This is a genomic window from Bacillus sp. UMB0728, from assembly GCF_002858875.1.
In the GTDB taxonomy this organism is placed as follows: domain Bacteria; phylum Bacillota; class Bacilli; order Bacillales; family Cytobacillaceae; genus Bacillus_AB; species Bacillus_AB infantis.
Genome location: NZ_PKLA01000003.1, coordinates 511160 through 566178, shown reverse-complemented (window position 1 = coordinate 566178; position 55019 = coordinate 511160). Strand labels below are relative to the sequence as shown.

Sequence of the window (55019 nt, the reverse complement as noted above, 5' to 3'; positions counted from 1 at the left end):
TTGGAGGCAGAGGAGGGCATATTGCCGAAAAGGGCAGTTTGCCAAAGATACTGATGCTGTCCTGGGAGTACCCGCCCAATATCGTCGGAGGCCTTTCCCGTCATGTCCATGGACTGGCCACCAGCCTTGCAGGAAAAGGCTTCGACGTTCATGTTCTTACTGCCGGTACAGACGGCGCGCCGATGGAGGAGAGTGCAGATGGAGTCACTGTCCATCGGGTGAAGCCGCTTGCTGCTGCAGAAGAAGATTTTCTGTACTGGGTAGGGAGCCTGAATCTGGCTATGGCTGAAAAAGGGCTGGAGCTGGCACGTATCCACCGCTTCTCCCTCATACATGCACATGACTGGCTTGCAGGACCAGCTTCAGAATCGCTGAAATCTGAGCTCGGCATACCGCTCTTGGCAACGATACATGCAACGGAATATGGAAGGAATAATGGCATATATACGGAAATACAGAAGTTCATTCATCAGAAGGAAAGCAGGCTGGCTGAGGCTGCAGATATGCTGATTGTCTGCAGCAGATATATGAGAGATGAGATCCGGAAGATCTTTCATATAGAAGGAAAGCCTGTTCACATCATAGCCAATGGAATTCATCCTGGTGATTTTCGCCAGCCGGAAAAAGATGTTTTAAGCCAGCTGCCAGTTGACCCGCACAGAAGGCTAGTATTTTCCCTTGGCAGAATGGTGAAGGAAAAAGGCTTTGATACCCTATTGGAAGCAGCAGCCCTCATGAAAGAAGAGTTTCCGGATGTGTATTATTTTATAGCTGGAAAAGGTCCGCTATTGGATTTCTATAGAAGGAAAACGGAAGAAATGGGGCTGTCCGGGACCGTATTCTTTATAGGATTCATTGGTGATGAGCAGCGCAACGCTTTATTTTCACTATGTAATGTTGCGGTTTTTCCAAGTGAATATGAGCCTTTTGGTATAGTGGCGCTGGAATCGATGATGCATGGCAAACCTACCATCGTGTCAGACACAGGCGGCCTGAAAGGGATTATCAGCCATAGAAGGACAGGTCTGCTGATGGAGCCGGGAAATGCTCAAAGCTTTAAGGAACAAGCCGCTTTCCTCCTTTGCAATGAACAAGAAGCCGAAGTGATCGGAAGCATGGGAAAGACTGCGGCTCTGCAGCTGTTCAGCTGGGACAGGATCGCTGAAGAAACCAAACGGGTGATTGAAGACTGTGTGCTGGGCTGCAGAATCTAGCGGGCCATCTGACTATATAGAAGGGATAAAGGTGCGAGGCAATGAGACAATCAGCCAATCTGCAAGATTTGGACCAAGACAGCAGGCGGGCAGGCGGGAAGCTGCTCGTCAGGCAGGGAGTATGGCTGGAAGGCCGGACCTGCTGGCAGGAAAAGGGATACGGCGGGGACATTTTTCTTAAAAAAGGAGTTACGGTCTCTTTTAGCCAAGAAAACGCCGAAACAGAATCTGATTTATTTTTTGCGAAAGTGGCGAATGATCAAGCATCTTCCATCTCTGTTAAATTATTGTTTGCTTTTTATCAGGAAGCAGCGGGCGAGGCTTTTTCATTTGTTTCACCTTCAAGAGAGGCGATTTATCACGCATGTAATAACAAGCTGTTCCTGATCACTCCTGATTCACCCTGCAGGAATCGGACACAGCTTTCGGCCCTGTCCATGAGTGCTGCTTTGGACGGACAAATCTGGAAGCATGAAAAAAGGGGAATATTGAATTATGTCCCGATGATCAGGGGGGAGACTTCCAGTGTGCTGCTTTTGGAGATTTCCATACCAGCAAAAAAAATGGTCCATGGAGGGGCTTCTGTTTCGCTAAGGCCGCTGGATAAGAATGTTTGATCAAAAATTAAAAGTCATGAAAAAACGGACTAGCATTTAAGCTGAATTAATGATATTATAGAAAAGTCGTATGAACGAACTAGGATGAAACATAGTTTGGAGGGAAATTACATGCGTGTGAACATTACGTTGGCTTGCACAGAGACTGGTGATCGTAACTATATTACTAAAAAAAATAAACGTAACAACCCAGATCGTCTTGAGCTTAAGAAATACAGCCCAAGATTGAAGCGTGTTACATTGCACCGCGAAACAAAATAAACAGTGGATTCTTCCACTGTTTTTTTGTTTTCATTTTTAGAGTCCGGACTTGTCCGGGCTTTTTTTTCTTCATCCGTATATTCCTCTTCATATCCCCTATTATGCTATGATGAAGAAAAAGGCTCTGAAGGGAAGGAAATGACTTGGCAGATAAAAATAAGCTTCGGAAAGAAGTGAAAGAGAAGCTTTCGGAAATAACGAAACAGGAATATGAACAATGGTCCTATCAGCTGGCACAAAGGCTATATAATGAAGAAAGCTGGAAAAAGGCAGATACAATCGGGATAACAGTCTCCAGGTTTCCTGAACCGGATACCCTGCAAATTATCCGCCGCGCCTGGGAGGAAGGAAAGAGGGTCGCAGTCCCTAAATGCTTTCCTGCGGATAGAAAGATGGAATTCAGGAGGCTGACTTCCTTCCTCGAGCTGGAATCCGTGTATTACGGTTTATTGGAACCTATGGAAGCATTGACAGAAAAGATTGAGCCGGAGGAATTCGGCCTGATGATTGTCCCCGGCCTTGCTTATTGTTCCGGCGGCTTGCGGCTTGGCTTCGGAGGAGGCTATTATGACCGCTGGCTAGCCGGATATGGCGGGGACACCATTTCCCTTGCCTTCCGCATGCAAATGGTTCCTGAAATGCCTGTTGAGCCCCACGACAAAAAAATTGATATGATTATTACAGCTCCTGATGATGTTTGATTTTTTATGGCCGGCAGCTTTTGTGCTGCTCGCAGCTTTCCTAAGCCTGAAGCTTCGGCTTCTGGCTCCGTCAGGGAGCATTGCAGCCGCAGCAGCGGGAATATGCATAGTTATGGGGACCGGCTGGCGGGGGCTGGCTCTTCTGGGGCTGTTTTTTTTAACATCCAGCTTTTGGTCGGTATATAAAAAGAAACAAAAAACAGCGATGGAAGAAAAGCAGGGAAAGGGAGCGCAGAGAAACTGGCTTCAGGTCGCAGCCAATGGGGGGCTTGCTGCACTCTTCAGCATCATATACGCTTTTGATCCGCAGATCCTGTGGCTTTCTGCCTTTTCTATTTCCCTGGCCAGCGCCAATTCGGATACCTGGTCTTCTGAGATAGGGGCTTTGAGCAAATCCTCCCCTATCTCCATCAGGACATGGAGAAAAGCATCAGCAGGGACATCCGGGGCAGTAAGCGTCCTTGGGTCGGCAGCAGGTGCAGCAGGCTCGCTGGTTATAGCTGGGGGAGCAGCTTTGCTTTTTTCCTTTTCTTCAGAGCATATGATGGCCATCTTTCTGTTCGGATGCATCGGTAATATACTGGATACCTTTATCGGCGCCTATTGGCAGGCTTCATACAGATGTGGATTCTGCGGGGCCGATATGGAAAAAAGCAAACATTGCGGAAACAGGTCTGAATTGGTTTCCGGGTTCAGATGGATGACCAACGATGCTGTTAATTTTGCAAGCGGGTCAGCTGCTTCTCTTTTGTGGATCGGCTACCTGCTTTGGCTGTCATAATACATACAGGCACCCGGCTGCAACATTTAATGCTGATGGATAATATGGAGTTTTTCGTTAAAAATAATCTCAGGAGGGATGATATATGTCACGGATTATTTCCATTTTAGCCATTGGCATCGGGGGATATTATCTTTATCAAAACCGTTTTCGAGTGGTGAATACAGTGCTGGGAAGCTCTGTCCTGCGCCGCCTGTTTGTTACTTCATTGATGAATGTGCCAGGCGTAAGGAATAAAATGATGAAATCGGTTTTTTCCGGAAACACAGGCTGGTAAGCTTGCCGGAATTGCCCGAAAAAAGGTCCAGTAAGGGCCTTTTTATTTTGGGAAAATGCCGTTCAATTTGTTTAAGTCTGTTTAGGATGGGCGCAAATAAGGAAAAAATGTATAACTGCTGAACGTTCGGGAGCAGGTGCTAGACAAAAGGAGAGGGCATTGCCTATAGTGTAAGAGGGTAAATGCGCCGGAGTTGCCAAAGAAAGTAGGGGAAGCATTGGTATATATGGAAGATTATTTATTTTGGAGGCTGGCCTATTTTTTGATTGCCGAAAAAGACTACAGGCTTGTGCAGATGTCGAAGAACCAGAACGAAATCTGGCTCGAAAAACTGGAAAGCAAGGATACACAGGTAGTCAGGCTGCTGCGGAGAAATCTGGATTGGGGAAATTCGCTCCAGCGCGATATTGACCTAACAGCAGCGAATGGAGAAAACATAAGGAAGCAGGTCAGAAAAAGAGAGCTGACTATCCTCAATATATATATAACGGCTTATCCGCCGGTTGATGATTATACATTCAGGCTTGATCCGCCTTCCGGTGCAGGGGGCAAAACGAAGGTGGCCAATATCCTGATTGACCGGGCAGGCTATGAAGATGGGCTGAAGAAAGCAGGGGATTTTCTCGGCACTTCCATTTCATTTGACTTAAAGCAGGAGTATGAAGAAGCAGAAGTAGAAAACGTAAAGCGTGCTGCCCTGGGAAATGCAGCTGATAAAGTGAAAGCAGATAAGGCTGTTTTTAATCAGGGCAGACCAATTTTCACCTACCTTTTTATCTTTATCCAGGTAGCCATGTTCTTTTGGCTGGAAGCTAATGGAGGAAGCGAGATAACCTCAGTGCTGATTGAATATGGGGCAAAATACAATCCGCTCATTCTAGAAGGTGAGTGGTGGCGTTTCTTTACACCGATTGTGCTTCATATCGGTCTGCTGCATCTGATCATGAATACATTGGCCCTTTATTATCTGGGAACAGCTGTAGAAAGGATATATGGAAGCACACGGTTCCTGTTCATTTATATTCTGGCAGGTTTCATGGGCGCCCTGGCCAGCTTCCTGTTCAACTCAAGTGTTTCTGCGGGTGCGAGCGGAGCCATTTTTGGCTGTTTCGGTGCACTTCTCTATTTCGGCCTGATTCAGCCCAAATTATTCTTCAGGACCATGGGGCTGAACATCCTGATTGTACTCGGCATCAATCTGCTTTTTGGTTTTTCTGTACCGGGCATCGATAATGCCGGTCATCTTGGCGGCCTTGCAGGAGGCTTCCTTGCAGCCGGTATGGTCCATTTGCCTAAAAAAAGAAGATTCGGTATACAGCTCCTTTTCCTTGTACTGGCATCTGCCGTCATTTATTCAGGGCTCTCCTATGGCTTCAGTCCTGACAGGGAGCTTGATGAGGAATCTGTTTTTGTAATGGCGCAGGAATACACCAAGAACAGGGAATATGATAAAGCGTACAGCCTTGTTAGTGAAAGGGTGGAAAACTCAGAAAGTTCTTCTGCTGAAATGCGGCTGCTTCTGTCTTATCTGGAGCTGGAGAGAGGAGAAGCAGAGAAGGCAAGGAACAGGCTTGAAGAGCTTGTCGCTGAACAGCCTGATCTGGATGGGGCGTATTACTATCTTGCCGTCATTTCCTATAATGAGCAGGATACTGCAAAGGCCAAAGAATATGCAGAACAGGCAATTGAACTGAACCCCTCTGAAGAGGGTTATAGACTTTTGCTGGAAGAAATCACAGGTAATGAGGTGCAGCTCGAGTAGAGCTGTACCTTTTTAGTATGCCAGTCCGTAATGGTTAACTGCTCAAGTATATCTTCCTCAAAGATGAACTGGATAATTTCCCGGCATGGTATGTTTTTTCCATCCATTGTCTATGATGAGACTATTGATTTGGAATAAGATGTTTATACTGTCAGGATGTGTTGATGATGGAAGGAACGAAAAAGCATGTCAGCCCCGTTCTCCGGGAAAATACCGCCTATCTGAAAGAAGCGCTCGGGGTTGATAAGAGCTTTGATGTGATTCAGCTGAATGTGGAATATGCTGAAAGGGAAATGGCACTGTATCTGGTTGATGGATTTGTGAAAGATGATATTCTCCATTATCTGATGAAATTGCTTTCAAGCCTGGATAAAGAACAGCTGGAAGGGGACACCCTGGCAAAGCTTGTCAAAACCTATATCCCGTATGTTGAGGTAGAGACTCTGGATGATCTTGACAAGGTCGTGGATGCTGTACTGTCTGGCCCCACAGCTTTATTTGCAGATGGCGTGGACAAAGCGATCCTGATTGATGCGCGGACCTATCCTGTCAGGGGGCCGGAGGAGCCTGATACGGAAAGAGTAGTCAGGGGATCGAGGGACGGGTTCGTTGAAACCCTTGTCTTCAATACAGCATTAACACGGAGGCGGATCCGGGACCGTACTTTGCGCATGGAATATATGCAGGTGGGGAGAAGGTCAAAGACTGATATTGTGGTCAGCTATATCGAGGACATTGCTGATCCGGATACAGTGAAGAAAATAAAGGAAGCTCTATCAAAGATTGATACAGACGGCCTCCCGATGGCTGAAAAAACGATTGAGGAGTTCATTTCAGGCAGGCACTGGAACCCGTTTCCGATGGTCAGGTATACCGAACGCCCCGACACGGCAGCGACCCACTTGTTTGAGGGCCATATATGCATTATGATCGATGGCTCGCCAAGTGTGATGATAACCCCGACCACCTTCTGGCACCATCTTCAGCACGCAGAAGAATACAGGAACAAGCCGATGATTGGAGCGTATCTGCGATTTGTCCGTTTTCTTGCAGTCTGGGCGTCGATTTTCCTGCTGCCGTTTTATTATCTGCTGGCCGTAAAGCCTGAATTGCTCCCGGAAAACCTTGCCTATATCGGACCGAATGAAGTGGGTGAGCTGCCTCTTATCCTTCAGTTTTTGATCATTGAGCTTGGACTTGATATGCTTCGGATGGCTGCCATACATACTCCTTCCGCCCTTGCGACAGCCTTGGGGCTTGTCGCCGCCCTGATGATCGGCCAGGTGGCCGTAGAGGTTGGGCTGTTCATCAATGAGGTAGTTTTGTACCTCGCCATTGCAGCGATCGGCACCTTTTCAACTCCAAGCTATGAAATGAGCCTCGCCAACAGGCTTGTCAGAATATTTCTGCTGCTGGCCACAGCAGCATTCCATGAATATGGATTCATGCTTGCGGTAACATTCCTTATCTTTATGCTTGCGAGAATCAATTCATTTGGTGTCCCTTACCTTTGGCCGTTTCTTCCGTTCAACTTAAGGGCATTCAGGGATGTGCTGCTAAGATCGCCGATTCCCCTGAAAAACAGGCGTCCGCGGTTTCTTCATCCCAAAGATCCTGATCGTTGAAAGATACATTGGATATTGGCAAAGCCCCTCTTGATGTGAGGGGTTTTTTTTGTATCCAAATTGCTGGGCTTATTTGTTGAAACTCTAATTATCATTGCTGATGAATCAACATGGTATTTTTGGTTTGGTGCAATATGAAAAAGCTTATCCCCCGGCCCATCTGTTCTGGAAGGCTGCTTGAGCTGCTGCCTGCTGAGCCGTTTGTCTTGTTCAGCCTTAAAAAGATCTCAAGCTGCTGTTTTCCATTGAGATAGCTATGTTTTTCGATTATACTTTTGATGTAACCGCTGCAAAAATATGAAAGCAAACCAATAGTAAGAGGGTTGAGAATGAAAAGCATTTATGATGTACAGCAATTTCTAAAAAAGTATGGGACCTTCATTTATATTGGAGACAGGTCGGCTGACCTTGAGCTGATGGAAGAGGAGCTGATGGAGCTCCGGCAGTCCCAGCTGATTGATCCAAAGGATTTTCAGACTGCTCTTTTGCTCGTCAGGCACGAAAGGCAGCTGCAGCTTAAAAACAAACGATAGAAGGAAAAGGTGACAATAATGGCTGAAAAATGGCTGATCGGAGTGGATTTGGGAGGAACGACAACCAAATTGGCTTTTTTGAATTTTTACGGAGAAATCATTCATAAATGGGAGATACCGACTGATAATTCTAATTATGGCAAGAATATCACCATTAATATTGCCAAAGCAATTGATCAGAAGCTTGAAGAACTGGATCACAGCAAGGAAAATGTTGCCGGCATTGGAATGGGGGCGCCCGGCCCGGTAGATCTTGCTTCAGGTGTCGTTTATAATACTGTAAATCTTGGCTGGAAAGATAATTATCCTTTAAAGGATCTGCTTGAAGTGGAAACCTCTTTGCCGGTCATCATAGATAATGATGCCAATTGTGCCGCGCTGGGTGAAATGTGGAAGGGTGCCGGGGACGGCGCTAAAGACCTTGTATGTGTCACACTCGGAACTGGAGTCGGCGGAGGGGTAATCGCCAACGGCGACATAGTCCAGGGAACAAGCGGAGCGGCCGGGGAAATTGGTCATATTGCCGCTATTCCTGAAGGCGGGGCTCCCTGCAATTGCGGCAAAACCGGCTGCCTGGAGACGATCGCTTCGGCTACTGGTATTGTGAGGATTGCGCTGGACAAGATGAAAAAGGGACAAGATGAAGGCATGCTGCATGAATTGCACAGGAATAATGGATTCTTATCTGCTAAAGATGTCTTCGATGCAGCCAGACAGGAAGACGATACAGCCGGCAAGGTTATTGAAGAAGTTTCCTTCCATCTGGGGCTTGTGCTGGCCAATATTGCCAATACACTCAACCCTGAGAAGATCGTGCTCGGCGGCGGCGTTTCCAAAGCCGGAAGCATACTGCTGGATCCTGTCAAAGCTCAGTTTGCCCGTTTTGCTTTTCCAAGGGTTGCGGTGTCCACGTCAATTGATATTGCCACTCTTGGCAATGACGCCGGAGTCATTGGCGCTGCCTGGCTTATCAAAAATAAATGATTATAAAAAGCCTTCTGCCTGCGCAGAAGGTTTTTTTTGTGAAGAAAACCGGAGGATTTAAGGTTGGGAAAAAGGAAACCATAATAGCATAGTAAAAAGTCCCCCTATGGCGGGAGACAGTCATCGGACTATAGAAGCATTTTTGGCAGAACAGGACAAACCGGAAACCTTTCATTGTTTGAAACGTCTAATAAGATGGGTAAGAAGGAATCAGCCAATAACCTATTATACATTCAGAATGTAAATGTAAAATTGATTTTTTATTGAGAAAGCATTAAGATTATCTTTGTTGATCTTCCATAATTTAGCATACGCTTGTCTTTCAATCGGCAATGCAGGGAGGTATGATCATGGGGAATAAAAGATGGCCTGCGCTTAACCTGATTGGGTTTGCGGTAGCAGTGCTCTGGCTTAAAACCTATATCGCCTATAAAACTAGCTTCGATATAAAAATTGAGAACTTCAAACAGGAATTAATCCTGCTGATCAATCCGCTTAGCTTTTTAATGTTTGTGCTGGGATTCGGACTTTTTCTGAAGAAGAAAAATCAAGTCAGGTATGTTGTTATTTCCAGTTTCATTATATCAGCCATCCTTTTTGCAAATGTGGTCTTTTACCGGTTTTTCAATGATTTCCTGACAGTTCCGGTCCTGTTCCAAACGAGCAATATGAGCGATCTTGGAAGCAGTGTAAGCGAGCTGCTTAATTTGACTGATCTGCTTTATTTTGCAGATTTTATTATTCTGGCCATCATCATGATGTTCAGACCCCAGGCACTGGTGTACCGCGAACATTCCCAAAAGAACCGGAGGGCATTCTTCCTGGCTGCCGTTGCCATTGCCTTCTTTAATTTAGGGCTTGCAGAAACCGAGCGTCCCCAGCTGCTGACACGTACCTTTGACAGGGAAATGCTGGTCAAGAATATCGGCACCTATAATTATCATATTTACGATGTGTTCCTGCAGTCAAAATCCTCAGCACAGCGGGCCTTGGCTGACGGGAGCGAATTGGCGGACATAGGAAATTATGCGCGCGCCAGCTACGTTGCCCCGGCGGATGATATGTTCGGCATTGCCAAAGGGAAGAATGTCATTCTCATTTCAATGGAATCCACCCAGAATTTTGTCATAAATGAAAAAGTCAACGGGCAGGAAATCACACCTTTTCTGAATGACTTCATAAAAGAAAGCTACTATTTCAATAATTTTTACCATCAGACAGCACAAGGGAAAACATCTGACTCTGAATTCCTTGTGGATAATTCCCTTTATCCGCTCAGCAGGGGAGCAGTATTTTTCACCCATTCCGGGAATAAATTTGCCGCTGCTCCTGAAATCCTGAATCAGAACGGATATTACACAGCGTCACTCCATGCCAACAATAAGAGCTTCTGGAACAGGGATATCATGTATGATTCATTTGGTTATCAGCGGTTTTATTCTCTTCCGGATTATGAGGTGACTGAAACCAATTCAGTCGGCTGGGGGATGAAAGATATCGATTTCTTCGAACAGTCAATACAGCACTTAAAAGAAATGCCTGAACCTTATTATGCAAAGTTCATCACGCTGACCAACCACTTCCCCTTCGAGCTTGGGGAAGAAGATCAGTTCATTGAACCATATACTTCCGGCAACAAAACGGTTGATAACTATTTCCCTACTGTCCGCTACACTGATGAAGCCATTAAAAATTTCATTCAGAAGCTTAAAGATGAGGGGATATATGAAGATTCCATCATCATCCTTTATGGTGACCATTACGGCATCTCAGAGAACCATAATAAAGCGATGGGAGAGTTCCTTGGCACAGAGGTTACTCCGTTTGTAAGCACCCAGCTGCAGCGGGTCCCTCTCATCATACACATTCCCGGCCAGGAGGGAAAAACGATTTCGAAAGTGTCCGGGCAGATCGATATAAAGCCGACTATACTCCATCTCCTTGGCATAGACACCAGGGATGACATCGATTTTGGGTCAGATCTGTTTGCAAATGACCGCCAGGAGTTTACGGTGCTTAGGGATGGCAGCTTCATTACAAAAGACTACATTTATACAAGGGACACCTGCTACAGCAAGGAAACCGCTGAACCGGCGGACGCTGCAGCCTGTGAGCCGTATATAGAGAAAGCAAAAAATGAACTTGAATATTCCGATAAAATTATTTATGGCGACCTCCTGAGGTTTTATGAGGATTCTCCGTATATTAAACAAAAGGGCGATAACTGAATCACACGGAAAAAGGGGCTGCAAAGAAAAAATGCAGCCCTTCTTTTATAGACCGTAATGATGGGCCTCTTTCTGTCATACATATGAGAAGATGGAAAGGGGGATCTTCATGAAAGTAGCAGTCCGATCAGGCGATACGCTTTGGTATTACAGCAGTCTTTTTATGGTTCCAGCAGGGCTTTTGGCTGACTCCAACCCTGGGGTGGATCCGGCAATGCTGCAAATCGGCCAGGAAATAGCGATTCCCGGCTTTACTGTACAATCCTATATAATCCGCGAAAATGATACCTTCTGGAAAATAAGCGCGTCCCGCAGCCTTTCAGTGGATGCGCTGCTTCTCCTGAACCAGGATGTCAATCCAAACAGGATACAGCCCGGAGAGGAAATACTGATTCCTGTGAGGGCCGTTTCCCCAGTCGTAAATGGGCGGATAAAATATACATTTGACCAGCTTGAAAATGATATCAGGGAGCTTGCCGACATCTTTCCCTTCATAAAGATAGGTTCAGCAGGGGAAAGCGTCCTCGGGAAAACCCTATATGAAATCAGGCTCGGCAATGGGAGCAAGAAGGTGCACCTGAATGCTTCATTCCATGCCAATGAATGGATCACATCATCTGTATTAATGCTCCAACTAAACACATTCCTGCTATCTCTAACCAACAGCACGCCCATAAGGGGCATCAGCACACTTCCTTTATATGATTCAGTCGATCTATCCATCGTACCGATGGTAAACCCGGATGGGGTAAACCTGGTCCTGGAAGGGCCTCCCGGAGGAATGGAAGCAGAACTGGCAGAAATCAACAGGGGCAGCACAGATTTTACAGGCTGGAAAGCCAATATCCGGGGAGTGGACCTGAACAATCAATTTCCCGCCAAGTGGGAAGTAGAAAAAGAGCGGACAGAAGAAAAGGCTCCTGCACCAAGGGATTTTCCAGGGACTGCCCCTTTAACAGAGCCAGAGGCTCAGGCGATGGCAGCACTTGCAAGGGAGCGGGAATTTGGAAGGATTCTTGCCTATCATACCCAGGGAGAGGAGTTCTATTGGGGATATGAGGGTCTGGAACCGCCTGAATCTGCCGCGCTTGCCAGCGAGTTTGCAAGGGTAAGCGGCTATGAGGCCATCCAGTATGTGGACAGTTTTGCAGGATACAAGGATTGGTTTATAAAAGAATTCCAGAGGCCCGGTTTCACGATCGAACTGGGAAAAGGGATCAACCCGCTTCCGTTGTCGCAGTTTGATGAAATATATGAAGAGACGCTCGGTATCTTCCTCGCTTCCATATATATGTAATTCACATATTCGCCGATTATCGGTTTAAAAATTTTTGTTATTAAAATATAATATATTTGTAATATAAAAGATAAATTTACTTGAAACCATTTATGGCTCAGAAGGGAAAAAGGATGTGTGGAATGAAACATGAAGACTCTCACCCATTTTTTAAGTTTTTAGGCCCATTCCTGTTTATATTTGCTTTATCCACACTCATCCTATTCGGGTGCAGCCCCGAGCCTGCCAGCCGGGATGGCGGGGAAAATGGGAAAGGTCATTCGGCCCAGACAGCTGGCAAGGGGCAGGGAGACCAGGAAGAAAAATTTAAGGTGAAGCCTGTAACCGTCGAAGAGGGGGAAATCCAGTCCATCAACGGATGGGTTGGAAAGAACATACTTGCCTTTACTGTTGCGGAACAGGAAGGAACAAAAGTGATTACCCATAATATTAAAACAGGGAAGCAGCAAACAATCTATGAGGATGAGGAACCGATTGCGGCTGTAACAGTCAGCCCATCAGGGAAATATCTGCTCATCCAGTCACCGCAGGCCGGCAATGAAAGCACCCTTACCATCATTGATCATGAAGGAGCCCAATTAGCTGAAGAAACGATGGAGCTGTATGAGCTTGCAGTTGAATGGAATCCTTTTGATGAGAACAGCCTCCTGCTCTCTGTGTTTAATGAGGATTGGGAATTCCAGGTTTACCATTTTCAAATCAGCGGGAATCTGCTTGAAAAAATCGGATTGCCAGAGCCTTTTGCCCAATGGATATCCAAGGACGATTTGTTTTATCTGGATTGGAGTGAGCAAAGCCCTTCTCTCTTTGCTCCTATGAAAACGATGGGGCTTTTGAATGGAGAGGCCAAAACTGTCCTTGATGATCTGATTAAAGCAGAAGCGTTGCCTGAAGGGATAGTGGCGCTTTCTGTCGATCAGGAACAGGAAGGGATGGCTGAGTATACCTTCTATGACGGGGGCTTCCGGCGTGTATCTTCTTTTTCGATGCCTCATTTAACAAGATATTCAGATTGGCTGGTTCCTTACTATGCATACGATCAATCCGCCGGTCATTTTTATACCTTTGAACCGCTCTACAGTACAGAAGCAGATGCATACGCAGAAGGTTTCAGGCTGATCAGCTACAGTCCTGATGAACAGATAAAGGATACCATTTTCGAGGAGATGGAAAACGAGCCTTTGAGCTGCGCTCCCGAAGGCAGCTGGTGCCTGTACGGGTTTTATTTTGAAAAGCTTCTGAATATGGCTGATAAAACAACGGTTGATCTTGTGAAAAAAGAATAGTTTTCCCTTTTGTTTATAAAAGGAAAGGTCTACAATACAAAATGAATCCTCTATGCGCTATAGAGGCTTTGAATAAGATTGAAAGAGTGATGTAAGTGGCTATTGCAGATGTAACAATCATTCCGATCGGAACTGGTTCGCCAAGTGTCAGTGCATATGTGGCAGATATTCAAAGAGTCCTGCAGAAGTTTGAAAGCGAAGGGCTGATCAGGTTTGAGCTGACCCCTATGAGCACGCTTATTGAAGGAGAGCTGCCGGATTTATTCAAGGTTATCGAAGCCATGCATGAAGTGCCGTTTGAAAAAGGCCTTGCACGTGCTGCAACCAACATCCGTATTGATGACAGGCGGGATGTTGCAAGAAAGATGGAAGACAAGGTGGCGAGGGTGCAAAGCCGCCTGGAGGGATTGGAATAACAGAGTAACAGGGCTGCATAAAGCAGTCCTGTTTTTTTGTAAGGAAATTATAAATTGTAAGTCTTGTGGGTTATTATCAATTCTTGATCAACGTCCAGCAGCTGAGCCGAGGTCACAATCCAAACCTCAAAAAAGGCAAAGAACGCCTTTCTGGGAGGTTCGTCTAGAGGCCCCCGGGATGAGGGTCGTGCAGATGTTGCCACAGGCCGTGGCGTTCTTAGTCTGCGTTCTTTAAGGTGATCAAAGTGAAAATAAAAAAAGCTTGCTGCAGGGCAGAAGCTTTTTTCAATGCATTAGTGTGCCGCCGGAAAACCGTGGTGGATAAGGGTCATAACTGCAAACCAGCCGAAAACGGCAAAAGAGCCTCCTCCGAACACAATTCCCAGGAGATTCTTATTTTTAAGCGCAGAGAAGGTGCCGTATGCTGCAAGCAATGAAACTAAAGCAAAGACAATGACCAAGCCCATGTTGAAAAGCCCCCTTTATCGTATGATCAGATTAGTAAAATCTGTATGTAAGTAATGGTTTACATTCGTTATTATTATATATTTTATATACCCAATTTGTCGAGGTCTAAAAATGACACTTCTATGTCGTATGCCCTTGCAATCCCTAAAGCCAGCTCCTCCAGGTGTACCCCGATAAAATAAACGCGCCCGCACGTGAGAGAAGACGATGCAGCCAGATGCTCTTCAAATTGCAGCAGGGCCATCTCCCGCTGGGCCGCCTCCCCGGCTGTTATGGCAAATGGACGAACAAGCTCCATCCAAAGATAATATTCCCCATTTTCTGAAATGGTTCCGCAATCATCAAAATGTTCCCCCATAATGGCATCTTCCAGGTATATGAGGAGGTGCCGGTCTTCGAACAGATGCCCTTCTTTCAGCAAAAAGACCGCTGTCTCCCTATCCTGTTCAGATTCGAACAAATATAGGGTGCCCGCTGTATCCTTCAGGCTTGTTTCATTTCTGAGCAGCAGATCAAACTCAGGCAATTCCCCGATAAGGCTTGAAGCCTCAGCAGCATAAAAAATCTTCAATTCAGCATCCCCCCGGTTTATTTTTATCCTCTGTATGCAATCAGCTTTAGGTGGTATTAGTAATAGTGTAAAATATACATAAATAAATGTTCAACTGGAGGCTTTATATAATGGAGTGGAAACAGATACCTTTAGGACCGATTCAGACAAACAGCTATGTTCTCTCAAGAGAGGATGGAACCTGCCTGATTATAGATCCGGGTGGTGAAGCGTCAAAGCTGGCAGGGTATATTAAGGGCAATAAGCTGAAGCCGCTTGCTGTCCTGCTGACACATGCCCATTTTGATCATATTGGTGCATTGGATGAAATCAGGGAAGAATTCGGCTGTCCTGCTTATCTTCATAAAAAGGAATCCTCATGGCTGCGTGATCCTTCCCTGAACGGCTCACAGTTTTTCAGGATGGGCAAGGTCACTGCCAAGCCTGCGGATAATCTTCTTGCAGGAGATCAGGAAATGAAAATCGGCGCGTTTTCGTTCCAAATTATTGAGACGCCCGGCCATTCGCCTGGAAGTGTTTCATTCTACTTTCCGGAAGCAAGCCTGGTAGCTTCAGGTGATGCTTTGTTCAGCGGAAGCATAGGAAGGACAGACCTTCCCAGCGGAAACCAGGAAAAGCTGCTGAAGAGCATCCACGACAAGCTTCTGGTACTGCCGGAGGATACCCTGGTCCTCTCCGGCCACGGGCCTGCCACTTACATTGGACAGGAAATGGATTCCAATCCATACCTTAATGGATTCTGAGCTATCAAGTAAAGGCGGGGATGAAGGGTGCTGGAACTTTTGACTGAAATCATCAGCCGCAGCCCATCGGGAAGGATAACGGCTGAGCAATTTATGGATATCGCACTATACGACGAAAATAAAGGCTATTATATGGTACCCAAGCCGAAAATCGGGTGTAACGGGGATTTTATCACCACATCAAATATTTCTGATATATATGGAAGGGCGGTAGCCAAATGGTACTTCCGCCAAACGCAGGAGCGGGGACTCCCTTCCCATGTCTGTGAAATCGGGGCAGGGGACGGCCGTTTTGCTTCAGCATTCATTGACGAGTGGAATAAACTGTCCGGGGATCCTGTCACATATTTTGTCAAAGAAGAAAGCCCATATCATAAAGGCCTGCAGTCTTCTCTTATAGGAGCCCGTGTGCAGCAGGTCGATTCTCTCGAGGAACTTAAGCCTTTTTGCGGTTTGATTTTTTCTAATGAATTATTCGATGCCCTGCCGGTCAGAGTGGTTGAAAAACAGCAGGGGCGTATGATGGAAGTTATGGTAGCAATGGAAAGCGGGGAGCTCAAGGAAGAAGCTGTTCCCCTTGAGGATCCTTCTGTGCTGTCCTACATAAGGGAAAACGGTTTAAAGCTAAAAGAAAATCAGCGACTGGAAATCCCTTTAAGGATGATTGGATTAATATCTTCCATTTCTGAAATGCTTCAGAAGGGGATTGTCCTGACTGTGGATTATGGATATACAGATGAAGAATTGATGGACCCTGCCAGGAAAAGAGGAAGCTTGAGGGGCTATTCCAATCACAGGCTGATCGAGGACTTCTTGCGCAGCCCCGGCAAAATGGACATAACAAGCCATGTCCATTTCGATTCTTTTATCCGTGAGGGAGAGAAGCGGGACTTGAAATTTGAAGGGAAGTACAGGCAGGATGAATTCCTACTTTCCTGCGGCATCCTGGAGGATCTGCTAAATCATGACGATCCTGATCCCTTTTCTGCAGCCAGCAGGCGGAACCGGGCGATCAGGCAGCTGATCCTGCCTTCCGGGATGAGTGCTGCCTTTCATAGCATCGTGCAGACGAAAGGGCTGGGTGAAGGATAGAAAGAGTGCAAGTGCCTTGCTTCGTTAAGGAACGCAGCTGTGGACAGTAATCGGAGTTATATAATTTTACTTGAAATAAAAAAAGCGATGGGAATTCCATCGCTTTTTCTTTTGCGCACCTTAGTGCCCACCGGCTCCTGGGGTCATCATAAAAGTTGACCAGTAGGTGAAGCCAACAAAGAAAACGGTTAAATAAGCGCCAAAAATATAAATATACATACGTTCGGAAAGCTTTAAATAGCTTAGAAGCAGGAAAAATCCTGTTTGGCCGAAGAAGATTAGAGACGTTGTATACATGTCCCCCAAGAAGAACATGACAGCAAAAATGCCCGTCCAGAATCCCAATACTCTGTACATGCGATCCATATGTATCCCTCCTTTAAAGCAAGCAGTTCAATCACTACCATATTATAAAGTAATTCTTATTAAAAAGTAAACAACTCTTTGCTGTTACTTTGTAACCGCTGCATAGTATGAGCACGATTTACAGTTATTCATCATATTTTCCGTTTCAGCCAGTTCGGCAGAAGGAAAAAGTGCGCTGAGCATCCCTTGCAGGTATTCGAAGTGCATGTCGCACACATCTGCCGGATGTTTGGCTGCCACCTCTTTAAAAGGGCAGTTGTAAATTTGGAAGTATATTTTAGTTTTTTCCGGATTCATGCTGAACTCCGGGAAAAAACCGGCCGCCATGGCCGCACCCTTAAGCAAGAAGAATCTTTCGTCAAAAGAAAGGTCTTCCTCTTTTTTTTCCTGCCTGTTCAATTCTTGTATAAGGAGCTCCCTGCCAAATTTTCTTCCGGTCTCCTTCAGGGCTTTTTTGCCGGCATCACCGAGGCCCATCATTGATTCAATGCAGATTCTTGCAAGCAGCTGAAAATCCCGGAAAGGGAAATTCATCTGGATCAATTCATCGGAGAGCTTATAGTGCCTGCTTGGCCTTCCCCCTTTTCCCGTCTTGCCGGATTTGGAAACCAATAAACCGGCATCTTCCAATTTAGACAGATGCAGGCGGGCAACATTCGCATGAATGCTGAAGTTTTCAGCAATCTCCTGGACAGTGACGTCGCTGTGCTTCTTTGTTATGAACTGATAAATATGATAGCGGGTTGGATCTGCCAGCACATTTGTCACCTTTAACGTTTGATCCATTTCATCACCTCCACCGATCCAATTCCATTATAATACAGCGGCAGCAGAAACAGGTAAGGCAAAAATGAATGTTAGAAAAAAGTTCACAAAAAAGTATTAAATAAGGAGTGTAAAATACTGTACAAAGGTTATACAAATGATGTACAATTCATTTAACAACAAACTAACTAACTAAAAAACCAGAAAAGTGAGGGATAAAAATGAATGAACTGACTTTCTTCACGTACCCGAGCTGTACATCATGCCGAAAGACCAAAAGCTGGCTCAAGGCAAACTCAATCGACTTTTCAGAAAGGCATCTGTTCCGCGAAACTCCATCCAGCAAAGAACTGCTTGAGATCCTGTCTTTGACAACAGAAGGTCTTGATGAGGTTCTGGCCACCCGCAGCAGCACCTTTAAAAATCTGAACATTGATGTGAATGAACTCTCCCTGTCAGAGGTTGTCAAAATGATCGTGGAAGAGCCGAAGCTGCTGAGAAGGCCCATTCTGACTGACGGGAAAAAGCTGGTTGTCGGCTATAATCCCGATGCTTTAAAGGGGATTGCCAGCAGGAAAGAACCGCTGAAGCTGAGCAGTTGAACAGAAAAAGGGGAATCAGCCATGCTGATTCCCCTTTTTCTGCCTTCTGAAACTGGGCTAGCTGGATTCGAACCAACGCATGACGGAGTCAAAGTCCGTTGCCTTACCGCTTGGCTATAGCCCAATGCTGCTGTGTAAAAATAGTATATGGAAAAACGGAAGTCCTATGCAAAAAAAATAAAAATATCAGGAGGACATTTGCAGGAACTGTCGAAATAAGTAGTATCCCAAAGAAAGGCGGTGTTATATGGTTGAGTAAAATTGAAAGATTGGCCGACAGTATCGTATGTGATGCGGTCAGGAGAAATGCCTCGGATATCCACATCCTCCCGCGCAGGCATGATACCCTGATCCAGCTCAGGATCGCTGACAGGCTCTTATCGCGGCAGGTTCTGCCGACTGATGACTGTGAGAGGCTGATTGCGCATTTCAAGTTCTCTGCTTCAATGGATATCGGCGACCGCAGGCGCCCGCAAAGCGGCGCGTATTCGCTGGAGATTGATCAGAAGCTGATCGGCCTCCGATTGTCCACCCTTCCTTCTTCCCATCATGAAAGTCTGGTCATCCGCATCCTTCCCCAGGAAGACAATATCCACATTTCAAAGATCTCCCTGTTTCCGGCTATGTCGAATAAGCTCCTGGCACTGCTGAAGCATGCCCATGGGCTGGTCCTGTTTACCGGGCCGACCGGCAGCGGAAAAACAACTACCCTTTATTCCCTCCTGCATGAAACTTCATCCTTATTCAAAAGAAATGTCATCACGCTTGAGGATCCGATCGAGAAGGACAGCGACCTCGTACTTCAGGTGCAGGTAAATGAAAAGGCGGGGGTGTCATATGCTTCAGGGCTGAAGGCCATCCTGAGGCATGATCCGGACATCATTATGGTCGGTGAGATACGCGATGCGGAGACAGCTGAAATTGCCGTACGGGCAGCGCTGACAGGCCATCTTGTGCTGAGTACGATGCACACCAGGGATGCCAAGGGTGCTATATACCGGCTTTGTGAGTTCGGGGTAGGATGGCAGGAAATTGAGCAGACCCTGATAGCTGTAACAGCGCAGCGTCTCGTGGAGCTGTCATGCCCGTATTGCAGCGGTACCTGTCCGCCTCACTGCCGGGGTGCCGCTGCGGGAAGAAGGGCGAGTGTGTTTGAATTATTGACAGGCAAAGCCCTTTCTGCGGTCATGAAGGAGGCAAGAGGGGAAGGGAGCGCCTATCAGTATCCTACTCTGAAGAATGCCATTCTCAAAGGAATTGCGCTGGGGTACATTAAGGAGGCTGAAATGGATCGGTGGGTGTATAATGAGGACTCGTAAATGGACCCTGGACGAACAGGCGGGATTCCTGAAGAGGACAGGCGAACTTCTGCAGAGGGGCTACCCGCTCAGCGAAGCAATCGAATCCCTGGCCTATCATCTGCCTGATTACAGAAAAGCAGCAATTTCAGATAGTCTCAATGATTTAAAAGAGGGCCATCCTTTTTACCGGGTCCTCACAAACCTCAAGTTCAACCCCACTTTGATCGGCTATGTCTATTTTGCCGAGCAGCATGGCGGCCTTGCAGAAGCCTTTATAGACGGAAGCGCTATCATGGAGAGAAGAAGCAAGGAAATCAGCAGCCTGAGAAAAATCCTCTATTATCCGCTGTTTCTGATGTCAGCCACATTTATTCTATTTTTCTTTGTCCAGCAGACGCTTCTCCCCAGATTTACTTCGCTTTTTTCTTCCATGGATTTAGACACAAATTTCTTTACTGAAGCGGTAATGCTTGCAGGGACCCTGTTCCCCATTTTTGCTGTCCTTTTCCTTGCCCTCGCTGCAGCTTCATTATTGTATTATTCTTTCAGGTTCAGGCATCTTCCCCAGATGGACCAGAAACGGCGCCTTGCCATGCTCCCTGCAGCCGGCCCACTGCTCCGGCTGTTTTATACCCAGTATTTCACGGCCCAGCTTGGCTATCTGCTAGGAGGGGGGCTCTCAGTCTCTGAGGCTCTCCTCTTATTCCAGCGAAATCCCCAGCAGCCTTTTTACAGTGAATTGGGGGAATCCATAAAAATCAGGCTCAGAACCGGGGAGAAACTGGATGATATTTTGTCCGGCTTTGCTTTTTTCCAGGAAGATCTGTGCCAAATCATCCGCCATGGCGAGAGAAACGGCAAGCTTGGACAGGAGCTGAGGTTTTACAGCATCCACTGCATGGAGGCATTCGAGCAGAAGGTCACTTCAGGCCTCAAAATCGTCCAGCCAGTATTATTCTCCCTCATCGGCGCCCTCGTGATTTCCATGTATCTGGCCGTGATGCTCCCCATGTTTCATTTACTAAATGGTTTATAAAGGAGATGAAATAGTGAAAAACGAAAAAGGTTTTACCCTTATTGAAATGATGATCGTCCTGCTTGTCATTTCTGTCCTGCTCATCATAACCGTGCCGAATATCACCAAGCATAATTCCAAGATCAACAGCAAAGGCTGCGAGGCTTACATCAAGATGGTCCAGGCCCAGGTCCAGTCATATGAGATAGAGCATAAACAGTATCCTTCGGGAGTAGAGGAGCTTGTAAGCGAGGGATATTTAAAAGAAGGCGAAACATCCTGTCCGAACGGCAGCAGCATCTCTATCAGTGCGGATGGGGAGGTCACGCAGCTGAATAATGGCTAAAGGTGAAGGTGGATTCACACTCGTTGAGACACTGCTTGTCTTCTCAATTTTTCTTCTGGTCTCTTCTCTGGCTGCTGTTTATATTGTCCCTCAGGCAAGCCGGCTTGAAAGCAGGCTGTTTTTGTCTCAGCTTCAATCAGACCTCTTTTTCGCACAGCAATATGCGATTTCCCGCCAGGAGACCATTTCCTTTTATATATTTCAGGACGAAAACCGTTATATCGCCACCCCGCCCAATTCTGCCGCTATTATCGACAGAAGCTATGAGGAGGATATCGCCATATACGAAGATACAATGAAGTTATCCTTCCGTTTTCTCCCAAGCGGGAATGTAAGCAGCTTCGGTTCACTGTATGCCGAAGCCGGCGGGGAAACATACAGGATCACGTTTTTAATAGGGAAAGGAAGGTTTTATATTGTTAAAGAATGAAGGCTTCTTTCTTGCGGAGCTTATCCTCAGCCTGTCTGCCTGGCTTGTTTCTGCCTGTGTGCTGTTTCCGCTGTTCCTCCATGCCTCAGACCAGGCGGAGGAACACAGAAAAAGCTCTGAAGCGGTGCAGGCCTTACATGAATATCTTCAGATGAAAGCTGCGGGATCGGCCCATTCTGTGCTTCACCATGAAGCCTATCCCATAGAGGAGATGGAATTGGATGGACTGAGTGTGGAGGTTTGTGTTCACTATGAGAAAAAGAACGGGAAACACGAAAGAATTTGTGACATTTATTTTAAGGAATAATGGCTTTACGCTGGCTGAGATGCTCTTCGGCTTTAGCATCTTCCTCATCATTGCTTCACTGCTCCCTCTTTCGCTCAGATACCTGGCTGATGGGGAAGCGTCGGAAATGAGGCTTCAAAGAATGGAATGGGAAATCTTTTCTGCACAGCTGAAAAAAGAGGTTCATATGAGCGTAAATATTGAAGTAAATGAAGGGCGGCTGACGCTTGCGGGGAGCGGTGAGTCTGTCAGCTTTGAAAGGTATGGCAGCAATCTAAGAAGGAGAGTCAACGGGCAAGGGCATGAAGTGGTTTTGCAGAATATCCAGGCGGCCTCGTTTTCCTTTCAGGGCAAGAGCCTTCTCGTAGAGGCGCAAAGCCGCAACGGGGAAAATTTTCACACAGTGATTGTGCCATTTATAGAGGTGAACCAGAATGCTCCGGAATGAAAAAGGGTTTGCTTTTCCTGTGTCTCTGAGCATTCTTCTGGCTTCCTGCTTATCGCTTCTTATCCTGCTGGGGCAGAATGTGTCAGAAGCAGAATTGCTGGACGAAAAAGAACAAATCCTCAAACAGGATTATTATTTGCTCAGCTCTGTCAAAAGGCTTGAGAGGCACCTGGCGGATGTGGAGGAGGATGAAACCCTCCAGCCTGGCAGCTTTATATTTAAAGAAGGGACTGTGACATATTCTATGACAGAACTGGCGGGCTCTCTCTTCGAAATCTCCTTTACCCTGGCGATAGAATCCCAGAAACCGATTGTTTCATATGCGTTTTATGACAGAGACCGCGGAAAAATGATAAAATGGACAGAAAAAAAGTGAACGGAGATCCGCCTGATGAATACAATCTACTTAATCGGCTTTATGGGAGCGGGGAAGACCACTGTCGGCAGAGAGCTTTCCTGTGCTCTTGGGAAGCCTGCGGTTGATATGGATGAGGAAATAGAAAAGGAAGCAGGCATCAGCATCAAGGAGATGTTTGCCCAGAAAGGCGAGGAATATTTCCGTAAGCTGGAAACGCAAATGCTGAAGCGTTTGTCGGCAAGGGACATCATCGTCACTACAGGGGGAGGTGTCGTCTTAAGGAAGGAAAACCGCGACCTTCTAAAAAACACCGGGACTGTCCTGTTCCTGCATGCCTCTCCTGAGGAAACAATTAAAAGGCTTGCTGCTGATACGGCACGTCCGCTGCTCGAGGGCGGGCTTGAACAGAAAGTAAAAGTTCTCTATCAATCGAGGCTTCCATTGTATAAGGAAGCTGCCGACCATATTATTGAGACTGATGGGAGGACAATCGGTTCCATCACGGCAGAAGCGCAGCTGTGTTTGAAAAGCTGACGGCCGGGACATACTTTGACTAAAGAGAGGTGTGTCCGATGAAAACCAATGATTATGTGAAATATGTCACCCAGACTTTTGTGAAGTATATGGACCAGCCGAAGGATGAGCGGAAAAAACAGAAGGAAAGCCGCAAGGATGAAAAAGAGCCGTTCCTATTCAAATGGTTCGGAATCATCCCATATGCACTGCTGGCTGGGCTGAAAAAAGGTAAAGCGGCAAAACGGCAATAGAAAAAGGCGTTATGAGGAGCCTGGCCTGAGAAATAGGAGTGTATGCTCCAGTCCGGCGGCGGGGAGTATGATATGCCGGAAATAAAAAAAGAGAAGTGCGGGCCGGGCCTGCACTTCTCTTTTTTTTCGGGAGATGAAGAAGTATATACTGGAAACTATCCAGGGGTGATGATAAGGAAGTACAGCCTTAAGATACTCCCTTATCTTGTACCAGCTTATGCTGCAGCAGGATAAGAGGAGCGGCGAATACCGGACAAGCATCGAAAATGTGTGAAAGCCATGCTGTTTCTGCCTAAACGGCCGTATCTGTCAGATAGAAAAGCCCTCCATTCACGATGCTGACATTGACTTTTGGCTCATATTGCTCCTGCAGGGCGGTTTTTTCATTTTCGTAGGTCTCGTTCCGTTCTTCCATATCTTCATAAAAATGTTCAAGCAGATCAAGATCCTTCTTCCATCGTTCCCTTGCCTCGTCAGCCCAGCCGTGCTCCTCTGAATCAATCTGCGACTTCAGGAATCCTTCGATCCTGCTGATGCCGCTCTTTGGCATGATCAGAGGCGACAATGTAAACGAATAGTCGGGGATCTTCGGTGTAAGCTGCAGCTGAAGCAGGCGGTCATGGAAGTTTTCAACCATTTGGCCATTGAGCAGCTGCAGACCGATCGATTTGAATACATCTCTTTTCCGGTCGCATTGATAAGAAATTTTTACATTCATGCAAAGCCACGGCCTTAAAGGCGTCTGCCTGCCCGGCGGGGAAGAATGCTGTTCGTACAGACGGATGTAGCCTGCAAGGCTCCGTGCTGATTGAAATATCTGATGCAGGCGCGGAGAACCGAAATGGATCGTTTCTCCCTTCAAGTCGGGAGGCGCAAGCTGCCGGTTAGTAATGAACGTCAGCTTCATCGGGTTCGGGATGCCTCCGGTTTTTTCAAGATAATGCCAGTAGAAAGGACGGTTCATCAGCTCTTTATCAAGCTCAATTGTCAGCTGGACTGTCATATAGCCGGGTCCCTCCTCAGTGATATCACAGCCGTTTGCGGTAAAATAGCGTGCCAGGAATTTACGTATTTCCTGCTGCTGCATGTGCGCCGCCCTCCTTCATTTCTTCAGCAAGCTGTATCATGCTATTCAAGTTCTCCATTTTGATTCTCATCTCTCCCTCTGAAGCCGATCTTCCAAAAATATCTGTCAGATGGTCCTCGATGCTTCCGAACTCAAGCTTGGCGAGGATATCATCAAGCTCCCCGATGACTTTTTCAAACAGATGAATCTTCTCATACAGCAATTTGAGAATATGTTCTTCAACAGTATCCTTGACTGCGAAATTATAAATCATCACATCTTTTTCCTGGCCCAAACGGTGGATCCTTCCGATTCTTTGTTCAAGGCGCATCGGATTCCATGGCAGGTCATAATTGATAATATGGTTGCAGAATTGGAGGTTGATCCCTTCACCTCCGGCCTCTGTCGCAATCAGGACCTGGACATTGTTCTTGAACAGCTCTCTCATCCAATCCTTCTTACCCCTTTTGAAACCGCCCCTGAAAGGGACAGAACTGATGCCGTGCTGCTTCAGGAACCATTGGAGGTAAAGCTGGGTCGCCCTGTATTCTGTGAAAATGATGACCTTATCGTCAATGCCTTTGATAAGCTCGAGCGCTTTTTCTGCTTTAGAATTTCTCTGAACCTTCTCCACTTTGCTGACCAGGAACTGAATCTGTTCCTGAAACATATCAGAAGGGGCCTCCTGCCTGGAAACCATATTGCGGAGCGTATAAAAGACTGCCTCCCGGCTGCTGCAGGCCTCGCGCTGCAGGGTCATGACGGAGAACTGGCTTGAATTGACCCAATCTCCTTCCCCTCTCAATTCTGTAACAGATTCGTACAGATCTCTTTCTTCCTTGGAAAATTCAATCGGGATGGTTTCTACATGCCGTTTTGTCCATTCAATCCCGGTATCAGCCCGCCTGTTCCGGATCATCACTTTATTGACCAGCTCTTTCAGGTGGGCATTGTCATCGAGCGAGCGTGAATCCTTCTTATACTTTTCATAAAAAGCTGTTTCATTACCCAGATGGCCAGGCTTCAAGAGAGAAACGAGGTTGAAAATCTCGCTTATCCTGTTCTGGATCGGTGTAGCAGTAAGGAGAAGGCAGAATTTCTTTTTCAGGCTCTGGACAAATTCATAGTTTTTCGTTTTGCTGTTTTTCAGCTTATGAGCTTCATCGATGATAATCAAATCATAATCAAGTGAAAAAATGATATCGCGGTGCGGATTCCTTTTGGCTGTGTCTATGGAAGATACCACCACATCGCACTGCTCCCACACATAAGCCTTGCGCTGGGCAACTGCCGGTATGTAGAATTTTGTGTTCAGCTCGATTTCCCACTGGGTAACAAGAGAGGCTGGAACCAGGATAAGGACTTTTTTCACGAGACCCCTAATCATATATTCTTTTAGTATCAGTCCCGCTTCAATTGTTTTTCCGAGCCCGACCTCATCGGCCAGTATCGCTTTTCCGTTCATATTCTCAACTACCTGCCTGGCAACTTCCAGCTGGTGGGGCAGCGGCGTCAGGTCCGGCAAGTGCCCCGGAGCCTGGAGGCCATTGAATTCGGGGATGATGGTATGCTGCTCGACCTCTGCAGCAAGTCTGTAAAGCTCCCAATTCCCCCAAGGTCCGTCATTGGATATTCTTGATAGAAACTCGGTTTGCCATGTAGAATCAAAATCGATCTGGACTGGCATGGTAAAACACTCCTTCGCTTGTAGTTAAGCCCCTCTTGGCAATGCCCCCGGGGAGTCCTGCGGGTAAAAAGAAGCGTCTCAAATTATATATTGCCCAATCTGAAATAGGATGGTAGGATGATAATAGCTTTGAATGTTTCGAAATTTGTCATTAAACAAATTTTGGCTCCGAACGGCCATCAGCAGCATGCTGCTGATTCTTCATTGAATAGTATGGCCATATTGGAAAAAATTATAAATGCGGATGAGAATAAGGGGAGAGACTGTGTATACAGCGCCGAAGGAGCAAGCATTCATGTGAATCTCTCAGGCAAAAGAACCCTTGTTGGACGCGGCTCTGGAGAGTGCTTCATTTAGGAAGCCACCAAAGGGGAAAACCGGTAAAAGGTAAACTTTCAGGTGCCAGGACAGAGACCCTCGTTAGGAACGGGGGATTTCTCTGTCCTTTTTTCGTGCCCAAAACCTTCAGGCGTTCAAGCCTTATGGTTAGCAATCTTGTATTTATTATTTGGATCAAGGGGGACAAGTGAATGTCGCAGCTAAAACGTACACCATTATATGAGGAATATCGGAAGCTTGGAGCAAAAACCATCGATTTTGGCGGCTGGGACCTGCCGGTGCAGTTCACTGGCATCAAAGATGAGCACGAAGCCGTAAGAACAAAAGCAGGCCTGTTTGATGTATCCCATATGGGAGAGATAGAAGTGAAAGGGCAAGCCAGCCAGGATTTTCTGCAAAAAATGATGACCAATGATATCTCCAAGCTCAAAAGCGGCGGTGCACAATATACCGCGATGTGCTATGAAAGCGGCGGCACTGTTGACGATTTGCTTGTGTATAAATTCGAGGATGATCACTATCTGCTGGTTGTCAATGCGGCAAACATAGAAAAGGATTATCAGTGGCTTGAGGATCATCTGATTGACGGCGCTGACATCAGGAATCTATCTGATCAGACTGCCCAGCTTGCTTTGCAGGGACCAGCAGCTGAAGGGATTCTCCAGAAGCTTGCAGGCGAAAAGGATCTAAGCGAAATTGGCTTTTTTAAATTCAGCAGTGACGTGGATCTGAATGGAAAGAAAGCGCTCGTTTCCCGCACCGGCTATACGGGCGAAGATGGATTCGAGATCTACTGCCATTCGGATGATGCCTCAAGCATCTGGAATGATATCCTTGAAGCCGGAAAAGAAGAAGGTGTGCTGCCTTGCGGGCTCGGCTGCCGCGACACCCTGAGGTTTGAAGCAAACCTTGCGCTGTACGGGCAGGAGCTGTCGCCAGACATTACCCCCCTTGAAGCCGGGATCGGTTTTGCTGTAAAGATTAATAAAGAAGCTGATTTCATCGGCAAGCCTGTCCTCAAGCAGCAAAAAGAAAATGGTGTGCCGAGAAAGCTGGTCGGGCTTGAAATGATTGACAGGGGAATCCCGCGCCACGGATATCCGGTGCTGGCGGATGGAGAGCAGGTCGGCGAAGTGACGACAGGCACACAATCACCGACCCTGAAGAAGAACATCGGCCTCGCCCTGATCAAGACCCAATATGCGGAGCTTGGCAATGAGGTAGAAGTTGAAATCCGCGGCAAACGGCTGAAAGCAGTTATAGCTGCCACACCTTTTTATAAAAGAGATAAGAAGTGACGGAGGGGAAAAACATGACGCATCGCTATCTGCCTATGACAGAAACAGACAAAAAGGAAATGCTTGAGAAGATCGGGGCAAGTTCGATTGATGAACTGTTCAGTGATATACCTGAAGCTGTTAGGTTTAAGGGAGAGTACAATATTAAACCGGCAAAGCCGGAAACGGCATTATTGAAGGAGCTTACCAAGCTGGCAGGAAAGAATGCCGACCTCAGGTCCAATTCATCCTTCCTCGGAGCCGGTGTCTATGATCATTATATGCCGGTGATTGTGGACCACGTCATTTCCCGCTCAGAATTCTATACGGCCTATACACCGTATCAGCCGGAGATTTCGCAGGGGGAGCTGCAGGCCATCTTTGAATTCCAGACGATGATCTGCGAACTGACTGGCATGGATGTAGCCAATTCTTCCATGTATGACGGCGGCACTGCCCTCGCTGAGGCAGCCATGCTTTCAGCTGGCCAGACGCGCCGCAAGAAAATCCTGATCTCCGAGGCTGTACATCCGGAATCGAAGGATGTTGTCAGAAGTTATGCAAAGGGGCAATATATTGAGGTTGTTGAAATTCCGCATAAGGACGGAATCACAGATATGGATGTGCTGAAAGAGCAGATGGACAGCGATACAGCTGCAGTCATTGTTCAATACCCTAACTTCTTCGGCCGCATAGAGCCGCTGAAAGAGCTTGAGGAAGTCATCCATGCCCAAAAATCCATGTTCGTTGTATCAAGCAATCCGCTTTCCTTGGGCGCATTAACGCCTCCAGGCAAGTTTGGCGCCGATATTGTGGCAGGGGATGCGCAGCCATTCGGGATCCCTACGGCATTCGGGGGACCTCATTGCGGTTATTTTGCCGTCACCTCCAAACTGATGAGAAAGGTGCCGGGCCGCCTTGTCGGGCAGACGATTGATGAAGAAGGCCGCCGCGGCTTCGTACTTACCCTTCAGGCAAGGGAACAGCATATCCGCCGTGATAAAGCGACTTCCAACATCTGCTCCAACCAGGCCTTGAATGCTCTTGCTGCATCTGTCGCCATGACAGCCCTCGGCAAAAAGGGAGTCAGGGATATTGCCGTCCAGAATATGCAGAAAGCCCGCTATGCCAGGGATCAGTTCAAGAAGGCCGGATTCGAGCTTGCCTTTGAAGGCCCGATCTTTAATGAATTTGTCGTAAAGCTGAATGCACCAGTCAAGGAGATCAATAAAAGCCTGCTCGATAAAGAAATCATCGGCGGCTATGATCTTGGCAGAAGCTATCGTTCACTGGAAAACCATATGCTGGTTGCCGTGACAGAGCTTCGCACGAAAGAAGAAATCGATACTTTTGTTAAAGAATTGGGGGATTACCATGCATAATCAAGACCAGCCGCTGATTTTTGAAATAAGCAAGCCAGGCCGCACAGGCTACAGCCTGCCGGAACTCGATGTACCTGAAGTGGATGTGGCTGAATTGCTGCCTGAAGGATACCTGCGTGAAGAAGAGCCTGAGCTTCCGGAAGTGTCGGAATTGGACATCATGAGGCACTATACTGCTCTCTCAAAAAGGAATCATGGCGTGGATTCAGGTTTTTATCCGCTGGGATCATGCACAATGAAATACAATCCGAAGATCAATGAAAATGTAGCACGCTTTAACGGTTTTGCCCATATTCATCCCCTGCAGGAGGAAAGCTCTGTCCAGGGTGCATTGGAGCTGATGTATGACCTTCAGGAGCATTTGATTGAGATTACCGGAATGGACGAAGTGACGCTGCAGCCGGCAGCAGGTGCACACGGGGAATGGACAGGGCTGATGATGATCAGGGCTTTCCATGAATCCAATGGCGACACCGGCAGGACAAAGGTTATTGTCCCGGATTCAGCCCACGGGACAAATCCGGCATCAGCAACGGTCGCCGGCTTTGAAACCGTCACCGTTAAATCGAATGAGAACGGCCTAGTAGACCTTGAGGATCTGCGCCGGGTAGTCGGATCCGATACAGCGGCCCTGATGCTGACGAACCCGAACACGCTTGGACTGTTTGAAGAAAACATTCTTGAAATGGCAGAGATTGTGCATGATGCCGGCGGCAAGCTTTATTATGACGGTGCCAACCTGAATGCGGTCCTTTCCAAAGCGCGCCCTGGAGATATGGGATTCGATGTTGTCCATCTGAATCTCCATAAAACATTCACAGGACCTCACGGAGGGGGAGGACCCGGGTCAGGTCCGGTCGGCGTCAAGAAAGACCTGATACCCTATCTGCCTAAACCGATCGTTGCTAAGCGCGGTGAGGAATTTGTCCTTGATTATGACCGACCGCAATCGATTGGAAGGGTCAAACCGTATTATGGAAACTTCGGCATCAATGTGCGCGCTTATACTTATATCCGCACAATGGGGCCGGACGGCTTGAAAAATGTCACCGAATTCGCAGTCCTGAATGCGAATTATATGATGAGGCGCCTGGCGGAATACTACGATCTGCCATTCGACAGGCACTGCAAGCATGAGTTTGTACTCAGCGGCAAGCGCCAGAAAAAGCTTGGAGTCAGAACGCTTGACATTGCGAAGCGCCTGCTCGACTTCGGCTATCATCCGCCTACCATCTACTTCCCGCTGAATGTAGAAGAATGCATCATGATCGAGCCGACTGAAACAGAATCAAAAGAAACACTGGACAGCTTCATTGAAGCCATGATCCAGATTGCCAGGGAAGCGGAGGAAAATCCTGAAATCGTGCAGGAAGCGCCGCATACGACGGTCATCGGCCGCCTGGATGAGACCCTGGCTGCAAGAAAACCGGTCCTCCGGTATATGAAAGAAGCTTAAGTTTTATGGCATTGAGGGGCGAAACACGGCATCAGCGCTGTGCTTCGCCCTATCTCTTTTGGCTTAGTATGTTCCCTGCTGATTTTGGGCACATTCGTGTGAAACTCTGTTTCTAACGCATATTTATTCTTGAAATGGAGTAATGCTTCATATGATCACACGGAAAAAGGGTCCCGCCTTAAGGCTGGACCCTTTCTTGCTCATGTATAGAAGGGAAGTGCTTCCCTTATTTCTTCGCTTTAATTTTGCCTGACCATTTTTTGAAGCCGCCCTGCAGCTGGTGGAGATCTTTATAGCCTCTGCGGTATAAAAACTGGGCTGCACGTCCGCTGCGCATCCCGCTTTGGCAGTACAGATACACAGGCTTGTCCGGACGGATTTCCTTCATGCGCATTTTCATCTGGGATAACGGGATATTTCTGGAGCCGAGGATATGGCCGGCATCGAATTCATTCGGCTCCCGGACATCAATCAGCTGAGCCTTCCGGTATCCTGCACGGAATTCATCCTCTGTCAGGGTCTTGACGACTTTGCGCTGATAGAGCCATGTAACGACAGAGTAGGTAACAAAGCCCCCGATAATGATTAAAAGAATATAAAGTGTATCCAATGTGACTTCTCCTTTCACGTATAGCTACGCCAGCTTTTATTATATAAGCCGGCAGGCGTGTGAGTAAAGGAATTCCTGCAAAATTCACGTATTTCTCACGTTTTCGGATTTGCTGGAGACAAAGCGGGCGAGACGGTAAATTGAAATATTAGGCAAGGGCTGTTTGCTTTGTTTTTTCCGCCCATTTTGATAGACTAGAGAACATGTGCAAGACTCATAACATGAAAAAGAGGGTTACATATGCTAAAAGAAACTTGGAGATTTATTGATTCGGGATATGGTTCCCCATCTTTCAATATGGCTTTGGATGAGGCACTCCTCGAGTGGAACAGCGAGGGAAAGATCCCGCCTGTCATCCGCTTCTACGGATGGGAGCCGGCAACGCTTTCCATTGGCTATTTTCAAAAAGCGGAAAAGGAAATCGATATGGATGCAGTCAAAAAGCACGGGCTGGGGTTTGTCCGCCGTCCGACAGGCGGAAGGGGCGTCCTGCATGAACATGAGCTTACATACAGCGTCATCGTTTCAGAGGACCATCCTGAAATGCCGAAAACAGTCACAGAGGCCTACCGGGTGATTTCTGAAGGAATCCTTAAGGGATTCCACAATCTTGGAATGGATGCCTATTTTGCTGTTCCGAAGACAGCCGAGGAAAGGGAGTCGCTGAAGAACCCGCGTTCCTCCGTCTGCTTTGATGCACCAAGCTGGTATGAGCTTGTTGTTGAGGGAAGAAAGGTTGCCGGAAGCGCCCAGACAAGGCAGAAGGGTGTTATCCTCCAGCATGGATCCATCCTCCTCGACCTTGATGAAGATAAGCTTTTCAGCCTGTTCAAGTATCCGAATGACCGTGTGAAGGAAAGGATGCAGAGAGCGTTCAAAAGCAAAGCCGTTGCAATCAACGAGCTGAGCCGGGACAAAGTTACAATCGGGCAGGCCAAGGAAGCCTTCAGAAAGGGCTTTGAAGAAGGTCTTGACATTCATCTTGAACCTTATGAGCTTTCCGCCGAAGAAATGGAATATGTGAACAAAATTGCAAAAGACCGATATGAAAACGATGAATGGAACTTTAAAAGATAAAAAGCGGCCCTGTCGCTTTTTTTCTGTTTGATACAGAAATTGGCACACCCAGAATATGAATATTTTTCCAAGGGGTCCGCATATAAAACGCAAGCCCCGAAATTTGCCGAAAATAATCGTTTACTGTCATTAATCGGACAATATCTCTTCTTATCTCTGAAATCTAGTTTTTTCTGCGTTTGACAAAATCAAATTGATTTGACCTCCAATACAATATATAGTGGTGTCGAAAATATTTTATATACTATATATTGATTTTGAGGTTTTAGATATGATAACTTAAGGGTATTCAAAAAAACAAATAGAAGCTTGGCTTTCTATTATTAATAGAAAGATACATTGAAGGAGCTGTGTGTATGTCTGTCGTTCTAGGACAAAAAGCAAAAGTGAACATCGAACAATTAAACAAGGATATCCGCCTATTTCCCCAGGTGCATCCGATCACCCCTGATATGAAAATCACCCATAAAGGGGTTTCCCGTCTGGTCATGCTGGACCGCTATACTTTCAAGGATACAGAAAAGATTACTCTGGCGAACGGGGACTTCGTTGTCCTGACGGTCAAAGAAGATCCAAAATTCCCTGCCCGCGGCCTCGGCTTCATCCAGGAGATTGACTGGGAGAACAAGACAGCCAAAGTATTGGTGGAGGAAGAATTCCGCGGAGTACTGGATAATCCGGACGAACCGGTGATTACGAAATCGCTGGATGTGATTGAGAAGCCGCTTGAAATCTATTATGAGCAGATTGCAAAGCGCAATGCGACAGGCCTGGCAGCTGCAGAGGCAACAGAAGAGAAGCGCAAAGAATGGTTTGAGAAATTCTACCACGAGCTTGTGAGCCTGAACTTCATCCCTGCCGGAAGGGTGCTTTACGGTGCTGGCGCGGATACGGATGTTACTTACTTTAACTGCTATGTCATGCCGTTTGTACAGGATTCCCGGGAAGGGATTTCAGAGCATCGCAAGCAGGTAATGGAAATCATGAGCAGGGGCGGCGGCGTCGGAACAAACGGATCGACCTTAAGGCCGCGCAACACGCTGGCCCGCGGAGTGAACGGCAAATCTTCCGGTTCGGTTTCATGGCTTGATGATATTGCGAAACTGACTCATTTGGTTGAACAGGGCGGATCAAGGAGAGGTGCGCAAATGATCATGCTCACCGACTGGCATCCTGATATCATCGAATTCATCATCTCAAAAATGCAAAACCCGCGCATCCTCCGTTTCCTGCTGGAAAACACACAGGATGAAACAATCAAGCGCTATGCCAGTGAAAAGCTGAAGTTCACTCCGCTGACTGAGCAGGAGACCAATATGTATCAGGGAATCATCAACTATAAGCAAATCCCCGGTCTTGGCGGCTTCAGCGAGAAAATCATCAAGGATGCGGAAAATAAGCTTGCTGCCGGAGGCAATTATACTGTCCATAATCCTGAGTTCCTGACTGGCGCCAATATTTCCGTGTGCCTGACAAAGGATTTCATGGATGCCGTTGAAAAAGATGCAGAGTATGAGCTGCGCTTCCCTGATGTGGAGTCATATGATGCTGAAACGATGAAGATCTACAATGAAGAATGGCATAAAATCGGTGATGTCCGCGAATGGGAAAAGCTGGGCCACAAAGTGCGCACCTACCGCAAAATCAAGGCAAAAGAGCTTTGGAACCTGATCAATATCTGCGCAACTTATTCAGCGGAGCCAGGCATTTTCTTCATCGACAATGCGAATGATATGACAAATGCACAAGCCTACGGACAGAAGGTAGTAGCGACAAACCCTTGCGGAGAGCAGCCGCTGGCGCCTTACTCTGTCTGCAATCTCGCCGCTGTCAATCTTGCTGAAATGGCTGACAAGGAAAACAAAACGGTCGACTTTGAAAAGCTGGCCCGCACTGTTGAAGTTGGCGTCCGCATGCAGGATAACGTCATTGACGCGACACCATACTTCCTTGAAGAAAACAAAAAGCAGGCTCTGGGAGAGCGCCGTGTCGGACTTGGTGTAATGGGGCTGCATGATCTGCTGATTTACTGTGAAACAGAATACGGTTCAGAAAAAGGCAATGAACTGATCGACAAAGTATTTGAAACGATTGCTGTAACCGCATATAAAGCTTCAGTTGAGCTGGCAGGTGAAAAAGGCAGCTTCCCGTTCCTTACAGGGGCAACGGATGAAGAAACAAACAGGCTCCGCCAGAACTTCACAGAGACTGGATTTATGCAGAAAATGCCAGAAGATGTGAGACAGTCCATCCTTGAAAAAGGAATCCGCAATTCCCACCTGCTGACTGTAGCACCGACAGGATCCACAGGTACAATGGTCGGGGTGTCTACAGGGCTTGAGCCATACTTCTCCTTCTCTTATTTCAGGAGCGGCCGATTAGGGAAGTTCATTGAGGTGAAGGCAGATATCGTACAAGAGTATCTGGACCGCAACCCTGACGCAGATCCTGAGAACCTGCCGGAATGGTTTATTTCCGCTATGGAGCTTTCCCCTGAAGCGCATGCTGATGTTCAATGTGTCATCCAGCGCTGGATTGACAGTTCTATAAGCAAGACGGTCAATGCGCCGAAGGGCTATAGCGTTGAACAGGTGGAAGGTGTGTATGAACGCCTGTACCGCGGCGGAGCGAAAGGCGGAACAGTATATGTCGACGGTTCCCGCGACTCGCAGGTCCTTACGCTGAAAGCGGAAGAAAACACCTTCGATGAGGAAGAAACGAAAGAAGAAAAGCCGAAACAGCGTGTTGTGCTGGTTGACACAATCAGTGACCTCAGATCGACAGATGTAACCATCGGCTCTGAAGTAGGCAACACCTGCCCGGTATGCCGCCAAGGCAAGGTAAAAGAAATCGGCGGCTGCAATACCTGCACAAACTGTAATGCCCAATTGAAATGCGGCTTGTAAAATTTTCATAAACAGTAAAAAGAGGATGGAAAAATTTTTCCGTCCTCTTTTTTTTGGTTTTGCCCCAATAATGCTCATACTACAAAAAAGTGCCGGCGACATGCCTGAGCCAAGCAAACATAGAAACGGGGTTATAAAGATGAAACCATTCATGCCGCAGCTTGTGTATATAGAACCGAAAGCGCTTGAATATCCTTTGGGAAAGGAGCTGAAGGAGAAATTTGAGGAGCTAGGAATCGAAATCCGCGAAACCACTTCCCACAACCAGGTGCGCGGCATCCCGGGGAATAATGAGCTTCAGCAGTACCGGAATGCAAAATCGACACTCGTAGTAGGCATCAGGAGGACGCTCAAATTCGATACGTCCAAACCGTCAGCCGAGTATGCCATCCCGCTTGCAACAGGATGCATGGGGCATTGCCATTACTGCTATCTGCAGACAACCCTTGGGAGCAAGCCGTATATCCGCACATATGTAAACCTTGAGGATATCTTTGCTCAGGCTGAAAAATATATGGAGGAGCGGGCGCCTGAAGTCACCCGATTTGAAGCTGCCTGTACCTCGGATATTGTAGGGCTTGACCATTTGACGCACTCATTGAAAAAGACGATTGAATTCATCGGGGGGACAGAGTATGGAAGACTCCGCTTTGTGACTAAGTACCACCATGTCGACCATCTGCTTGATGCCAAGCATAACGGCAAGACAAGGTTCCGCTTCAGCGTCAATTCACGATATGTAATCAAGAATTTTGAACCGGGCACCTCCACTTTCGATGAACGGCTCGAAGCGGCCAGGAAGGTTGCAGGGGCGGGATACCCTTTAGGTTTTATCGTGGCGCCAATCTATCTTCATGAAAACTGGAAAGAAGGATATTATGAGCTTTTTGAAAGGCTGAAGCAGTCGCTGGATGGCATAGAGCTTAAAGATCTTACTTTTGAACTTATTCAGCACCGTTTCACTAAGCCTGCCAAGAAGGTCATAGAAAAACGCTATCCGAAAACAAAGCTTGAAATGGATGAAGAAAAGCGGAAATATAAGTGGGGCCGCTACGGAATAGGAAAATATGTATACCAGAACGATGAAGCAAAGGAAATGGAAGAAACCATCCGAAGTTATGTCCATTCCTTTTTTCCGGAAGCAGAAGTCCAGTATTTTACGTAACCTGATATTTTATCCTGAATAATTAATTTGTCCGCCGTACTATTTTTGCAGCTGCCCGATTAAAGATGTATCAAGCAGGTATCATCGACGGGGGTGGCTTGCATGTATATAGACGGCGTTTTTTCGGGCGGCGGCATTAAAGGCTTTGCGCTGATCGGTGCTTTGGAGGTCATTGAGCAGAAAGGATTCCGCTTTGAAAGGGTGGCCGGCACGAGCGCGGGCTCGATTGTTGCCGGACTGTCTGCTGCAGGATACACAAGCAGCGAAATGTTCGATCTGATGAATGAACTTGACTTGAAAAAGCTGCTGGATGCCAGGAGGACGCTGCTTCCATTTTCGGCAGCTAAGTGGCTGCTCTTGTATTGGCGACTTGGATTGTACAAGGGAAACGAGCTGGAAAGGTGGATTGCAGAAAAGCTCGCTGCAAGGGGGATCCGTACATTTGGCGACCTCGCACCACAGAAGCTTAGAGTCATTGCATCAGATCTGACCAACGGCCGGCTTGTCGTCTTACCGGATGATTTAATGAGCTACGGGGTCGACCCTGGCCGATTCTCCGTAGCGAAGGCTATCCGGATGAGCTGCAGCCTGCCTTATTTTTTTGAACCGGTCAAACTGAAGTCTTTTGAAGGAGAAACAAGTCTCTTAGTCGATGGGGGAGTGCTGAGCAATTTTCCGATGTGGCTCTTTGACAAGGAAAATGTCAAAAAGCTCCGGCCAGTACTTGGGATCAAGCTGAGCCATGATGTCTTGAACAGGGAGAAAAATAAAATCAATAATGCGATCCAGCTCTATGAGGCGCTCTTTGAGACAATGAAGGATGCCCATGATGCACGCTATATTTCCCGGAAGCATGCAAAGAATATCATTTTTGTTCCGACAGAGGGCATCGTTTCTACAGAATTTGGCCTTACCGCTGAAAGAAAAGAAGAGCTGCTGGAGCTCGGGAGGCGGTCAGCGAGGAAGTTTTTTTCTCAATGGACCTATTGAGGGAATTAAAAAGCACTGCCCCATATTGGCAGTGCTTCCGCTGGCCGGCCATTTACAGCCAGCAGGAGTAATACTAATCTGCCCGGGCATCAAAGGGAGGCCCGGTTCTTTTTTTTGCCTTTTTTTCCGTCAATGACGGTTAAATGAGATGGAGACTTGCGGGCTTTTGTTTTCCTTAAGGATGTGAGCGAACCGACACTTGCCTTCCTGGTGCTGGCAGGTTCTTTCTGATATTTCCTTTTGGATTTCTTAGCTGCTTTAACAAATGCCTGCTGCTCTTTTTTCATAGGGCCAGCTTTGTAGAAACGGCGAAACAGAAAGTATACGGCAGCACCAATGAGGGCCATTACGGCTATACTCTGCAAAAAACCGGCAGGGTCGTTTACCAATCTGCCTGTTATTCCGATTATTGCGAGGCCAATGAGGCCGGCAACAATGTACAATGAAGTCCGGTTATTCAAAAAAGCCACCTCCCTATGAGCATGATGAGCATTTTCACTTGCTTTTAAACTATATTTTATACAATTTCTTCTGTTTTATTAGCGTCCTCGGTTTCCTTTTCCTTTTTTAGCAGTTCGTTAAACGAAAGAATGGCAACTTCTGTCTGTTTATCATCCGGTTCTTTGGTCGTCAGGAGCTGAAGCCAGAGTCCGGGAAGGCCGAGCCATTTCAGAACAGGCACATGCCTGACCTTATTCGTCAGCTGCAGGACCTCAAAGGAGATTCCGAGAACGACTGGAATCAGGGCAAGGCGGTTTAAAATCCTGACCCAAAGCGGATCGGTCGGCACAAACATATAAATGAAGACGCCGACAATGACGGTGAAGAGGATAAAGCTGCTGCCGCAGCGATAATGGAGCCTGGACTGCGCCTGCACATTTTCGACCGTCAGCTCCTTGCCGTTTTCAAAAGCATTTATTACTTTATGCTCTGCACCATGGTACTGAAACACCCGCCTGATGATCGGGGTCAATGAAACGAAATAAATATAGCCAAGCAGAAGGATGAGCTTGAAAAATCCTTCTACCAATACCTGGGAGAAATCGCTCGAAAAAATCGGCTTTGTCAAGGCCGCCAGGAATACCGGAACAAGGGTGAAGATAAATTTCCCGAACAGGAATGAAATGACCCCTATGGCTGCCACGCCGAGCCACATGGTCAGCTTGGATGGCTCCTGTTCTTTTAAGGTATGATCCTCGCTTGGATCAAGATCAAATCTCTCTGTTGAGAAATTCAAGTGCTTCGAACCGTTCGCACTTGCTTCAATAATGGCTGCTATCCCTCTAAGGAAAGGGATTTTCTTGATCGTCCGGAGAGACGGATTGGACTTTCTCGGCAGATGGAAGAATTCAATAGATTCATCCTTCCTTCTGACTGCTGTGACATAATGATGCTTGCCGCCGAACATGACGCCTTCAACTACCGCCTGGCCGCCATAAACGGGCTTTTGGTCTTTAGACATATATGTAACACCAACCTATTGTGTACTGGGCCGAAACAGCATATTGAAAAAAGTGGATCGTGCCTGAAAGGCACTTTTTGCATAAGCTGAATGTACCTATATTTATTCTACTAAAAAACGGATAAAACCTCTAGAGCGGAGCGAAAGTAAGATTATTTCAGCCTCGCAGCCGATGAACCTTCAATTTTTGGTTTTGATGTAATTGAAAAAATAACCATGGGCATACTAAAGCAATGGAGGTGGAAAAATGAAGGAAGAACATGCAAAGCTTGAACAAAATCAGAGGGAAAAGCCGATGTCCTTCATGGCTATGGTCATCATCACTGGATTTGTCGGGGGAGTGCTTTGGAGCGGGCTGGCTTATCTGGCTTACGTCTTTAACCTGACTGAAATCCATCCAAGGGTTATCCTGGAGCCATGGGCTATAGGCGGATGGAAGAAGACGTGGCTTGGGACGGTCATTTCGCTTGTATTCATAGGGATTGTCTCCATCGGGGCAGCCATCATCTATTATGCCCTGCTTAGAAAGATCAAAAGCATCTTTGCGGGGGCAGCCTACGGAATTGCGCTTTTCCTGCTGGTCTTTTTTGTACTGAATCCCATTTTTCCAGGCATCAGCCCGCTGAGGGATCTGGATAAAAATACAATCATTGCCTCTGTCTGTTTTTATATTCTTTATGGAGTATTCGTCGGCTTCTCTATTTCTTATGAAGAAAATGAAATCAGGTTCAGGGAAGATAAGGAAAAAGAAACTGCAACATAATATGGTTTCGGTGTGCTGCCGATTTCAATTGTGATAGAATGTTCTTATGGACATTCTTTTTTTCACGGGAGCCTATTTATGAAAAAAATACTACTATTAAACGGGCCGAACCTGAATATGCTGGGCAAGCGGGAGCCCGGTATTTATGGGGAGACCACACTGAAGCAGCTGGAAGAGCGGATTGCAGAGCTGGCCCGCGAATATGGGGCAGAACTAGAAGCCTGCCAGTCCAATCATGAAGGGGCGCTCATCGATAAACTTTATGAAGCGAATGAGGCTGAGTTCGATGGCGTGATCTTTAATCCCGGAGCCTTCACACATTACAGCTACAGCCTTCGGGACTGCATAGCAGGCATAAGCGTGCCTGTCATTGAAGTACATATATCGAATATCCACGCCCGGGAGCCCTTCCGCCATGTATCTGTCACCGCAGCGGTTACGGCGGGGCAGGTCGTCGGCCTGGGGCTCAAGGGATATGAGCTGGCATTATCCGCACTACTGGAAAAGGGGAGAAATTAGGATGGAGAAATTAGAGAAGCTTCGCGCTGCATTTGGACAGCATTCAATCGATGGGATGCTGGTTACAAGCAATTATAACAGAAGATATTTAACCGGTTTCACCGGTTCTGCTGGAGTGGTGCTGATCAGCGGGGAAAAAGCACAGTTCATCACAGATTTCCGCTATGTCGAACAGGCCGGGAAGCAGTGTGAAGGCTTTGAAATCGTTCAGCATTCAGGCAATATCGTCGAAGAGGCGGCCAGGCAGGCGAGGAATCTGGGGATCCAGAAGCTTGGCTTTGAGCAGGATCATGTATCATTTGCTTCCTTCAAAGCCTATGAAGCAGCAGCAGAAGCAGAGCTTGTTCCGGTAAGCGGGGCAATTGAAAAGTTACGCTTGATTAAGACGGAGTCAGAGATTAAGATATTAAAGGAAGCTGCGAGCATTGCCGATAAGGCATATACTCATATTCTGGACTATATACGCCCCGGCAGGACAGAGCTGGAGGTTTCGAATGAACTGGAATTCTTTATGAGAAAAGCAGGTGCAGCCTCTTCTTCTTTTGACATCATTGTTGCATCCGGATATAGATCTGCCCTTCCGCACGGAGTGGCAAGCGATAAGGTAATTGAAAAAGGGGATATGGTTACACTTGATTTCGGCGCCTATTATAATGGCTATGTATCCGACATTACCCGCACCCTTGCTGTGGGTGAGCCGGACAGCAAGCTGAAGGATATCTATCATATAGTCCTTGAAGCTCAGCTTAAGGGTCTTGAAGGCATCAAACCGGGCATTTCCGGAAAAGAAGCAGACGCCCTGACCCGCGACCACATCAGCAGCAAAGGCTATGGAGAGTATTTCGGGCATTCGACAGGACATGGAATCGGTCTTGAGGTCCACGAGGGTCCTGGGCTTGCATCCAGATCTGACGTCATCCTTGAAGAGGGGATGGTCGTCACAGTCGAACCTGGCATCTACATCCCTGGCCTTGGCGGTGTGCGCATTGAAGATGATACAATCATTACAAAGGACCATAACGAAAAGCTCACTCATTCAACTAAAGAACTAATCATTCTGTAATTGCATATTAGGAGGACATAACACATGATTTCTGTAAATGATTTTCGTACAGGATTGACAATCGAAGTAGATAACGGCATTTGGAGAGTAATGGATTTTCAGCATGTTAAGCCAGGAAAAGGCGCAGCGTTTGTTCGTTCAAAGCTCCGCAACCTGCGCACCGGCGCTATCCAGGAAAAAACCTTCCGTGCCGGCGAGAAGGTAGGCAAGGCGCAGATTGATAACCGCAGAATGCAATACTTATACGCAAGCGGCGATCAGCACGTATTCATGGACAACGAATCTTACGAGCAAATTGAACTGCCTGAAAACTCTATTGAGTATGAGCTGAAGTTCCTTAAAGAAAATATGGAAGTCCAGATCATGATGTATCAGGGAGAAACGCTTGGTGTTGAACTTCCAAACACTGTTGAGCTTGAAGTGACAGAAACTGAGCCTGGAATCAAAGGTGATACTGCTTCTGGCGGAACCAAGCCTGCTACACTTGAAACCGGCCTGATTGTTCAGGTTCCTTTCTTCATCAACCAGGGAGATGTCCTGATCATCAACACAACTGAAAGCTCTTATGTGTCCAGAGCCTAATCGGTGAAAAAAAGGAATACCCGCGTGGCATTATGCCAGCGGGTATTTTTTTGATTTAAACTGTTAAAGCTTCCTTCCGGTCGTTCCCGGAGATTGATCGGTATTTCCGGGATTATTATATTCCGGGTCAGAGGATGCCGGTTTGCTGTTGCTTTTTGTTCCGCCAAGATATTGGTCGGGATCCTGCTGCTCTTTTAAAAATTTTTCGTGATTTTCATTTACCATTCGGTAGCCACCCCTTCGGTACTCTTTTTGCCGCACTCTTTTTAGTATGCGCTTTTAAAATCATGCTTATGAAAAAATGGCTTAAAGCTATTGCCTTTATAGAAATGTTATTGTAATATAATTAATACAAGCTGCGTTGTTCGTTTGTATATGAAGTTTCAACCTTTATGTAGTAATAGGGAGCCCTAAATCGGAATCAGGACGGCATGCCTCTATACAGAGGACACCCGGAAAGAATTCCTGCGGACACCCACCTGTTGGAGCAGGTTTGAAACTCCATATAAATCGGCGGCAACTGCGGCCCTTAAAATGTTATCCCAAAGCAATGGCCAATCGGCTGTTGCTTTTTTTAATATACAAAGTCTGCTGTAACATAGGCAGTAACTTCCATAGTGCCAGGTTCTATTGAAGTACCAGCGGCCGCGCTTTTTACAAACATGCCGGCTTCCCCTGGTATTGGCTGGCCGGGGGCAATGATTCCTTCAGTGACTGCTGCTGGTGTTTTAACCAGCTGTACATGAAGGGTCTTTGCAATAACAGAAGCCTTTTCATAGGCATCTATGACCGCGAGTGACAGAGCCTGCTTCTGAGGCTTTGATTCATCGGCTAAAAGCCTGACGGAAGAAATGATATTCGCTCCGTTTTCTGCAGCGGTATCCAATACTCGGCCGGCAGCTTCCACAGGTGAAACAATCACCCTTAATAAATGCTCTGCCTTATACCCTCTGAAAATCTGTTTCCCATCCTGAAAATCGTATTGCGGAAAAACGGAATAGTTGCTTGTCTGTATACTTTCTTCCGGCAGTCCAATCCTGATTAAAGCGTCCTGAATCCTGGAGATCGTCTGGGCCGCTTCCGCCTGTGCCTCAGCCAGGGAACTGCTCTCGGCCGAAACGCCAAAGATGGTCTCCGCTTTACTTGGCTTTACTTCGACGGTTCCCTTTCCTGTGACCCTGATGGTGTTCCGGCCCTGCTTCTGGAGGGGCTGCCCTGAAATGCCTTGATTTTTATACATATACTGTCCTCCCCCTAATCCTTCTTGCTTTAATTTATTGGTTTCCGGCCGGCAGCAGAACAAAATCATCAGCTAAAATACTTTCTGATTTTGCCTGCCAGCTCCTCCTTCTTTTCCTCAAGGTGTCTGAAACGATGTCCATTTGCCCCGGAGGGATGGGGAAATCCAGATAAACAGAGTTCAGGTTTGATCAGCCCGCTGTTTATCCATCCTTCCAATATGCTGTCAGCCGCCTTGCCGAGGGGGATGATCAAGGGAGAATCCAGCGGCTGTATATCCGTTCTGAATGTTTCTTCTGCATAGCTCAGCAGAAACGGGCTCCGGCTTAATTCCGGGTCATGGCCTGTGTAGTTATTTCCTTTATTGAAAACAGGATATTTTACAAGTGAGGATGTATGAAGGATAGAATCATCATCATGAAAGAGTTTCATGGAGTAATCGATGCCAAGGCACTCGGCCAGGCCAATGCTGTCCAGCATTTCCGCCAGATTTTTTCTCATGGGTCCTGAAAAGCGTCCTTCTGCTTTCACCCTCTTCAGCATCTCTGAGTCAGGAACCTTTCCAATCAAATGCCTTGCGAGTGTGATGCTTTTGTTCATTTGCGCCCATCCAGGCGTAATGCCAAGTATCAACACTTGAGCTCTGCTATTCACATATTCATTATGGGGCGAGTAATAGATCTGGAGAGCACCATATTTTTCAATCAGCAATCCCGGATGCAGCAGGTCTTCTTTTGTATATGTTTCTTTTAAAGGAAGCTTCTTAATTTCCTCTTTATACCTGGTAAACAGCATATCCCTCTCCTTTCCCTGTCATTATTCATGATACCCATATTCTCTGCATGATAAAGAATCTTTTTCCTTTGTTTCTATCCGAAAAACCATTTATGGAAAAGGGACAAATATTGTCATATTGCTCCTGGAACGACATACATTTCTTAGTAGCGAAAATAAAAGACAGTAAAGCTATAAGGAGGATTTTTGTGGAAACAGTTGCAGCCTTTTTGCCAAAAAATTTATCAGACAAGCTGAAAAATGTCCCTCCTGAAATGATGGAGCATCTGGAGGAAATCAGGATTCGGATCGGCAGGCCGCTTGAAGTGACAGCCAAAGGCATTCCCTGCTTCCTGCCCTATACAGTCGGAGCCGAAGATGCCGTCCACTTAATGAATAAAATCAGCCATTTTTCAATCTACACTTTGGAAGAGGAACTTAAGAGGGGCTATATCACAATAGAAGGCGGACACCGGGTGGGGCTTGCCGGGAAAGTTATTCTGGATGGAGGGAAAGTCAAGGCCATCCGTGATATCTCTTCCTTCAATATCAGGGTGGCAAGAGAGAAGATCGGGACAGCAGACAGGCTGATACCCTATTTATATAGCAGCGGCTGGCTCCACACTATGGTAGTCGGCCCGCCCCAGACAGGCAAGACCACACTGCTGAGGGATATTGCCCGGATTGTCTCCTCTGGTGCAGCGAATCCAGCTATTGCGGCACAGAAGGCCGGCATAGTGGACGAGCGGTCTGAGATTGCCGGAAGTGTCAGCGGCATTCCCCAGATGACCTTTGGGCCAAGAGTGGATGTCCTTGATGCCTGCCCGAAGGCGGAAGGGATGATGATGATGATCCGTTCCATGAGCCCGGATGTCCTGCTCGTTGATGAAATCGGCAGGCAGGAGGATGGGGAGGCCATCATGGAGGCTGTCCATGCGGGAATCAAGCTGATGATGACAACCCATGGACGTTCATGGGAGGAAATAAAGAACAGACCGACATTAAAGCAGATTCTTGAAAGCGGAATTTTTGAAAGATATGTGATTTTGGACCGGACAGGCGGCCCCGGAAATATTGCATCAATTCTGGACAAGTCAGGCAGGGAAATCCATCGGGAAGCGGCGGTGAACCTGGCATGATGAAGATCATCGGCGCCTGTTTCATCATCTTAGCCACTACATGGGCAGGATTTGAGGCATCAAAACATTTGAATGAGAGACCGCGCCAGCTGCGGCAGCTTAAGTCAGCGCTTCAATCGCTGGAAGCGGAAATCATGTACGGGCATACACCGCTCCACGAAGCGGCAAGAAGGCTGGCTGCCCAGCTTTCAAAGCCGCTGTCCTGGTTTTTTGAATCTTTTTCAAAGAAGCTTACAGATTCGGAAACAACCGTCAGGGCAGCCTGGGAAGAAAGCCTGAAAGAGGTGTGGAAGCTGACGGCCTTCAAGCAGGGAGAATTTGAGATCATGAAGCAGTTCGGGGAGACCCTCGGCCGCCATGACCGGTTTTCCCAGCAGAAACAAATCATGCTGGCACTCTCTCATCTGGAAAGGGAAGAAGCCGATGCTTATGAAAAACAGGCAAAATACGAACGAATGGTAAAAAGCCTTGGCTTCCTGTCAGGTCTCCTGTTGATCATTCTATTGATTTAAACCAGGGCTCGCACACGATGCAAGGAATATTTAAGCAGCGTATAGGAGGAGAAATGATGGGATTAGAGGTTGATATTATTTTTAAAATTGCCGGAGTAGGGATCGTAGTCGCCTTTTTGCACACCATTTTGGACCAGGTCGGAAAGAAAGAGTACGCACAGTGGGTCACTTTATTCGGCTTTATCTATATCTTGTTTATGGTTGCCTCGATTGTGGACGACCTCTTTCAAAAAATTAAGTCGGTATTTTTATTTCAAGGATAAGGGAGGGCTCAGCGATTGAGATCTTTCAAATAGCAGGCATCTCGCTGGTTGCAACCTTCCTTGCACTCGTCGTAAAAGAGCAGAAGCCCAACTTTGCTTTTCTGCTCGTTGTCTTTACCGGATGCAGCATTTTCCTGTTTCTCGTTGACCAGATTTATGCCATCATCCATATGCTTGAAAAGATTGCAGTAAATGCCAAAGTGAATCTTGTCTATGTAGAAACGATCCTCAAAATCATCGGGATCGCTTATATAGCGGAATTTGCGGCCCAGATTACGAAGGATGCAGGACAGGGTGCAATTGCCTCGAAAATTGAGCTCGGCGGCAAAATACTGATTCTGGCGATGGCCATCCCGATCCTGACTGTCCTGATTGAATCGATCATTCAGCTGATACCAAGTTAAAGTCACAGCAATCAGTTTTTTTAAATGAGGTGAATAGATGAAGCAGCGGCTGCCGTTTATTTTTCTAGTATTATTTCTCGCCACCTTCTGTGTGATGCCAGATGTACAAGCCTCCGGGGAAAACGAAGGAGAGAACGGGCCAAAGGGAGCTGAGGCGCTGGTTGAAGCCCAGCTTGAAACCCTTGAGCTTGATGAGCTGAAAGGTTTCTGGGAAAAAGTTTCAAATGAATATGGCGGCTTTTTGCCGGAAAGCCAGAAAGGCAGTTTATATGAATTTATTAAGGGAGATAAAGAATTCTCCCTGAAGGAATGGATGCTCGGGGGGCTGAAGTTTCTCTTTCATGAGTTTCTCGTAAATGGAAAGCTTCTTGGCTCTCTCATCATCCTGACGGTCTTCAGCATGTTTCTGCAGTCCCTTCAGAATTCTTTTGAAAAGAGCTCTGTCAGCAAAGCCGCTTATTCCATCATCTTTATGGTTCTGGTGATCATCGCACTGAACAGCTTCCGGGTTGCGGTTGATTACAGCATCGAAGCCATCAGCACAATGACCTCTTTCATCCTGGCGCTCGTACCGCTCCTTTTGGCTCTGATCGCTTCGTCTGGCGGGCTGGTGTCGGCTGCATTTTTCCATCCTGTCATACTGTTTTTGATGAATATCAGCGGATTGTTCATCCAATATGCTGTGCTGCCCCTTCTATTTCTTTCAGCGGTACTCAGCATCGTGAGTGTCCTTTCAGAAAATTACAAGGTGACGCAGCTTGCCAATCTTCTGCGGAACTGGAGCATAGGCCTTCTGGGATTGTTCGTGACCATTTTCCTTGGGGTCATCTCAGTCCAGGGAGCTTCTGCCGCAATTACGGACGGCGTGACCTTGAGGACCGCGAAATTCATCACAGGAAATTTCATCCCCGTCATCGGAAGGATGTTCACAGATGCCACAGATACAGTCATCAGTGCATCAGTGCTCTTGAAAAATACAGTGGGGATCGCGGGAGTCGCGATTCTGCTGATTATCGCAGCGTTTCCGGCAATCAAGATTCTTATGATTGCTTTTATATATAAATTTGCAGCAGCTGTCCTCCAGCCGCTCGGCGGGGGCCCGGTCATCGCCTGCCTCGACATCATCAGCAAGAGCGTCATCTACGTATTTGCGGCACTCGCCCTTGTGTCTCTTATGTTTTTCTTAAGCATAACCGTCATAATCGCTGCAGGAAATCTGACCATGATGATGAGATAGGGGTGACCGATATGGAGTTCATAAAAGAGTGGGTTACAAACATCATATTATTTGTTCTGCTGGCGACTGTTGTGGACATGCTCCTGCCGAATTCAAGCCTGCAGAAGTATACGAAGATGGTGACCGGTCTGCTTCTGATCACCATCATCCTGTCCCCGGTCCTCAAGCTGTTCACCCAGGATTTTGAAGAAGCCATTGGAAAAATAAATATCACTGAAACAGCGGAAGATCATAATATGGAAAATTTAATAGAAATGAAGAAAAAAGAAATACAAGCTTCAACCAGTGCATATATTTTAGAAGAAATGGCTGTCCAATTGAAAACGGACGCAGAAAAGGAGCTGATGGAACAGTACGGATTGGAAATTAGTGATGTAAGTCTAGTCGTGGATGAAAATAATCAGAGTGCCTTCCCTGAGAATCTGGAGAAGGTCAGCATCCAGCTAAAGCAGCAGGTTCCTGAAGAAAAAGCAGTCGAAGTGGTCTCCATGGTAGAAATCAATACGAACCAACCCTTTCCATCAAGCGCAGAAACAGATGAATCAAACGATATCGCTTCACTTCTTGCTCAAAAATGGAATATCAAGGAAGAATCTATCGAGGTCATGATAGAAGGGGGGAACAAGGATTAATGGACAATGAAAAGGGGCCGCTGGCTTGGATAAAGAAACACCTGATGGGAAGCGGTGAAAATAAGAAGCAGGGAAAATATCAATATTTGCTGATCGCCCTATTGTTCGGGGCAGCGATCATGCTCATCAGCAGCTCCTTTTTCAAGGAGGAAGAAGCTGGCGGGGTGCTTCCGGCTTTCAGCAGCCAGGAAGGGAAGGAAGCTGAAGATGTCCCGGCCTTTGGCCAAAAGAAGACAGGCGGGAACGGGTCTATCACTGATTATGAAAAAGCGTATGAAGCCCAGTTGAAGGAAGCGCTCGATTCCATAATTGGTGTCGATGATGTCACGGTTGTTGTCAATGTGGATGCAACTGAGAAGAAGGTATTGGAAAAGAACTCCACAACCAAGTCCCAAACGACCGATGAAACCGATCGGGAGGGAGGTAAAAGGAAAGTGGAGGATTTGTCCAAGGAAGACCAGCTGGTGATTATCAGAGATGGAGAAAAAGAGGTTCCGATAGTGGTGGAAACGAAAAAACCTGTTATACGGGGAGTACTCGTCGTCGCTAAAGGGGCCGATAACATACAAGTAAAAAAGTGGATCATTGAGGCTGTAACGCGGTCGCTGGATGTCCCAAGCCACCGTGTAGCTGTAATGCCAAAAAAATCTAAGGGGGAATCCTGAAATGCTATTGAAAAAACAAACAGTCTGGCTTTTAACAATGCTAAGTTTAGTCGTCGTGCTCTCTGTCTACTACATTACTACTCCTGAACAAAAAAGCAATGATCTGGCCGCAGTCGAGGAAAAGGCAAATGAAGAAACCGCAGGTGCAGAAGAGTCATCTGCTGAAGAAACTGCTTCTGAAGATGGCGAAACAGTCATCTCCGGTGTTTCCAGCGATGAAATGTTCGAAACGCTCCGCATGCAGATGGAAGATGAGCGCAGCCGGATGGAAGAGGAACTCACCAATGTCATGGCCTCCACAGATCTTTCCGCTGAAGAACGAAACGAAGCGAAGGAAAAAATCGACCAGCTTAGAGATGTTGCACAGAAAGAAATCCTTCTTGAAACAGTCATTAAAGCCATGGACTATGAAGACGTCCTTGTAAGGGCAGACGGAGAAAAAGTCCGCATTACCATCAAATCAAAAGAACACTCGCCAACAGCTGCAAACGAAATCATCCAAATGGTAAAAGGCGAAATCCCGCAGCTGCAGGTAGCATCAGTAGAATTTGAACCTGGGAAATAGAAAAGCGGAGGGCGCTCGTTCAGCCCCGACAAGCTTAAGACGAGCAGAGCGGAAGGTTGTTCTTTAACCTTCTGATCTGATTGGCTGAAGACTCGAGGGGCTAGCTCCCGGAGCTGGACAAATAGAAAAGCGGAGGGCGCTCGTTCAGCCCCACTCTTGCAGATATGCTGAAAAGAGGCAGTGCATCACTGAATGCACTGCCTCTTTAATGTTTGATGCACACTAGGATAATAAATCTGCCGGGTTTCACTTACTTTTTCTGAAACTCCACCAGATCCTCCAGTGAATGATGAGCCTTTTTTATCGACGAGAAGATGTCTTCGTTTTGTTTTGCCTGCTCTCCGACAGAAGCAGAAAGCTCCTCGAGTGAAGCGCTTGCCTGCTCGATCACAGAGCTGAATTCTGTGACTGCATTCCCGATTGAATGGGAGGATTCCTTGATTTGCCTTGTCATGGAGCTGTAGCTGGCAATATCCTCTTTCAGCCTGATGAAGGCTGTGAAGATTTCCTCAAACGCCTGCTGGGTGTCCGAAGTGAGCGTCAGGTTGCCGGTAATGGTTTTTCCTGCAGCTCCCAGGTCTTCTTTTGCTGCCTCTGTCTCCGAAATAACCTCCTGCAGATTTTCAGAAATCATGATGGCCGTTTTCCTTGTCAGGTCGGCGAGCTTTCTGACTTCATCTGCCACTACTGCGAATCCCTTCCCGCGTTCTCCTGCTCTGGCAGCCTCAATAGATGCATTCAATGCAAGCATATTTGTTTGAGATGCTATCTCCTGGATTGAATCGGTAAACGCAGAGGTATCCTGTATCCGCAGTGAGAGGCTGCTCATCTTCGCTATCGCGTTCTGCATTTCCTTATAAGAAACGCCCATTTCTTCCGCCAATCTGCCGACCAGGGCATCGCCTGTCCGGGTGATCAGCTCGGCTGAAGCCGCATCCTGATGGAGCTTTTCTGACAGCAGGGTGGTGTCTTCTGCCTGTTTGTTTGCGACTGACAGGGATTGGTTAATTCCCATGATTGCCTCAGACTGGGTCTGCATTCCGGCGGAAACCTCGGCAATAGATCGGGACATGCTGTATGCAGCTTCAAAATTTTTGCCGCTTCTCTCTTTCACCTGTTCAATCATTTCAGAAATATCAGCTGTGCCCTTGTCTATGGCCCTCCTGATTTCCTGATCGGTTTTCAGGAGCTGTGCTGTCTTTTCCTGAGAAAGAACTATGTTCTCGGCAAGCTTGCGCGATATAGAAAATTGAAATGAAAGGAGTACCGTTACTAAAAGGTAAAGCAGATAAATTGTCACATAATTTTTCATTTCCAATGGAAGGGCGCCATGATGAAGTGCTGCAAAAGCTGTAATGAGTGTGTTTCCAAGAAAAAATGCCAGCCAGAGCAAGAGTGTATCCATATAGATGGCTGCTGCGGCAATGATGAAGTATGCGAGGAAAAAAGCTGTTGGCGAGACACTGTTTTCCATGATGATGAACATGACGGCGGTAATCAGGATCATGCTTGTATACGGAACAATATGAATGGCAGATGGAATGCGGTGGAGCAACCAAACAATGCAGAGGCCAATGCCCCCGGCAATCAGAATGGCAAGGATGACAGCCAGTTCCTTTTTCATTATAATATCTACAGCAGCCGCTAAGATAACGCTTACAAAAGCCGATTTAACAATCAGTGAATTTTTTCGGGCCAAATCTTCCCTTTTTATGCTCTCAAGCTTGTCCATTATGGTGTCCTCCGTCGAAATAAGTCTAATGCTGTAAGGTTTCGCTGTGCACAGGCATATTTCCTTTGAGGAATTTCACAAAAATTGAAAAAAACATTAAAATAGAAGGGCAGGATGCAAAAAGGTCCTGCTGCTTGAAAGAAGCCGGTTGAACTTTGGTGTGGTCTTATCGTATGATATTAGTATCTAGTCATAATTTTATTTAGGACAAGGGGTGCCGAATGGTATGTTAAAAGTACAAGAAATACGCGAGCTGATTAAGCTTGTTGATCAGTCTACTATCGATGAATTTGAATATGAGCACGAAGGATCTAAAATTAAAATGAAGAAAAGCGCGGCTGCAGAGGCTGCTGTTGTCCAGCCTGCGGCAGTGCAAAGGCCCATTGAGGTGCCTGTCCAGCAGCCTGCAGTTCCTGCGGCTTCTATTCAGGAAACAGCTCCGGCTGCCGTCCAGGAAGCTCCAAAGGAAACTGTACAGGAGGCAGACTTACATAAAATCACCTCACCTATGGTAGGGACTTTCTATGCTTCACCATCGCCTGATGCCGATGTATATGTTAAATCAGGTTCAAAGGTATCAAAGGATTCTGTTGTCTGCATCGTTGAAGCCATGAAGCTGTTCAACGAAATCGAAGCAGAAGTGAATGGGGAAATTGTGGAAATACTGGTGAAAGACGGCCAGCTGGTCGAATACGGACAGCCATTATTTTTGGTGAAGCCTGAGTAAGGAGAGCTTTCGATGATAAAAAAATTATTAATTGCAAACAGAGGGGAAATTGCGGTACGGATCATCCGTGCCTGCAAGGAAATGGAAATAGAATCTGTTGCTGTCTATTCGGAAGCTGATAAAGAAGCATTGCATGTACAATTGGCGGATGAAGCATACTGCATCGGCCCGACAGCCTCCAAAGACAGCTATCTTAACTTTACGAATATCATTAGTGTTGCTAAACTGACAGGGTGTGATGCCATCCATCCCGGCTATGGGTTCCTGGCGGAAAATGCTGCTTTTGCAGAACTGTGCCGCGAATGCAACATCATCTTTGTAGGCCCGACTCCCGAAGCCATCAATAAAATGGGCACGAAGGATATTGCCCGTGAAACAATGAGGGAAGCGGGAGTGCCGATTGTCCCTGGTTCACAGGGTGTCGTAAAGGACGTGGATGACGCCAAGGCACTGGCCGAAAAGATTGATTATCCCGTCATCATAAAGGCGACGGCCGGCGGAGGGGGCAAAGGCATCCGTGTAGCCCGCACCGAGGAAGAACTGGTAAAGGGAATCAATATCACCCAGCAGGAGGCCCTTACTGCTTTTGGAAATCCTGGCGTTTACATTGAAAAATATATTGAAGATTTCCGCCATGTGGAAATTCAGGTGCTTGCTGATAACTATGGCAATACACTTCATTTGGGCGAGAGGGACTGTTCGATTCAAAGAAGGCTTCAAAAACTCCTTGAAGAGACGCCATCTCCCGCTCTTGACGGAGAAATCCGCGAAGAAATGGGGGCTGCCGCTGTTAAAGCTGCAAAAGCGGTTGATTATACAGGCGCCGGCACTGTAGAATTTATATATGACTATCAGAACCGAAAGTTCTATTTCATGGAAATGAACACAAGGATACAGGTAGAGCATCCTGTCACAGAAATGGTGACGGGGGTCGATCTGATCAAAGAACAGATCAAGGTTGCATCCGGAGAAAAGCTTGCCCTTCGCCAGGATGAAGTTACTTTTAATGGCTGGGCGATCGAATGCAGGATCAATGCGGAAAACCCGGAGAAGAACTTCATGCCTTCAGCCGGGAGGATCAGTATGTACCTTCCTCCAGGAGGCCTTGGCGTCCGGGTCGATTCTGCAGCTTATCCGGGCTATATGATTCCGCCTTATTATGACAGCATGATTGCAAAGGTCATTACCTATGGCAGCAGCCGGGAAGAAGCCATTTCCCGCATGAAGAGGGCTTTAAGCGAATTTGTGGTCGAAGGTGTACACACGACCATTCCATTCCATCTTAAGCTGCTCAGCCACGAGAAATTTGTGGAAGGACAGTTCAATACCAAGTTCCTTGAGTTGTACGAAGTGATGAAGTCTGAAGATTAACCGGAGGTGCTGTAATGAGCGAGAACATTTTGGAAATGAGCCAGGGGAATACTGGGCATGGAAAAGTAGAAATAGCTCCTGAAGTCATTGAAGTGATTGCAGGGATCGCTGCCTCTGAGGTAGAAGGGGTTGCACAGATGCGCGGCAATTTCGCCTCAGGAGTCGTCGAGCGTTTAGGCAAGAAAAATCATGGTAAAGGCGTCAAGGTTGAATTGACTGAGGAAGGCATCAGGGTAGAGGTGTACTGCCTGATGAAATTTGGCATCTCAATCCCCGCCGTCGCCCAGGAAATCCAGGATAATATCCGCCAGGCCCTGTTGAACATGACTGCTCTTGAAGCACAGGAAATCAATATTCATGTGGTGGGCATCTTATTTGAAAACCAGAAGCTTGAGCCTGAAATTGAACAGGAAATCTGATCAGAAGAGCCAAAGACAGCTAATGTCTTTGGCTCTTTCCATTACTGGACCTGCAGAAGGATATGGAACTTTCTTGCAGATAGTATTAAAAAACACCTATGAATATAAGGCATAATGGCAAAAATATTGATGAACACAGTGCGAACCCGCTTTAGTTATGCTATTATCTTCTTATGTTATTTGGACAAAGATGCCTAAAAGGAGTTAAAGAATATAATGAAAAGAAGAACAGCGAGAGAAAAAGCATTACAGGCCCTGTTTCAGATTGATGTGAGCCAGGCAGACCCTTCGGAAGCCATCGACCATGTGCTTGAGGGAGAAGAAGGGGACGAATATCTGACACTTCTGGTAACCGGTGTACTTGAAAATAAAGAGGAAATTGACAGTCTGATCAAGCAGTATCTTGAAAAATGGAAGCTGGAACGCCTTGCAACAGTTGATCGAAATCTTCTCCGCCAAGGAGTCTATGAGCTGAAATACAGCAAAGAGGTCCCGGCCAATGTTGTCATTGATGAGGCGATTGAAATTGCGAAGATATTTGGCGATGACAATTCCAGCCGTTTCATCAACGGTGTCCTCTCGAAAGTGAAGGATAGCCTGGAGTCTTAAGCGTCCTGCCTGTCCCGGCCGGACCAAAAGCATTCATTGCCCTGTCTCTATCCAGTTTAAATGTGCGATATGCCTGTTTTAGCCGTTTTGGCGTGACGGATGGCCTTATTTAAACTTATAATAGGGAAGGGCTTTTTACGCTGTTTAGATTATTGTACAGAACAAACAGCAAATGGCATGTGGATACCCAGCCCTTTAAAAGGAGTATGCTATGAAGGAACAGCGTTATCTGACCGTAGGCGCTCTAACTCTATACATAAAAAGAAAATTTGACCATGACCCGCATTTGCAGGAGATATTTGTCAAAGGCGAAATCTCTAATTTTAAGAGGCATTCGAGCGGACATATGTATTTCACGCTGAAGGATGAGAAATCCCGGATCCTGGCAGTCATGTTTTCCCGTTCTGCACGTTCAGTGAAGTTTGAGCCTGAGAACGGGATGAAGGTGCTGATCAGCGGTGAGATCTCTGTCTATGAGCCGAGCGGACAATATCAGATTTATGTCAAGCAGATGCAGCCGGATGGAGTAGGGGATCTTTTCCTGGCCTTTGAGCAGCTGAAGGAAAGGCTCCAGAAAGAGGGGCTGTTTGCTTCAGAACGCAAAAGGCCCATCCCGAAATTCCCGAAAACTGTTGGAGTGATAACGTCCCCGACAGGAGCTGCAGTAAGAGATATCATCACAACAATCAAAAGGCGCTTCCCGATCGCCAATATATTGATTTATCCGGCACTTGTACAGGGTGCCCAGGCAGCTCCTTCTGTTGCTGGCGCCATTGAACTTGCAAACCGGCAGGCCGAGGCTGATGTCCTGATCGTCGGGCGCGGCGGAGGATCGATCGAAGAGCTA

Annotated in this window: 64 protein-coding genes, 1 tRNA gene, 1 other RNA gene and 2 riboswitches (1 of these 68 cut by a window edge); of the genes, 52 read left to right on the top strand and 14 right to left on the bottom strand. The window is 46.9% G+C overall.

Translation table 11 applies throughout. The features are described 5' to 3' along the window. The 14 genes from CYJ37_RS13920 to CYJ37_RS13855 all read left to right on the top strand — a co-directional run. Positions 1–1214, top strand: the 3' portion of a protein-coding gene (locus tag CYJ37_RS13920; RefSeq protein WP_180827357.1) for a glycosyltransferase. It extends 1129 nt beyond the left edge of the window; the window shows 1214 of its 2343 coding nt (coding positions 1130–2343); its start codon lies off the left edge, out of view; its stop codon occupies positions 1212–1214. 41 nt (positions 1215–1255) lie between these two features. After that, a complete protein-coding gene (locus CYJ37_RS13915) occupies positions 1256–1831 on the top strand; it encodes a hypothetical protein (protein ID WP_101550303.1) in 576 nt (191 codons plus the stop codon). A 111-nt stretch (positions 1832–1942) separates the two neighbouring features. Next, on the top strand, positions 1943–2092 hold the full coding sequence (rpmG, locus tag CYJ37_RS13910; protein WP_022544192.1) for a 50S ribosomal protein L33: 150 nt from the start codon (positions 1943–1945) through the stop codon (positions 2090–2092). A 143-nt stretch (positions 2093–2235) separates the two neighbouring features. Beyond that, a complete protein-coding gene (locus tag CYJ37_RS13905) occupies positions 2236–2793 on the top strand; it encodes a 5-formyltetrahydrofolate cyclo-ligase (RefSeq protein WP_101550300.1) in 558 nt (185 codons plus the stop codon). Then, a complete protein-coding gene (locus CYJ37_RS13900; protein ID WP_257964234.1) occupies positions 2783–3574 on the top strand; it encodes a DUF92 domain-containing protein in 792 nt (263 codons plus the stop codon). The genes CYJ37_RS13905 and CYJ37_RS13900 overlap by 11 nt, the downstream gene beginning before the upstream one ends. An 85-nt stretch (positions 3575–3659) precedes the next feature. Next, positions 3660–3851 carry a hypothetical protein gene (locus CYJ37_RS13895; RefSeq protein WP_009794893.1) on the top strand — a complete coding sequence of 64 codons (192 nt, stop codon included), beginning with the start codon at positions 3660–3662 and terminating at the stop codon, positions 3849–3851. Positions 3852–4077: 226 nt separating this feature from the next. Further along, a complete protein-coding gene (locus CYJ37_RS13890) occupies positions 4078–5613 on the top strand; it encodes a rhomboid family intramembrane serine protease (RefSeq protein ID WP_253617993.1) in 1536 nt (511 codons plus the stop codon). Between the two features lie 164 nt (positions 5614–5777). Continuing rightward, entirely contained in the window at positions 5778–7238 is a 1461-nt protein-coding gene (locus CYJ37_RS13885) for a spore germination protein (protein WP_009794895.1), read from the top strand. 329 nt (positions 7239–7567) lie between these two features. Next, a complete protein-coding gene (locus CYJ37_RS13880; RefSeq protein WP_009794897.1) occupies positions 7568–7771 on the top strand; it encodes a YqgQ family protein in 204 nt (67 codons plus the stop codon). Positions 7772–7789: 18 nt separating this feature from the next. Continuing rightward, positions 7790–8755 carry an ROK family glucokinase gene (locus tag CYJ37_RS13875; RefSeq protein ID WP_094767060.1) on the top strand — a complete coding sequence of 322 codons (966 nt, stop codon included), beginning with the start codon at positions 7790–7792 and terminating at the stop codon, positions 8753–8755. 350 nt (positions 8756–9105) lie between these two features. Next, complete coding sequence (locus tag CYJ37_RS13870; RefSeq protein WP_022544186.1) at positions 9106–10983, top strand: LTA synthase family protein; 1878 nt, start codon at positions 9106–9108, stop codon at positions 10981–10983. 109 nt (positions 10984–11092) lie between these two features. Further along, positions 11093–12280, top strand: a complete 1188-nt coding sequence (locus CYJ37_RS13865; RefSeq protein ID WP_022544185.1) for a M14 family metallopeptidase — start codon at positions 11093–11095, stop codon at positions 12278–12280. Between the two features lie 122 nt (positions 12281–12402). Beyond that, positions 12403–13566 carry a hypothetical protein gene (locus CYJ37_RS13860; RefSeq protein ID WP_101550295.1) on the top strand — a complete coding sequence of 388 codons (1164 nt, stop codon included), beginning with the start codon at positions 12403–12405 and terminating at the stop codon, positions 13564–13566. A gap of 95 nt (positions 13567–13661) precedes the next feature. Beyond that, a complete protein-coding gene (locus tag CYJ37_RS13855) occupies positions 13662–13982 on the top strand; it encodes an MTH1187 family thiamine-binding protein (RefSeq protein ID WP_009794904.1) in 321 nt (106 codons plus the stop codon). Positions 13983–14275: 293 nt separating this feature from the next. On the opposite strand, the gene CYJ37_RS13850 is transcribed toward CYJ37_RS13855, so the two are convergent. Together CYJ37_RS13850 and CYJ37_RS13845 are read right to left on the bottom strand one after the other, a co-directional pair. Continuing rightward, complete coding sequence (locus tag CYJ37_RS13850) at positions 14276–14449, bottom strand: DUF2759 domain-containing protein (protein ID WP_009794905.1); 174 nt, start codon at positions 14447–14449, stop codon at positions 14276–14278. Between the two features lie 83 nt (positions 14450–14532). Continuing rightward, positions 14533–15021, bottom strand: coding sequence for a hypothetical protein (locus tag CYJ37_RS13845; RefSeq protein WP_009794906.1), 489 nt, complete (start codon positions 15019–15021; stop codon positions 14533–14535). A 110-nt stretch (positions 15022–15131) separates the two neighbouring features. Here CYJ37_RS13845 and CYJ37_RS13840 point away from each other — a divergent pair, with 110 nt between their 5' ends. Together CYJ37_RS13840 and CYJ37_RS13835 are read left to right on the top strand one after the other, a co-directional pair. Beyond that, positions 15132–15764, top strand: a complete 633-nt coding sequence (locus CYJ37_RS13840; protein WP_101550293.1) for an MBL fold metallo-hydrolase — start codon at positions 15132–15134, stop codon at positions 15762–15764. A 27-nt stretch (positions 15765–15791) separates the two neighbouring features. Beyond that, positions 15792–16856, top strand: a complete 1065-nt coding sequence (locus CYJ37_RS13835) for a class I SAM-dependent methyltransferase (protein WP_101550291.1) — start codon at positions 15792–15794, stop codon at positions 16854–16856. Positions 16857–16976: 120 nt separating this feature from the next. Here CYJ37_RS13835 and CYJ37_RS13830 read toward each other — a convergent pair whose 3' ends face one another. Both CYJ37_RS13830 and CYJ37_RS13825 read right to left on the bottom strand, forming a co-directional pair. Further along, complete coding sequence (locus CYJ37_RS13830; RefSeq protein WP_009794909.1) at positions 16977–17222, bottom strand: DUF2626 domain-containing protein; 246 nt, start codon at positions 17220–17222, stop codon at positions 16977–16979. Between the two features lie 84 nt (positions 17223–17306). Continuing rightward, a complete protein-coding gene (locus CYJ37_RS13825) occupies positions 17307–18008 on the bottom strand; it encodes a helix-turn-helix transcriptional regulator (protein ID WP_009794910.1) in 702 nt (233 codons plus the stop codon). A gap of 200 nt (positions 18009–18208) precedes the next feature. Here CYJ37_RS13825 and CYJ37_RS13820 point away from each other — a divergent pair, with 200 nt between their 5' ends. Beyond that, positions 18209–18589 carry a Spx/MgsR family RNA polymerase-binding regulatory protein gene (locus tag CYJ37_RS13820; RefSeq protein ID WP_009794911.1) on the top strand — a complete coding sequence of 127 codons (381 nt, stop codon included), beginning with the start codon at positions 18209–18211 and terminating at the stop codon, positions 18587–18589. Positions 18590–18641: 52 nt separating this feature from the next. Here CYJ37_RS13820 and CYJ37_RS13815 read toward each other — a convergent pair. Then, a tRNA-Gln gene (locus CYJ37_RS13815) sits at positions 18642–18713 on the bottom strand. A gap of 127 nt (positions 18714–18840) precedes the next feature. Between CYJ37_RS13815 and comGA the strand changes: the two genes are divergently transcribed. The 10 genes from comGA to CYJ37_RS27300 all read left to right on the top strand — a co-directional run bounded on the left by comGA (position 18841) and on the right by CYJ37_RS27300 (position 23774). Beyond that, a complete protein-coding gene (comGA, locus tag CYJ37_RS13810) occupies positions 18841–19908 on the top strand; it encodes a competence type IV pilus ATPase ComGA (protein WP_101550592.1) in 1068 nt (355 codons plus the stop codon). Continuing rightward, positions 19895–20926, top strand: coding sequence for a competence type IV pilus assembly protein ComGB (gene comGB / locus CYJ37_RS13805; protein WP_101550289.1), 1032 nt, complete (start codon positions 19895–19897; stop codon positions 20924–20926). Before comGA ends, comGB begins: the two co-directional genes overlap by 14 nt. Beyond that, on the top strand, positions 20916–21251 hold the full coding sequence (gene comGC / locus CYJ37_RS13800) for a competence type IV pilus major pilin ComGC (RefSeq protein WP_009794914.1): 336 nt from the start codon (positions 20916–20918) through the stop codon (positions 21249–21251). The genes comGB and comGC overlap by 11 nt, the downstream gene beginning before the upstream one ends. Next, positions 21244–21681, top strand: a complete 438-nt coding sequence (gene comGD, locus CYJ37_RS13795) for a competence type IV pilus minor pilin ComGD (RefSeq protein ID WP_101550287.1) — start codon at positions 21244–21246, stop codon at positions 21679–21681. Before comGC ends, comGD begins: the two co-directional genes overlap by 8 nt. After that, a complete protein-coding gene (locus tag CYJ37_RS13790; RefSeq protein ID WP_101550285.1) occupies positions 21668–21988 on the top strand; it encodes a hypothetical protein in 321 nt (106 codons plus the stop codon). The genes comGD and CYJ37_RS13790 overlap by 14 nt, the downstream gene beginning before the upstream one ends. After that, positions 21933–22415, top strand: a complete 483-nt coding sequence (comGF, locus tag CYJ37_RS13785; protein WP_022544181.1) for a competence type IV pilus minor pilin ComGF — start codon at positions 21933–21935, stop codon at positions 22413–22415. The genes CYJ37_RS13790 and comGF overlap by 56 nt, the downstream gene beginning before the upstream one ends. Beyond that, the gene (gene comGG, locus CYJ37_RS13780) at positions 22402–22791 is read left to right on the top strand and encodes a competence type IV pilus minor pilin ComGG (RefSeq protein WP_101550283.1); all 390 of its coding nucleotides are present in this window, start codon (positions 22402–22404) and stop codon (positions 22789–22791) included. The genes comGF and comGG overlap by 14 nt, the downstream gene beginning before the upstream one ends. Positions 22792–22806: 15 nt before the next feature. Beyond that, entirely contained in the window at positions 22807–23307 is a 501-nt protein-coding gene (locus CYJ37_RS13775) for a shikimate kinase (protein ID WP_094767070.1), read from the top strand. A gap of 38 nt (positions 23308–23345) precedes the next feature. Beyond that, positions 23346–23540, top strand: a complete 195-nt coding sequence (locus CYJ37_RS13770) for a YqzE family protein (protein ID WP_009794920.1) — start codon at positions 23346–23348, stop codon at positions 23538–23540. A 72-nt stretch (positions 23541–23612) separates the two neighbouring features. Then, entirely contained in the window at positions 23613–23774 is a 162-nt protein-coding gene (locus tag CYJ37_RS27300; RefSeq protein WP_156917017.1) for a hypothetical protein, read from the top strand. A gap of 58 nt (positions 23775–23832) precedes the next feature. Here CYJ37_RS27300 and CYJ37_RS13760 read toward each other — a convergent pair whose 3' ends face one another. Both CYJ37_RS13760 and CYJ37_RS13755 read right to left on the bottom strand, forming a co-directional pair. Then, positions 23833–24627, bottom strand: a complete 795-nt coding sequence (locus CYJ37_RS13760) for a YqhG family protein (RefSeq protein ID WP_094767071.1) — start codon at positions 24625–24627, stop codon at positions 23833–23835. Continuing rightward, positions 24605–26293, bottom strand: coding sequence for a DEAD/DEAH box helicase (locus tag CYJ37_RS13755; protein ID WP_009794923.1), 1689 nt, complete (start codon positions 26291–26293; stop codon positions 24605–24607). Before CYJ37_RS13755 ends, CYJ37_RS13760 begins: the two co-directional genes overlap by 23 nt. A gap of 244 nt (positions 26294–26537) precedes the next feature. Next, a riboswitch (glycine riboswitch) is annotated at positions 26538–26625 on the top strand. Positions 26626–26628: 3 nt separating this feature from the next. Further along, a riboswitch (glycine riboswitch) is annotated at positions 26629–26706 on the top strand. 117 nt (positions 26707–26823) lie between these two features. Between CYJ37_RS13755 and gcvT the strand changes: the two genes are divergently transcribed. From gcvT to gcvPB, 3 genes are read left to right on the top strand one after another with little or no spacing between them, the layout of a single operon-like run. After that, positions 26824–27930, top strand: a complete 1107-nt coding sequence (gene gcvT, locus CYJ37_RS13750) for a glycine cleavage system aminomethyltransferase GcvT (RefSeq protein WP_094767072.1) — start codon at positions 26824–26826, stop codon at positions 27928–27930. Between the two features lie 14 nt (positions 27931–27944). Then, positions 27945–29291 carry an aminomethyl-transferring glycine dehydrogenase subunit GcvPA gene (gene gcvPA / locus CYJ37_RS13745; RefSeq protein ID WP_101550281.1) on the top strand — a complete coding sequence of 449 codons (1347 nt, stop codon included), beginning with the start codon at positions 27945–27947 and terminating at the stop codon, positions 29289–29291. Beyond that, positions 29284–30747, top strand: coding sequence for an aminomethyl-transferring glycine dehydrogenase subunit GcvPB (gene gcvPB, locus CYJ37_RS13740; protein ID WP_101550279.1), 1464 nt, complete (start codon positions 29284–29286; stop codon positions 30745–30747). The genes gcvPA and gcvPB overlap by 8 nt, the downstream gene beginning before the upstream one ends. Before the next feature lie 226 nt (positions 30748–30973). Here gcvPB and CYJ37_RS13735 read toward each other — a convergent pair whose 3' ends face one another. Next, positions 30974–31357, bottom strand: a complete 384-nt coding sequence (locus CYJ37_RS13735) for a rhodanese-like domain-containing protein (RefSeq protein ID WP_094767073.1) — start codon at positions 31355–31357, stop codon at positions 30974–30976. Positions 31358–31597: 240 nt separating this feature from the next. Here CYJ37_RS13735 and CYJ37_RS13730 point away from each other — a divergent pair, with 240 nt between their 5' ends. The 4 genes from CYJ37_RS13730 (at position 31598) to CYJ37_RS13715 (ending at position 37495) form a co-directional block, all read left to right on the top strand. Beyond that, positions 31598–32434, top strand: a complete 837-nt coding sequence (locus CYJ37_RS13730) for a lipoate--protein ligase family protein (RefSeq protein ID WP_094767074.1) — start codon at positions 31598–31600, stop codon at positions 32432–32434. 356 nt (positions 32435–32790) lie between these two features. Further along, positions 32791–35340, top strand: coding sequence for a vitamin B12-dependent ribonucleotide reductase (locus CYJ37_RS13725; protein ID WP_094767075.1), 2550 nt, complete (start codon positions 32791–32793; stop codon positions 35338–35340). Between the two features lie 139 nt (positions 35341–35479). Further along, positions 35480–36505 (top strand): spore photoproduct lyase, encoded by a 1026-nt coding sequence (gene splB, locus CYJ37_RS13720; protein ID WP_009794932.1) that lies wholly within the window; start codon positions 35480–35482, stop codon positions 36503–36505. 102 nt (positions 36506–36607) lie between these two features. Continuing rightward, positions 36608–37495 (top strand): patatin-like phospholipase family protein, encoded by an 888-nt coding sequence (locus CYJ37_RS13715; RefSeq protein ID WP_101550277.1) that lies wholly within the window; start codon positions 36608–36610, stop codon positions 37493–37495. 89 nt (positions 37496–37584) lie between these two features. On the opposite strand, the gene CYJ37_RS13710 is transcribed toward CYJ37_RS13715, so the two are convergent. Continuing rightward, positions 37585–37965 carry an SA1362 family protein gene (locus tag CYJ37_RS13710; RefSeq protein WP_009794934.1) on the bottom strand — a complete coding sequence of 127 codons (381 nt, stop codon included), beginning with the start codon at positions 37963–37965 and terminating at the stop codon, positions 37585–37587. Positions 37966–38012: 47 nt separating this feature from the next. Continuing rightward, positions 38013–38957 carry a DUF1385 domain-containing protein gene (locus CYJ37_RS13705; protein WP_101550275.1) on the bottom strand — a complete coding sequence of 315 codons (945 nt, stop codon included), beginning with the start codon at positions 38955–38957 and terminating at the stop codon, positions 38013–38015. A gap of 247 nt (positions 38958–39204) precedes the next feature. On the opposite strand from CYJ37_RS13705, the gene CYJ37_RS13700 reads away from it, so the two are divergent. From CYJ37_RS13700 to efp, 4 genes are all read left to right on the top strand, one after another. Then, positions 39205–39720 carry a YqhR family membrane protein gene (locus tag CYJ37_RS13700; protein WP_009794936.1) on the top strand — a complete coding sequence of 172 codons (516 nt, stop codon included), beginning with the start codon at positions 39205–39207 and terminating at the stop codon, positions 39718–39720. Between the two features lie 78 nt (positions 39721–39798). Further along, the gene (aroQ, locus tag CYJ37_RS13695) at positions 39799–40239 is read left to right on the top strand and encodes a type II 3-dehydroquinate dehydratase (RefSeq protein ID WP_009794937.1); all 441 of its coding nucleotides are present in this window, start codon (positions 39799–39801) and stop codon (positions 40237–40239) included. A 1-nt stretch (position 40240) separates the two neighbouring features. Further along, entirely contained in the window at positions 40241–41302 is a 1062-nt protein-coding gene (locus tag CYJ37_RS13690) for a M24 family metallopeptidase (protein ID WP_101550273.1), read from the top strand. 24 nt (positions 41303–41326) lie between these two features. Next, positions 41327–41884, top strand: a complete 558-nt coding sequence (efp, locus tag CYJ37_RS13685; protein ID WP_009794939.1) for an elongation factor P — start codon at positions 41327–41329, stop codon at positions 41882–41884. Positions 41885–41947: 63 nt separating this feature from the next. Here efp and CYJ37_RS27295 read toward each other — a convergent pair whose 3' ends face one another. Then, positions 41948–42109 (bottom strand): hypothetical protein, encoded by a 162-nt coding sequence (locus tag CYJ37_RS27295; protein ID WP_165352522.1) that lies wholly within the window; start codon positions 42107–42109, stop codon positions 41948–41950. 125 nt (positions 42110–42234) lie between these two features. Between CYJ37_RS27295 and ssrS the strand changes: the two genes are divergently transcribed. Then, positions 42235–42417, top strand: a non-coding RNA gene (ssrS, locus tag CYJ37_RS13680) — 6S RNA. A 41-nt stretch (positions 42418–42458) separates the two neighbouring features. On the opposite strand, the gene CYJ37_RS13675 is transcribed toward ssrS, so the two are convergent. Together CYJ37_RS13675 and CYJ37_RS13670 are read right to left on the bottom strand one after the other, a co-directional pair. Continuing rightward, complete coding sequence (locus tag CYJ37_RS13675) at positions 42459–43124, bottom strand: SIMPL domain-containing protein (RefSeq protein WP_165352521.1); 666 nt, start codon at positions 43122–43124, stop codon at positions 42459–42461. Between the two features lie 68 nt (positions 43125–43192). Next, positions 43193–43918 (bottom strand): hypothetical protein, encoded by a 726-nt coding sequence (locus CYJ37_RS13670; RefSeq protein ID WP_101550269.1) that lies wholly within the window; start codon positions 43916–43918, stop codon positions 43193–43195. Between the two features lie 188 nt (positions 43919–44106). Here CYJ37_RS13670 and spoIIIAA point away from each other — a divergent pair, with 188 nt between their 5' ends. Genes spoIIIAA through CYJ37_RS13630 form a run of 8 tightly spaced genes read left to right on the top strand, consistent with a single transcriptional unit; the run spans position 44107 to position 49314 of the window. Next, positions 44107–45036 carry a stage III sporulation protein AA gene (spoIIIAA, locus tag CYJ37_RS13665; RefSeq protein ID WP_022544178.1) on the top strand — a complete coding sequence of 310 codons (930 nt, stop codon included), beginning with the start codon at positions 44107–44109 and terminating at the stop codon, positions 45034–45036. Then, a complete protein-coding gene (gene spoIIIAB / locus CYJ37_RS13660) occupies positions 45033–45548 on the top strand; it encodes a stage III sporulation protein SpoIIIAB (RefSeq protein WP_009794944.1) in 516 nt (171 codons plus the stop codon). The genes spoIIIAA and spoIIIAB overlap by 4 nt, the downstream gene beginning before the upstream one ends. A gap of 56 nt (positions 45549–45604) precedes the next feature. Next, positions 45605–45811, top strand: a complete 207-nt coding sequence (gene spoIIIAC, locus CYJ37_RS13655; RefSeq protein ID WP_009794945.1) for a stage III sporulation protein AC — start codon at positions 45605–45607, stop codon at positions 45809–45811. A 14-nt stretch (positions 45812–45825) separates the two neighbouring features. Further along, on the top strand, positions 45826–46215 hold the full coding sequence (gene spoIIIAD, locus CYJ37_RS13650; protein ID WP_087944257.1) for a stage III sporulation protein AD: 390 nt from the start codon (positions 45826–45828) through the stop codon (positions 46213–46215). 37 nt (positions 46216–46252) lie between these two features. After that, a complete protein-coding gene (gene spoIIIAE / locus CYJ37_RS13645) occupies positions 46253–47452 on the top strand; it encodes a stage III sporulation protein AE (RefSeq protein ID WP_101550267.1) in 1200 nt (399 codons plus the stop codon). Positions 47453–47463: 11 nt separating this feature from the next. Beyond that, positions 47464–48084 carry a stage III sporulation protein AF gene (gene spoIIIAF / locus CYJ37_RS13640; RefSeq protein ID WP_101550265.1) on the top strand — a complete coding sequence of 207 codons (621 nt, stop codon included), beginning with the start codon at positions 47464–47466 and terminating at the stop codon, positions 48082–48084. Beyond that, positions 48084–48749 (top strand): stage III sporulation protein AG, encoded by a 666-nt coding sequence (gene spoIIIAG, locus CYJ37_RS13635; RefSeq protein WP_094767083.1) that lies wholly within the window; start codon positions 48084–48086, stop codon positions 48747–48749. The genes spoIIIAF and spoIIIAG overlap by 1 nt, the downstream gene beginning before the upstream one ends. 1 nt (position 48750) lies before the next feature. Beyond that, positions 48751–49314 carry a SpoIIIAH-like family protein gene (locus CYJ37_RS13630; RefSeq protein ID WP_009794951.1) on the top strand — a complete coding sequence of 188 codons (564 nt, stop codon included), beginning with the start codon at positions 48751–48753 and terminating at the stop codon, positions 49312–49314. A 250-nt stretch (positions 49315–49564) separates the two neighbouring features. Here the strand turns inward: CYJ37_RS13630 and CYJ37_RS28090 are convergent, their stop codons facing one another. Next, positions 49565–50164, bottom strand: a complete 600-nt coding sequence (locus CYJ37_RS28090; RefSeq protein WP_404802209.1) for a methyl-accepting chemotaxis protein — start codon at positions 50162–50164, stop codon at positions 49565–49567. Positions 50165–51272: 1108 nt separating this feature from the next. Here CYJ37_RS28090 and accB point away from each other — a divergent pair. From accB to xseA, 5 genes are all read left to right on the top strand, one after another. Further along, complete coding sequence (gene accB / locus CYJ37_RS13620) at positions 51273–51773, top strand: acetyl-CoA carboxylase biotin carboxyl carrier protein (protein ID WP_101550262.1); 501 nt, start codon at positions 51273–51275, stop codon at positions 51771–51773. Between the two features lie 12 nt (positions 51774–51785). Beyond that, entirely contained in the window at positions 51786–53144 is a 1359-nt protein-coding gene (gene accC / locus CYJ37_RS13615) for an acetyl-CoA carboxylase biotin carboxylase subunit (protein WP_009794955.1), read from the top strand. Positions 53145–53158: 14 nt separating this feature from the next. Beyond that, a complete protein-coding gene (locus tag CYJ37_RS13610; protein WP_101550260.1) occupies positions 53159–53563 on the top strand; it encodes an Asp23/Gls24 family envelope stress response protein in 405 nt (134 codons plus the stop codon). A gap of 216 nt (positions 53564–53779) precedes the next feature. Further along, positions 53780–54172, top strand: a complete 393-nt coding sequence (gene nusB, locus CYJ37_RS13605; protein ID WP_094767086.1) for a transcription antitermination factor NusB — start codon at positions 53780–53782, stop codon at positions 54170–54172. 211 nt (positions 54173–54383) lie between these two features. Then, positions 54384–55019 (top strand): exodeoxyribonuclease VII large subunit (gene xseA, locus CYJ37_RS13600; protein WP_101550258.1); only part of this gene is annotated, 636 nt, incomplete at its 3' end.

What these genes read in the sequence shown, in the direction of transcription:
- gcvPA (WP_101550281.1), top strand. Translation starts at nt 27,945, where the DNA reads ATGACGCATCGCTATCTGCCTATGACAGAAACAGACAAAAAGGAAATG.
- gcvT (WP_094767072.1), top strand. Translation starts at nt 26,824, where the DNA reads ATGTCGCAGCTAAAACGTACACCATTATATGAGGAATATCGGAAGCTT.
- CYJ37_RS13630 (WP_009794951.1), top strand. Translation starts at nt 48,751, where the DNA reads ATGCTATTGAAAAAACAAACAGTCTGGCTTTTAACAATGCTAAGTTTA.
- aroQ (WP_009794937.1), top strand. Translation starts at nt 39,799, where the DNA reads ATGAAAAAAATACTACTATTAAACGGGCCGAACCTGAATATGCTGGGC.
- comGB (WP_101550289.1), top strand. Translation starts at nt 19,895, where the DNA reads ATGAGGACTCGTAAATGGACCCTGGACGAACAGGCGGGATTCCTGAAG.
- CYJ37_RS13830 (WP_009794909.1), bottom strand. Translation starts at nt 17,222, where the DNA reads ATGGATCGCATGTACAGAGTATTGGGATTCTGGACGGGCATTTTTGCT.
- gcvPB (WP_101550279.1), top strand. Translation starts at nt 29,284, where the DNA reads ATGCATAATCAAGACCAGCCGCTGATTTTTGAAATAAGCAAGCCAGGC.
- nusB (WP_094767086.1), top strand. Translation starts at nt 53,780, where the DNA reads ATGAAAAGAAGAACAGCGAGAGAAAAAGCATTACAGGCCCTGTTTCAG.
- CYJ37_RS13675 (WP_165352521.1), bottom strand. Translation starts at nt 43,124, where the DNA reads ATGTATAAAAATCAAGGCATTTCAGGGCAGCCCCTCCAGAAGCAGGGC.
- CYJ37_RS13860 (WP_101550295.1), top strand. Translation starts at nt 12,403, where the DNA reads ATGAAACATGAAGACTCTCACCCATTTTTTAAGTTTTTAGGCCCATTC.
- comGG (WP_101550283.1), top strand. Translation starts at nt 22,402, where the DNA reads ATGCTCCGGAATGAAAAAGGGTTTGCTTTTCCTGTGTCTCTGAGCATT.
- CYJ37_RS13670 (WP_101550269.1), bottom strand. Translation starts at nt 43,918, where the DNA reads ATGCTGTTTACCAGGTATAAAGAGGAAATTAAGAAGCTTCCTTTAAAA.
- spoIIIAF (WP_101550265.1), top strand. Translation starts at nt 47,464, where the DNA reads ATGGAGTTCATAAAAGAGTGGGTTACAAACATCATATTATTTGTTCTG.
- comGF (WP_022544181.1), top strand. Translation starts at nt 21,933, where the DNA reads ATGAGAAAAAGAACGGGAAACACGAAAGAATTTGTGACATTTATTTTA.
- CYJ37_RS13690 (WP_101550273.1), top strand. Translation starts at nt 40,241, where the DNA reads ATGGAGAAATTAGAGAAGCTTCGCGCTGCATTTGGACAGCATTCAATC.
- CYJ37_RS28090 (WP_404802209.1), bottom strand. Translation starts at nt 50,164, where the DNA reads ATGCAGAACGCGATAGCGAAGATGAGCAGCCTCTCACTGCGGATACAG.
- rpmG (WP_022544192.1), top strand. Translation starts at nt 1,943, where the DNA reads ATGCGTGTGAACATTACGTTGGCTTGCACAGAGACTGGTGATCGTAAC.
- CYJ37_RS13865 (WP_022544185.1), top strand. Translation starts at nt 11,093, where the DNA reads ATGAAAGTAGCAGTCCGATCAGGCGATACGCTTTGGTATTACAGCAGT.
- CYJ37_RS27300 (WP_156917017.1), top strand. Translation starts at nt 23,613, where the DNA reads ATGCCGGAAATAAAAAAAGAGAAGTGCGGGCCGGGCCTGCACTTCTCT.
- CYJ37_RS13915 (WP_101550303.1), top strand. Translation starts at nt 1,256, where the DNA reads ATGAGACAATCAGCCAATCTGCAAGATTTGGACCAAGACAGCAGGCGG.
- CYJ37_RS13730 (WP_094767074.1), top strand. Translation starts at nt 31,598, where the DNA reads ATGCTAAAAGAAACTTGGAGATTTATTGATTCGGGATATGGTTCCCCA.
- CYJ37_RS13610 (WP_101550260.1), top strand. Translation starts at nt 53,159, where the DNA reads ATGAGCGAGAACATTTTGGAAATGAGCCAGGGGAATACTGGGCATGGA.
- CYJ37_RS13900 (WP_257964234.1), top strand. Translation starts at nt 2,783, where the DNA reads ATGATGTTTGATTTTTTATGGCCGGCAGCTTTTGTGCTGCTCGCAGCT.
- splB (WP_009794932.1), top strand. Translation starts at nt 35,480, where the DNA reads ATGAAACCATTCATGCCGCAGCTTGTGTATATAGAACCGAAAGCGCTT.
- spoIIIAC (WP_009794945.1), top strand. Translation starts at nt 45,605, where the DNA reads ATGGGATTAGAGGTTGATATTATTTTTAAAATTGCCGGAGTAGGGATC.
- CYJ37_RS13885 (WP_009794895.1), top strand. Translation starts at nt 5,778, where the DNA reads ATGATGGAAGGAACGAAAAAGCATGTCAGCCCCGTTCTCCGGGAAAAT.
- accC (WP_009794955.1), top strand. Translation starts at nt 51,786, where the DNA reads ATGATAAAAAAATTATTAATTGCAAACAGAGGGGAAATTGCGGTACGG.
- comGD (WP_101550287.1), top strand. Translation starts at nt 21,244, where the DNA reads ATGGCTAAAGGTGAAGGTGGATTCACACTCGTTGAGACACTGCTTGTC.
- spoIIIAG (WP_094767083.1), top strand. Translation starts at nt 48,084, where the DNA reads ATGGACAATGAAAAGGGGCCGCTGGCTTGGATAAAGAAACACCTGATG.
- spoIIIAB (WP_009794944.1), top strand. Translation starts at nt 45,033, where the DNA reads ATGATGAAGATCATCGGCGCCTGTTTCATCATCTTAGCCACTACATGG.
- CYJ37_RS13880 (WP_009794897.1), top strand. Translation starts at nt 7,568, where the DNA reads ATGAAAAGCATTTATGATGTACAGCAATTTCTAAAAAAGTATGGGACC.
- CYJ37_RS13770 (WP_009794920.1), top strand. Translation starts at nt 23,346, where the DNA reads ATGAAAACCAATGATTATGTGAAATATGTCACCCAGACTTTTGTGAAG.
- accB (WP_101550262.1), top strand. Translation starts at nt 51,273, where the DNA reads ATGTTAAAAGTACAAGAAATACGCGAGCTGATTAAGCTTGTTGATCAG.
- CYJ37_RS13775 (WP_094767070.1), top strand. Translation starts at nt 22,807, where the DNA reads ATGAATACAATCTACTTAATCGGCTTTATGGGAGCGGGGAAGACCACT.
- CYJ37_RS13760 (WP_094767071.1), bottom strand. Translation starts at nt 24,627, where the DNA reads ATGCAGCAGCAGGAAATACGTAAATTCCTGGCACGCTATTTTACCGCA.
- CYJ37_RS13715 (WP_101550277.1), top strand. Translation starts at nt 36,608, where the DNA reads ATGTATATAGACGGCGTTTTTTCGGGCGGCGGCATTAAAGGCTTTGCG.
- CYJ37_RS13820 (WP_009794911.1), top strand. Translation starts at nt 18,209, where the DNA reads ATGAATGAACTGACTTTCTTCACGTACCCGAGCTGTACATCATGCCGA.
- comGC (WP_009794914.1), top strand. Translation starts at nt 20,916, where the DNA reads ATGGTTTATAAAGGAGATGAAATAGTGAAAAACGAAAAAGGTTTTACC.
- CYJ37_RS13850 (WP_009794905.1), bottom strand. Translation starts at nt 14,449, where the DNA reads ATGGGCTTGGTCATTGTCTTTGCTTTAGTTTCATTGCTTGCAGCATAC.
- CYJ37_RS13875 (WP_094767060.1), top strand. Translation starts at nt 7,790, where the DNA reads ATGGCTGAAAAATGGCTGATCGGAGTGGATTTGGGAGGAACGACAACC.
- CYJ37_RS13725 (WP_094767075.1), top strand. Translation starts at nt 32,791, where the DNA reads ATGTCTGTCGTTCTAGGACAAAAAGCAAAAGTGAACATCGAACAATTA.
- CYJ37_RS13895 (WP_009794893.1), top strand. Translation starts at nt 3,660, where the DNA reads ATGTCACGGATTATTTCCATTTTAGCCATTGGCATCGGGGGATATTAT.
- CYJ37_RS13700 (WP_009794936.1), top strand. Translation starts at nt 39,205, where the DNA reads ATGAAGGAAGAACATGCAAAGCTTGAACAAAATCAGAGGGAAAAGCCG.
- CYJ37_RS13755 (WP_009794923.1), bottom strand. Translation starts at nt 26,293, where the DNA reads ATGCCAGTCCAGATCGATTTTGATTCTACATGGCAAACCGAGTTTCTA.
- CYJ37_RS13825 (WP_009794910.1), bottom strand. Translation starts at nt 18,008, where the DNA reads ATGGATCAAACGTTAAAGGTGACAAATGTGCTGGCAGATCCAACCCGC.
- efp (WP_009794939.1), top strand. Translation starts at nt 41,327, where the DNA reads ATGATTTCTGTAAATGATTTTCGTACAGGATTGACAATCGAAGTAGAT.
- CYJ37_RS13870 (WP_022544186.1), top strand. Translation starts at nt 9,106, where the DNA reads ATGGGGAATAAAAGATGGCCTGCGCTTAACCTGATTGGGTTTGCGGTA.
- CYJ37_RS13705 (WP_101550275.1), bottom strand. Translation starts at nt 38,957, where the DNA reads ATGTCTAAAGACCAAAAGCCCGTTTATGGCGGCCAGGCGGTAGTTGAA.
- CYJ37_RS13840 (WP_101550293.1), top strand. Translation starts at nt 15,132, where the DNA reads ATGGAGTGGAAACAGATACCTTTAGGACCGATTCAGACAAACAGCTAT.
- CYJ37_RS27295 (WP_165352522.1), bottom strand. Translation starts at nt 42,109, where the DNA reads ATGGTAAATGAAAATCACGAAAAATTTTTAAAAGAGCAGCAGGATCCC.
- spoIIIAE (WP_101550267.1), top strand. Translation starts at nt 46,253, where the DNA reads ATGAAGCAGCGGCTGCCGTTTATTTTTCTAGTATTATTTCTCGCCACC.
- CYJ37_RS13890 (WP_253617993.1), top strand. Translation starts at nt 4,078, where the DNA reads ATGGAAGATTATTTATTTTGGAGGCTGGCCTATTTTTTGATTGCCGAA.